Source organism: Paenibacillus mobilis (assembly GCF_058267595.1).
On the sequence record NZ_JBZCMS010000008.1, the window covers coordinates 171,600 to 229,270 of the forward strand.

The window sequence follows — 57,671 nt, forward strand, 5'->3', positions numbered from 1 at the left end:
AAGGACATCGACAAACGGGTGGATCCCAAGCTGACTATGGCCGAAGCCGAGTCCATCATTGCGATTGCCGTTGCTTATCCTTCTAAAATGGTGAATCCGCCAAAATCGGAGCCGGGCAAAACCCGCGGCATTTTGGCGAGATCGGCATGGGGCCGGGATTACCACACGGTGCTGCGCGAAGCGATGGATAAGCTGGCTGACTTTATAAGGGAACGTGTGCCGGATGTGCGGATCGAAAGCATGGTGGATACGGGGGTGCTGAATGACCGTGCGGTCGCTCAGCGGGCCGGAATCGGTTTTAGCGGGCATAACGGCCTCATCATCTCCCCGACCTGGGGCTCATGGATTTATCTGGGCGAGATGATTACGAATTTGCCTTTTGAGCCTGATCCGCCCGTGCTGGAGGACTGCGGGGAATGCACTAAATGCCTTGACGCCTGCCCTACAGGCGCGCTGCTTGGAGACGGGATGCTCAACGCCCAGCGCTGCGTTTCTTTTCTGACCCAGACCAAAGGGTTTCTCAGCGATGAATTTATGCGCAAGATCGGCAATCGCTTGTACGGCTGCGATACCTGTCAGATGGTCTGCCCAAAGAACCGGGGAAAACATTGGGACCACCGGCCGGAGCTCCAGCCCGACCCGGAGATCGCCAAACCGCTCCTGCTGCCGCTGCTTGACATGAGCAACCGCGAGTTTAAAGACCGTTTTGGCCAAAGCGCCGCCGCCTGGCGCGGCAAGAAACCGATCCAGCGGAATGCGGTGATTGCGCTCGGAAACTTCAAAGACCGCGCGTCCCTGCCGAAATTAATAGAAGTGCTGTTCGAGGATCCGAGACCGGAGCTTCGGGGAACGGCTGCATGGGCAATCAGCCGGATTGGAGGAGAAGACGCCATAGAAGCGATGAACAAGGCGCTGGACAGCGAACGCGATGAAATGGTTTTAACCTATATCAAAGAAGCGCAGACCCAGCTGCGAGCAGCGGCTGAACGGGATCCGGAACCGAAAGGGGCGGGGAATCGGGCTAACGGGAAGAATCAAGAGCGGGCCCGGGAACAAGATCAGGAGCAAGATCGGGAACAAGCTGGGGAACAAACTCAGGAACCGGTCAAGGAACAACCCCAAGTGCCGGCCCCAACCCTGCTTGAAGGTCCTGTCAAAAAGTCCGCGCAAATGCAGACAGCCCTTGAAGTTTTATATTATGATGAAATGGCTTCTCCCATCGGCCCGCTTACCGTGGTAAAAAGCCCGAAAGGCATCTGCCTGATCGAATTCGGGGGAATCGAAGAGACCCGGGAAAAGGTGCTGAACTGGGCGTCCAAATATGTGCCCCATACGGCGCTGGTGTACTCATCAGGTGAGCTTGAGGAAAGCCTGGAGCAGCTTAAGTCTTATTTTTCGGGGGAACGGACCGAATTTGACCTGGAGCTGGATATGAAAGGCACGGCGTTTCAATTGAAGGTTTGGGAAGCGCTGCTGAGCGTTCCTTATGGAAAAACGGCTTCCTATAAAGATATTGCAGAGCGGATCGGACAACCTCAGGCGGTACGTGCCGTCGGAGGAGCCAACAACCGCAATCCTCTGCCTGTTATTGTTCCTTGCCACCGTGTGATAGGGGCTAATGGTTCGATGACGGGATATGGCGGAGGAATCGAAATCAAGGAGAGCCTGCTTGCCTTGGAACAACGGGGGATACGAAAATGAAATACGTCACGATCGAGGATATAGAACCCGGTCAAATTCTGGGCAAAACGGTTTATTCCGCCAACGGGACTGTGCTGCTGTCTGCGGGGATTCAACTGACCGTATATATGATCAGCACACTGAACCGGATTGGCGTAACGGTGCTTTATATTGAAGACGAGATGTATGAGGATGTGGCGATCGAAGAGGAAGTGGTCAGCCCCAAATTAAAGCAGGCCATTTTCAAAGAGATGCACGGCATTTCCCAATCCATCAAATCCGGCAAAGACTTCAACACGGTTTCGGTGTCGAATAACGTGGACATGCTGCTGGACGGCGTATTGGAAAATAAGGATGTTGCGCTTCATCTCGCGGATATCCGGACCGCAGACAATGCTCAGTATATTCATGCGCTTAACGTCTGCCTGATTTCTTCGTTGGTCGGCATCAATTTGCAGCTAAATCCGTCACAGTTAAAGGAATTAGCGATTGGAGCGCTGCTGCACGACATCGGCAAAAGCATTCCCGAAGATAAAATGCCGCTGGAAAAAGGAAAAGAGCATCATTCCTGGCGCGGCTACGAGCTGCTTAGGCAGAAAAGGGAATGGAGCCTGCTGGTAGCCCATATCGCCCTGCAGCATCATGAAAAGCTGAACGGAACGGGGGCGCCCCGCGGCATTACGGGTGATGCGATCCACCAATATGCCAAAATCGTTGCGGTCGCCAACACCTACGATAACTTGATCAGCGGAGACTCGGAAAAAGGCATTCCGCCACTGCTGCCGCATGAAGCATGCGAAAGGCTGATGGCGGCCTCCGAACGAGCGCTCGACCGGGACATTCTGGTGGAGTTTATGCGGATCATTTCCGTTTATCCGAACGGAACGTCCGTCAGGCTGTCCACCAAGGAATCAGGTGTGGTCGTCCGGCAGCACCGGGGTCTGCCTGGCCGCCCGGTCATTCGTGTCGCACGCAAGACGGATGAAGATCTGGAGATTAAGGAGATCGATTTATCTAGCGAAACGACGGTATTTATAGAGGCGGTTTTGTCGTAATTTCATTTGCTACCGCCGGACAAACAATGCTATTATAAAATCTAGTGCTCTGCACGAAGAATTGAACATTACAGGGGTGGCTTATAACCAATGTGGGATTATATTATTCCGATTATTACACTGATTGTCGGCCTTGTCGGCGGTTTCGCCATTGGCGTTTTTTATCTGCGCAGACAGCTGACAAAAATGCAAAGTGATCCGCAAATGCTGCAGCAAATGGCTAAGCAGATGGGATACAACCTGAACGGAAAGCAGATGCAGCGCGCGCAGCAAATGATGAAAAACCAACAAGTGCCTAAGCCTGGTGCAGGCCGGAAAAAAAGATAAATAAACACCCGGCTTTCTTGGGAAGACCGGGCAAAAGGGGGCGCAGGAATTATGGCAGGTGTAAAAGACTATTTGAACACGCAGGTCGGCAAAAACCGCGAGCAGATCGAACACCACGTCAGGGAAATCCTGAAGCTGGTCGGCGAGAACGTGGAGCGTGAAGGCCTGCTGGATACCCCGGCTCGCGTAACCCGCATGTATGAAGAGATTTTTGCGGGTTATGAGGTCGATCCTCGCGACGTGCTTGGGGTAACCTTTGAAGAAAATCATGAAGAGCTTGTCATTGTCAAAGATATCGTTTATTACAGCCAATGCGAGCATCATATGGCACCGTTTTTCGGGAAAGTGCATATCGGTTACATCCCAAGCGGGCGTATTGCGGGACTCAGCAAGCTGGCCCGTCTGGTCGAGGCGGTAACTCGCCGCTTGCAGGTGCAGGAACGCATCACTTCGCAGATCGCGGATTTGATGGACGAGGTGCTGAAACCGCAGGGCGTTATGGTCGTGGTCGAAGGCGAACATCTGTGTATGTGCTCGCGGGGGGTTAAGAAACCGGGAAGCAAAACGGTAACTTCCGCGGTGCGCGGTACTTTCCGTACGGACTCCGCGTCACGTTCGGAGTTTTTGTCGCTGATCAAGGGCTGAGCGTTAAAGGAAAACCCGCTTAAGTCGGAATATGAAGGTCCTGCCCTATTTTGGGCAGGGCCTTTTTGAAAGGAAAGAAGGTTTAAGTAAATATCCGGAGGCTGAAAATTGCAAAGGAGATTGGGGGAATTGGGGATGACAGGCGGTAGGATGGACAGCCTTCTTTCGGAAGGAGGCTCTTTAAAGCAAACGCTAACGATTGTAGAGGCACCGCTTCAAGCGGGGCAGGATATTTTGGATCCGTTTGCCTGGGAGGAATATTTCTGTAAAAAAACCGGCGAAGGCGGCCCGCCTTTGCTGCATATCTGGCGCCACCCCCAGGCCATGGTGCTGGGCCTGCGGGACCGGCGGCTGCCGGGGGCACCGGCAGCGATGGAGCGGCTGCGCGGCGAAGGCTGGTCGGTCTGCGTCAGACCGTCCGGCGGCGCAGCCGTCGTGCTTCATCCGGGGGTGGTGAATGTGTCGCTGATTCTCCCGCATCAGCCGGGAGAGCTGAACATTCACCGCGATTTTGCCCGGATGGCCGATTTTATCAGCGGCGCCGTGCAGCCGTGGTCGGGGGACACGGTCGCCGGCGAAATCGCCGGCGCGTTTTGTCCCGGCGACTACGACATCAGCATCGGCGGCCGCAAGTTTTGCGGGATCGCCCAGCGCCGGCAGCTGAAGGCGTACATTTTGACTGCTTTCGTCATCGTAAGCGGGAACGGCGATGAAATGGCGGGGTTTGTCCGCCATTTCTATGAAGAAGCCTCCTGCGGACGGCAGGAGGGCTTTCCGTTGGTGACAGGCGGGACGATGGCCGGCTTGGGAGAGCTGGCCGGCGTACCTTCCGCCGAAGCGTTTATCGCTTCGCTCAAGCAGACGGCGATGGAGCGGTTTGGCGCCGTGGAAGCAGCCCCGGCCACGGAGGCTCAGGGAACTGCCGAAGCGTCGCCGGGCTCGGAGTCGGCATTTACGGCGTTTACGGTGCCCGCAGGGGCCTTGGCGCAGCTCAAAGCAGGCATGCGCAGCCGTTATGACGGCTAGGCTAATAAACCTGACTGAAGGAAATTTTTAAAAAGGGCGCCATTGAAGCTGGCGGGCATGCATGAAGCGTTCAAGCACCGCCGGCCAATAGACGACGTTCCACCAGTCTTTGATGTAATCGGGCCGTTTGTTTTGGTGTTTGAGGTAATAAGAATGCTCCCAAACATCGATCGGCAGCAGTGGAACGACATCCCACTGCGAAAGGTTTTGATGTTTTTCGGCTTGAAGAATCTCGAGCCGCCGGGCCCGCGGGCTCCAGACCAGGATAGCCCAGCCGCCGCCCTCCACCTTCTCGGCAGCTTGCGAGAATTGGGCGTGGAAGGCTTCGAAGCTGCCAAAATCCCGGTTGATTTGTTCGGCCAGCGCTCCGCTTGGCCTTCCTCCGCCTTTCGGGTTCATTGTATCCCAATAGATCGTATGCAGATAATGCCCGGCACCGTTAAAGGCCAGCTCGCGTTCCCAATGTTTGATCAGGTCAAAATTGCCGGTTGCGCGGGCTTCCTCCAGCTTTTTCTCCGCTTTGTTCAGATCTTCTACATAAGTCAGATGATGTTTGTCATGATGAATCCGCACCGTCGCCTCATCGATATACGGCTCAAGCCCGTTATACGGGTACGGAAGCGGCGGCAGCTTGTGCCCGCCGATCGAAACCGCGCCATCCCTGACGCGTTCCCCCGGGGAAACGGCGGCTGACGCAGAGGCCTGCTCTGCGGCTTCCCGGTTTAGATCCTGCTCCAGTTTGCGGGAGTAAAATTCGTATCTCGGGTTAGGCTGCAGATGATAAGGGTCTGCGGCTGGCGGAACCTTGGAGGCGGCCTGCGAGATCAGACCGGGCTGGTTCAGCGTTTCCAGCACGGACAGGAAATACTCCGATTCCCGGATGATGTGAAGCAATACGGCTTTGGCGAGCGGCACCGTTTTCACCGCTTCGGATTGCTGAAGGATCGCATCCAGCTGGCGGATCCACTCCTGTGATTGTCTGAAAGACGCAGCAAGAAGCCTTTCGGTCTGCTTCACCAGCTCCGGATTGGGCTGCTGCTGCACAGGAGCGGCAATCGCGTATTGCAGCAATGAATCGGCGGCGGACTCCGTATCTCCGAAAACTTTGGCCCAATCGTCCAGCAGATTGATGTAAACGGGCTCGAGGGACGGCACAATCGCTTTTATAACATCAACATGCTCTTTCTCCTGCAGCTTCCAGAACCGGATTTCCTCCAGCACGCGAAGCGGCAGATAAGGGCCGTATACAAATAACATGGATAGAAAAACCCCTTCCGGCATATGGTTATATTTCAGGAATATGCGCCGAAGGGGTTGACCTATAACTGGTTTTGTAAGCTTTTTTAGGATTCCGTGTATCCGCCTGCCTGCCGGCAGTTCTATTTGGAAGCAGGCGGGTTCAACGAGGCGTTGACTTGTCCGAGGAAAGTCGAAACCCGGCGCAGGTATTCCCGGGAATGTTCGCGGAAGATCAGCTCATGGTGCGCTCCCTCCACGATCCATACGCCGGAAATCGGGTTGGTCTGGTTGGCGGCGAGTTTTTCCGCAATCGGGTAAGGGGCTTTCTCGTCCTCCGTACCGTGAATGAAATAGATGGGGAACGGATAATCCTCCTTTTTCACTTCCGGGTACGGAATTTGCCGCAGGCTGGTGCCGTTCAGAATCGGGAGCATCATCTCGAGGATCTCGAGCGAAGGATGCTCCGGCAGCGGCAGGTGCTGCTTAAGGTTATGGTACAACGTATCCGGCTCCAGCAGGAACGTGCTGTCCAGAATCATGGCGCTGATGTCGTTGGTCCTCAGACCAGCCTGAAGCGCGGTTCCCGCACCCATTGAAAATCCCCAGACGACGATTTCCTTGGCTCCTTTTTGCTTTACGTACTGAATGGCTCCCAGCAGCTGCTGGGCTTCTTTTTTGCCTCCGGTAGCCACCTCTTTACTGTTCTGGGCGGCAAAGCCGTAATCAAACATCAGCACGTTGAAATTAAGCTGGTGGGCGAAATGCGCCAGATCATACATCGGAATCCAGGTCTCCTCCCGGTTGGCCCCATACCCGTGGCTGAAAACGATGGTTTTGTTGGAGCCGGGCGAGGGAATGTACCAGCCGTTCATCGTCCGGCTGTTGTCGAGCGCCTGAAAGGTTACATTTTCATATTCCATGTTTTTAGCCAGCTTCGGATTGGAATAAAGCGGCGCAACCGTAGGATTGGATAAAACCCAGGCAATAAACCCGTGCAGGACGATAAAGCAGAAAATAAAGAAAAATAACACCGACATGCCTAAGGCAATCAGGACATGCTTCAGTTTAATGAACTTCGGGGGGATAAGCCCTTCGGCCCCGGCGTCCAATTCGGAAAAGGACTCAATGTCCGGCTCCGGCCGGGCTGGTTCTCTTTGGCCCGTTGTATTATTCATGGAGTCCCTCCTTTGCGGTAAGGTTCTCGAATAGATCGTAATATGTCGAATAAAAGCGTTTTATGCTTTTCAATATTAGATATCGTAAGCTTGAGATGCCCTAAAGTCAATGCCGGACAGGCATTTGCAGGATATATGGGTTGTGGACGGAATGGCCGGTAACGTTTATAATTTATGTAACCATGTTTCATAGTATGAAACTAAAGAGGGGTTGGGAGATGGAAGACCGAAAACTGACCGTCCGCGCTGTTGAGCGGGCGCTTGATATATTGATGTGTTTTACCAAATCGGAAGAGATGGGGCTGACGGAAATTGCCGCGGAAATTTCCCTGCATAAAAGCACGGTGCACCGCCTGCTGACCACGCTCGAAGAGCGGGGATTTGTCATCCGCGACAACGCGACGGAGAAATACCGGCTGGGGATGAAGATTTGGGAGCTGTCGGCCCATCTGAACCACAATGACGATCCCGCGGTGCTGCTGCTGCCCGGCATGGAAAAGCTGCGAGACTCGGTAGGGGAGACTGTAAGCCTGTATTTGCGTGACGGGAGTGATCGTCTGCGAATTCAGGCGGTGCAGAGCAATCAGGCGATCCGCCGCGTTGCCCCGGTAGGTGCAAGGCTGCCCCTTTATGTAGGTGCATCAAGCAAAGTGCTGGTGGCTTTTGCGGGGGAGGCTTATATGGAATCGCTGCTTAACGGACCCGATTGGCCGGCAAACGTAAACCGGGAACAGTACCGGCAGCAGCTGGAGGAAATCCGGAAGCAGGGTTATGCGACCAGCTACGAGGAACGGGAACCCGGTGCTTCCGCGGTAGCGGCGCCGATCTTCGGGCGTTCCGGCCAATTGGCGGCGGCCCTTTCGGTATCGGGCCCGGTCAGCCGGCTTAACCGTGAGAAGCTGGAGGAACTTGGCCCGATCCTGGCGGAAGCCGCCAGGGAAATGGGGTATATGCTGCCCTAAACAAGCGGCAAGGAGTCAAAAAAGACGGCAAGGGGTTCCGAAGAACCCGGCCGTCTTTTTCTTGTTAGGGGACAGAATTTCATAAAGGTTTTATAGAAAAAGAAGCAGCAGCCCGATAATCGCAAACGGGGCAAGCACAAACACCCAGGCCAGCGGCTGCGCAAAATTGACGGTCCAGCCGATGCCGACTCTTTTTTCGATAAAAAGGGACGGGTCATCCGGGTTGTAATACGTGCTGCCCCCTAGCTTCCAATGCCGGTCATCGTCAACGGGGAGCGTGGAGGGCTTGCCGGGTGCTCCAGCCAATGCTCCGGTTTTGCGGTCCAGCCGTTTGCGGTCCAGCCGGTTTCCGCTTTGACCGGTGGAGAAGGAGAGCCAGATGGAGCCGGCTACGATCAGGAGCGGGACGGCCATAGCGACGGGGCCGATCCATTTCGGATCGATGGAGTAAATCATCGTAAGCTGCATGAAGAAGAACAGCAGCACCAGCAGAAGGCTCATCGCAAAATTGAAGACCGACCAGCGGCGGCGGAAAAGGGCGTTTGTTCTGGACGATTCCTCCGGATCGGCCGGGTTCAGCTGCTGCTTCGATTTGTAAATAATGAAGTTAATGAAGAGCAGCAGGCCCGTCATAAAGAGCTGAAGCAGGTTGGGGAACAGCACCAGGCGGATCGATTTGCTGTCCAGCCGGTCGATGTTGCCATAAAGGTCATAATGCATCGGGATCTGCTGCGGAATGTGGTCATATTGAGCCAGGGTAAAAACCGCGCAGGCGATGATGATCGCCAGGTGGATCAGGTACCATTTGTTGGACAAGACAAGCCGCTGCCTGCGGAAAGAAGTGTCCAGAAGAAGCGTCGTTTTGCCCGATGCGGCCGGCGCGGGAAGAGAAGCCTTCAAGGTTTTCATTTTGCCGTAAAAATACAGATGCAGCCCAAAAGTGCCGATCAGGAGGACGAATGCAAAACCCGCAATGGCAGCTCCTAATATGTTCTCATTCATCTGAACGGCAGCAAGCCCGAAGGCGAAACCTAAAATCAGGCAAAATACCGTACTCAGCAAAGCATAACGTTTCCGCATGTCCGCAACAGACGGACTGTCCCATACCCCCTCGCTGACGGTAATGCCGAAGCTGACCGTTTTCCGGGTTAAATAAGGAAGCGCAATCTGGAGAATGGAGATCGGGAGAAAGATCAGACAGAACAAAGCAACGTTAATAGTGTTCATGGCGTAAGCTCCTTTCCTGATTGGGGCGGGGAAGGCGAGATTTGTTCGTACAGCTGTTTGACCTGGTCCAAAAGGTCGTTTAAATTCATGCCCCGTAAAATGCATTCGGCAATGAGCGGACGAAGCTGCTCCTGCTGCTTGGACAGGAATTCCGTCGTCAATCCGGGCAGGCCGTCCGGCTGGACGACAACGCCTTTCTGCCGGTGGATTTGGATATAACCCTCCTGCTTGAGAAGCGTATAGGCTTTATTGACGGTATGCAGATTCACCCCGATATCCGACGCAAGATTGCGTACGGAAGGAAGTGCTTCACCGGGCTTCAGCCTGCCTCCGGCAATGCCTTCCACAATCTGGTTCATGAGCTGGGTGTAAATGGGAACATCGGATTGCATGTCGAGCTGTATGATCATGGCGGGGAATCACCGTCCTTTTTGCATAACTGTTATACTACAAATATAACAGTTAAAACAGAAGGAGTAAAGGGCAAAACAAACAAGGCCTTCCGCCGCAGGGAAAATCCCAAACGGCCGGAAGGCCTTGTTTGTTAACGATAATTATTAAGTTATATCTAATTCATGACGGCTTATTATTAAACGCCTACTTGAATCATTTGGCGAAGCACCGTTTGCAGGATGCCGCCGTTATGGTAGTAATCCACGTCGACCATGCTGTCGAGGCGGGCCGTTACCGGGAATTCGAACTGCGTGCCGTTTGTGCGGGTAGCAACAACGGTCAGCGTTTCGCCCGGTTTCACGTCATTGCTCAGACCGAGAATATCGAAGGTTTCGGTTCCGTCGATGCCAAGGCTCTGCCAGCTGCCACCTTCCTGGAACTGAAGCGGAAGCACGCCCATGCCGACCAAATTGCTGCGGTGAATCCGTTCAAAGCTTTCGGCGATGACGGCTTTGACGCCCAGCAGGTAGGTGCCTTTTGCGGCCCAGTCGCGCGAGCTGCCCGTGCCGTATTCTTTACCGGCGATGACCACCAGGTTGTCGCCTTGATCCTGATATTTCATGGAGGCGTCATAGATGGACAGCACTTCGTCCGTCGGCAGATATTTCGTTACGCCGCCTTCAGTGCCCGGAGCCACCTGGTTGCGGATCCGGATGTTGGCGAACGTGCCGCGCATCATGACTTCATGGTTGCCGCGGCGGGAGCCGTAGGAGTTGAAATCCTTGCGGGCAACGCCGTGGTCATTCAGATAAATGCCGGCCGGGCTGGACGGCGAGATATTGCCTGCAGGCGAGATATGGTCCGTCGTAACGGAGTCGCCAAGCAGCGCCAGCACACGGGCTTTGCGGATTTCGCCGATATCCTTGAGGCCGTCAGCGATATGCTCGAAGAACGGCGGGTTGGCGATATAAGTGGATTTCTCATCCCATTCGTACAATTCGCCTTCAGGCACAGGAATGGAGTTCCAGCGTTCGTTTTGCGTAAATACGTTTTCGTATTTGCTGCGGAACATTTCCGGGCTGACGGACAAGCCAATCGCATCCTTGATTTCCTGGGAAGATGGCCAGATGTCCTTCAGATATACAGGTTCGCCGGACTGGTCGTAGCCAAGCGGTTCGGTCTGCAGGTCGATGTTCACGGTACCAGCGAGCGCATAAGCGACCACAAGCGGCGGAGAAGCCAGGTAGTTGGCTTTAACCTGGGCATGAACACGGCCTTCGAAGTTCCGGTTGCCGGACAGGACGGCTGCAACGGTCAGGTCGTTGTCGGCGATAGCTGCGCTTACTTCGTCAGGCAGCGGGCCGGAGTTGCCGATGCAGGTTGCGCAGCCGTAGCCGGCTACGTGGAAGCCGAGCTGCTCCAGCGGGCCGATGAGGCCGGCTTTCTCCAGGTATTGCGTTACGACGAGGGAACCCGGAGTCAAGCTGCTTTTGACATAGGCCGGTTTGGTCAGGCCGCGTTCCACGGCTTTTTTCGCGAGCAGACCTGCGCCCAGCATAACGCTTGGGTTGGAGGTGTTCGTACAGCTCGTAATGGCCGCGATGACAACGGCGCCGGTGCCGAGCAGGCTTTCGCGTCCGTCCGGATGTTTCACCTGCACCTTTTCGGCGATTTTTTCGTCGCTCAGACCGTAGCCGCCTTTATCGACAGGCGTGCGGATAATATCGTTGAAGTTCTTTTTCATATCGGTCAGCTCGATGCGGTCCTGCGGACGTTTCGGGCCGGCCAAACTTGGCACGACGGAGGCAAGATCGAGTTCGATCAAATCGGTAAACTCAGGATCTGCCATATCGCTGGTGCGGAACAGGCCTTGCGCTTTGTAGTAGGCTTCCACGAGCGCAACCTGCTCGTCGGAGCGGCCTGTGCTGCGCAGGTAGTTCAGCGTTTCGCCGTCTACCGGGAAGAAACCGATGGTCGCGCCGTATTCAGGAGCCATATTGGCTACCGTCGCGCGGTCGGCCAGGCTGATGTTGGCAAGGCCGGGACCGTAGAATTCCACGAATTTGCCGACAACGCCTTTTTTGCGGAGCATTTGGGTGACGGTAAGCGCCAGGTCGGTCGCCGTAGCGCCTTCAGCCAGGCTGCCGGTCAATTTGAAGCCGATCACTTCAGGCGTTACGAAATAAAGCGGCTGTCCCAGCATGCCGGCTTCCGCCTCGATGCCGCCGACGCCCCAGCCGACAACGCCAAGGCCGTTGATCATCGTTGTATGGGAGTCCGTGCCTACCAGGGAATCCGGGAATACGACCGTTTCGCCGTCCACGGTTTTGGTAGCCGCGACGGAAGCCAGATATTCCAGGTTAACCTGGTGCACGATGCCTGTTGCCGGCGGTACGGCGCGGAAGTTGTTGAACGCCGTTTGCGCCCAGCGCAGGAACCGGTAACGTTCTTCGTTCCGTTCAAACTCAACGTTCATGTTGTATTCCAACGCTTCCGGCGTTCCGAAAGCATCCACCATGACGGAGTGGTCGATTACGAGATCGACCGGAACGAGCGGGTTGATCTGCTTCGGATCTCCGCCGGCTTTTTTGACCGTATCCCGCATGGCAGCCAGATCGACTACAACGGGTACGCCGGTAAAGTCCTGAAGGACGATACGTGCAGGAATGAACGGAATTTCTTTGTTATCATCGCGGCCTTCCGCCCAGCCGGCGATTTGCTTCACGTGTTCATCGGTAATCGCGCGTCCGTCGAATTGGCGGATCGCGGCTTCAAGCAGTACTTTAATGGAAAAAGGAAGTTTGGAAACGCTGCCTAAACCTTGCGCTTCCAGGGTGTTCAAATCATAGTAACGATAGGTTTTGCCCCCGACTTCAAGTTTGCGGAGGGCGGAGAACTGGTCGTTCAATGGCATAAGTTTTCCTCCTGAGTTTCATTCTGTGAAACGACATTTCAAAAATAAGCTTTAATTTAAGTATACTGCCTGGGCACAGGCTCGTAAAGGACTTTTTGCCGCTCATATTGCCTATTTTTGCTGCATATCTATTGGAATGGTGCTAGTTATCGAAGCAAGAGAGCAGGAGGGGGAATCAGGATGGCGGAAGAATGGAAAAATGTGCTGTCTACCTATATTTTGCAGCAAAATCAGGACGAGGTCGATTACCGGCCGCGCGGGGGACCTACCGTGGTTACGGATCTCGAGTATCTGATGCGCCGCGGGGAACGCAAAGCCCGGATGGCCAGATGGTACGAGGAGCGCGGTGCGTCTCCGCTCAGAAGCGAAACGAAAGCCAAGCTGGTCAGCGAACCTGTGGAATCCCGGGACGAGGTGGAGGTTGAACTGCAGCTGCACCGCAAAATTTATTACGACAAAGCCGGCGTCAAACACCGCGAGGACCGGCTGGACCGCCAGCGCCTGGTTTTGGTCCGGAGCGGCGGCGATTGGCTGGTTGAGACCGTGGAGCAGGAAGTGCCCGAGCGCAGCCCGGTGCTGGCGGGGGCTTTTCCAAACAGCGGACAGCCCGGCGATCCGCCGCGGAAAGCCGATAAACGCGGGCCGTACCTGAACCGTGACGTACTGGGCAGCGGCGGCGTGCCGAAAGGTCCGGTGTACCGCAGGGAGGACGCGGTTAAATATGCCGATGAATGGTGGGATGCCTACAATCCGGAATTTGCCGGTTTTGAGGTGGATTGCACGAACTACATTTCGCAGTGCCTCTTTGCAGGCGGAGCGCCGATAAACTATACTGGGAAAAGAGAATCGGGCTGGTGGTACAAAGGTTATGTCGGCTCCCAGGAATCCTGGAGCTACAGCTGGGCGGTATCGAACAGCCTTGAGCGTTATCTGAGCACGAGCCGAACCGGCTTGCACGCCATTTCCGTTGACCGCGCTGAACAGCTCGAGTTAGGCGACGTGATTATTTATGATTGGGACGGAAACGGGGCTTATCAGCACAGCACGATCGTGACCGCGTTTGATGCCGGCGGCATGCCGCTCGTTAATGCGCATACGGTCAGCAGCCGGCACAGATATTGGGATTACAAGGATTCATACGCCTGGACGGAGAATACGAGATATCGTTTTTTTCATCTTCCGGACCGGTTCTGACTGGCGTTATCGACTGACAATAGAGGAAGAGAGAGGTAAATCATGGGACAGGACAAAACGACCGTCGGCCTTGTATACGGCGGCAAATCGGGAGAACACGAAGTATCACTGCAAACGGCATTTGCCGTTATGAATGCGTTTGACTACGACAAATATGAAATCGTTCCTTTTTTTATTACAAAAAAGGGCGAATGGAGAGTGGGTGGACGCCTGGCGGCTCCGCTTTCCTCCCTTGAAAAGCTGAAGCTGGAGCAGGGGGCCGGAGACACCTCGGCGGCCGTACAGCTGCTGTTCAGCGGGCTGTCCGGAGGCGGCGGAGGGCTTGACGTCGTGTTCCCGCTGCTGCACGGGACAAACGGGGAAGACGGAACGATCCAGGGATTGTTTGAAATGGCGAATCTCCCTTATGTAGGCGCTGGGGTATTGGCTTCGGCGGCGGGGATGGACAAAGTGGTCATGAAGAAGCTGTTCGCGGATGCGGGCCTCGATCAGTGCAAATACTGCTATTTTACCGCATCTTCCTGGGAACGCCACAGCCATGAGCACCTCCAGGCGGTGGAGGATGAATTGGGTTATCCTTGTTTCGTAAAGCCGGCAAACCTTGGTTCCAGCGTGGGCATTTCCAAAGCGTCCAACCGAGAAGAGCTGATCCAGGCGATCAACCATGCACTGCGTTATGACCTGAAGGTGATTGTGGAAGAGTTTGTAGATGCCCGTGAAATCGAAGTAGGGATCCTCGGCAACGACGAGCCGCTGGCTTCCGTACCGGGCGAAATTGTCTCGAACAGCGAATATTATGATTATTCGGCCAAATACCTGGACGGCAAATCGCAAATGATTATTCCGGCCGAGCTGGACACGGAACTTGCCGAACGAGTGCGTGAACTGGGAGTCAAGGCGTTTAAGTCTATAGAAGGAAGCGGCCTTTGCCGGGCGGATTTCTTTGTCCGCAGAGACAACGGGGCTATCCTGATTAATGAAGTGAATACGATGCCGGGGTTTACGCCGTTCAGCATGTATCCGCTGCTGTGGCGTGAAACAGGTGTTTCTTATGCCGCCCTGCTGGATCGCCTAATCGGCCTGGCTGTCGAACGATTTGAAGCGCGTCAGAATTTGGATTTCGAAAACGGCGTACAATAAGGGAAACTGGCAGCAAGAGAGGGAGTAGCCGATGGGTTTCCAAACCGAATTTCAATCCGTATGCAGACTTGTAGACAAACGGGAAGGCCGTGAGCTGAGGGCTCACCCGGACCGGCCCCTAGGGGAACCGCGGGTATGATTGTACGTTTCGGATTTGTGGCGATGTCTACAGCGGAAGTGATGAAAGGCGTGTCGCCTTCCAAAACGATGACCTTAAAAAGTTTCGCCAAACTTGCCGACCGTGAAGCCGGGCTGCGTAAGCTGGAGCATATTGCGGCCGAAAATCTGCATAATACGCTCAGGCTGCTGAAGCACTGCGCTTATAACGATATTCATGTTTACCGTCTGACCTCCAAGCTGATTCCTCTGGCTACCCATCAGGAATTGGCGGACTGGAATCCGTTTGCTGGGCTTGCGTCTTCCTTTCGCGAGGTCGGGGATTACGCGAAGGAGCATCGGATACGCGTGTCGTTTCACCCTGACCATTTTACGGTCCTCAGCACGCCGCGTCCGGAGATGCTGGAAAGTTCTATCCGGGTTTTGCGGTACCATGTGTCTATGCTGGAGGCGATGGGGCTGGATTGCCGGTCCAAAAACAATATCCATATCGGCGGCGCTTATGGAGACAAGCCGTCTGCGGGGGAACGTTTTGCCGAAGCGGCGGGGCATTTGCCTGATTCGTTCAAGCGCCGTCTGACGCTGGAGAACGACGACAAAACGTTTGACGCCGTGGAAACGCTGGAAATGTGCGAACGGCTGGGTCTGCCGATGGTGCTGGACATTCATCACCAATGGGTGAACAATCAGGGCGAGAAACCGGCCGAGTTGTGGCCGCGGATCCTGCGTACTTGGGAATCGGAGTACGCCCAGGCTGATTCTCCGGCCGGAGACCCCCTGCCTCCGAAGATTCATGCCTCCAGCCCGAAAAGCGAAACTGACCGGCGCAGCCACGCCGACGGGGTAGAAGCCGGACCGCTGCTTGATTTTCTGCGCAGCATCGCTTCCGGAACGAAGGCGGTTGATGTCATGCTGGAAGCCAAGCTGAAGGACGGCGCTTTGTTTGCCCTGATGGACGAGCTTTCCCGCTCTCAAGAAGACGGGGTTGAAATTCTGGATCGGGCATCCGTCAGAATTTCCGGTTAAGGAAAAACCTAAAAGACAGATAACCAATTTGTCGATCTTAATATAGTCAATTTGGTTTATCAGAAAGGTTTATCAAGAGAAGAGTTGCCCCGGGAAAAGGGGGCGCTCTTTTTTTTATGGAATCATGCCATAATATTACATATAAATAACACATTAAGTTATTATACATGATATAAACCTAACTTTAATTAGGTAGTTTTCTATAGTATTTTATAGTAATAAATAGGTTTTGATAGGATAATAAGTCTTTATTGTATTTAAGTTCAATATTAGTAAAAAAATATTGCCGAAATAGAGGGGTGAAGTTATACTAATCATATATTTCGTACCACTATATGTTAAATAAATTAACATTTGAATGGGGGATTTCTATGAAGGTTAAAGGGTTAGCGGCAATGTTATTAGTTTTAGCTTTAATTACCGCAGGATGCGGCAGCAAGAGCGATTCGGCATCAGGTTCCGGCGGTTCCTCCGATTCGGGAAGCGGCCAAGTCATCAAGATAGCGACCCAGTCTCCTTTATCCGGCGGAAGCTCCATTCAAGGCGAGGCGATCAAGCTGGGTGCCCAGATGTCGCTGGACGACCACAAAGAGGAATTTACGAAGCTGGGTTATTCGCTGGAGCTTGTTCCCTACGACGATCAGGGCGATGCCAAAAAGGGAGTCGCCAACGCCGAGCAGATCGGTGCAGACCAATCGATCGTCGGCGTGATCGGCCACTTGAATTCCGGGGTTTCCATCCCGTCTTCCGTTGTCTACGAGAAATACGACCTCCCCATGATCTCCCCCGCAAGTACAGCCACGGAAGTGACGGACCGCAAGCTGAAAGTCGTTAACCGCGTTGTAGCGCGCGACGACTTCCAGGGGCCGGCCGCTGCGGAGTATGCCATCAAAACGCTTGGTGCCAAAAATATTTTCATCATCCAGGATAAAACGGCTTACGGCCAAGGGCTGGCGGATGCTTTCAGATCCGCGGCCGAGAAAGACGGGGCAACCATCTCCGGTTATGAAGGCATTACCGTCGGCGAGAAGGATTTTAACGGGGTCTTGAACATCGTTCAATCCAAAAATCCCGATTTTATTTTCTTTGGCGGGATGTATGCGGAAGGCGGACTGATCGTCAAGCAGGCCCGGGACAAGGGCATTACCGCTCCGGTCATGGGCGGCGACGCGCTGGATTCCTCCGGCATGGTGGACATCGCCAAAGATGACGTGATCGGCACTTTGTACAGCTCGGTTTCGACGGACATTACGAAGACGGATTCCGGTAAGGCCTGGGCTGATAAATACGAGCAGAAGTTCAGCAAGAAACCGGAAGGGTATTCGGCTTACGCCTACGATTCCATGTCCGTCATGCTCGAAGCGGTCAAGAAGGGCATTGAAGATAACGGCGGCAAGCTGCCGTCCCGGGACGAAATTCGCGACGCGGTCCGCGCAACGAAGGACTTTGAAGGCGTAGCCACCAAAGTAAGCTTCGACGAGATCGGCGACAACTCTTACGCCAAAGTTTTCATTTATAAGTTTGAGGCCGCTTCTTATCCGGGCAGCATGATTTCCGAAGTCAGCAAATAAGGAGTCTCTAGGAAGGGAGAAAGGAGAGAAAACGTTCGGCGGCCCGGACATACAACTTAAGCGACTTGCAAAGCAGCTGCGGCCAAGAGATGTTCCGGTTTGGGGCAGACTCTTGGCTGTCTTCATTTTCAGAACATTCGAAAGGAGCATGCCTATGATGGCAAGCCTATTGCAGACGCTTCCGCAGGTGTTGATCGACGGCCTGGCTTTGGGCGCGATTTATGCGGTGGTGGCACTCGGTTATACGATGGTTTACGGCATTTTGGAGCTGATTAACTTTGCGCACGGCGAAATTTTTATGACAGGGGCGTTTGTCGGCACGACCGTCCTGTTTATGTTCCAATCGTTTGGCTGGCTTGGCGGCCTGCCGGCGTGGTTTTCCTATTTGCTGATCATTCTGGTCGCAATGATGGTTACCGGCAGCTTGGGGGTCGGCATAGAAAGGGTGGCGTACAGGCCGCTCAGGAAAGCGCCGAAGCTGATTTCGCTTATTTCGGCATTTGGGGTTTCCTTTGTTCTGCAGGATGTGGTCCGTTTTATTGCCCAGCTCAAAACCGGCAACTATATCGTGACCAGCGATTCCTTGTTCAATGGGAGAATGACGCTGGATACTTCCGCGGTCAGCAGCGTGTTTGGGAACGCCTCGATTAAAGCGAATACGGTCATCATTTTAATCGTGGCCGTTTTGCTGATGGTCGGGCTTGATTTATTCGTGAACCGGACGAAATGGGGCGTTGCCATGCGGGCTGTAGCGCAGGATCGGGAGACGGCTTCCCTGATGTCGATCAACGTCAACAAAATCGTTGTCCTTACCTTTTTTATAGGCTCTGCTCTTGGCGGTGCAACGGGGGTTTTGTTCGCTCAGCAGTACGGAACGATCGATCCCTATATCGGCTTTATTTTGGGAATGAAGGCTTTTACGGCGGCGGTGCTTGGCGGAATCGGCAATATCCGCGGGGCGATGTTCGGTGGAATCGTGATCGGCATTTTGGAAATGTTTGCTTCGTCCAACCTCGGCATTTTGACGCATGGAAGCTTCGGCGCGGAATACAAGGACGTGTTCGCTTTTATGATCCTGATCATCGTGTTGATCTTTAAACCCGAGGGCTTGTTTGGCCGGGCCGTCAAAGAGAAGGTGTAGGTGATCCGTTATGGAAAAGCTTAAGCATTGGCTTGCCGCCAACAAAACCGCCCAGGGCGGCCTGCTCGCCGCTTTTATCCTGATTACGGCTGCGGCCGTTTATCTGATGGATAAATCGGTGGTCGCGTTTCTGCTGCTGCTGGCTTCGCTGCTGCTTCTTTATTTCACGTCCTTCGGCAATAGGGTGAAATGGATCGCCGCAGGCGTGCTGCTGATTCTGCTCATTCCTTTTGCCACCTCCGGCGGGCCTTCTTACGAAGCCTATATGGAAGTAGCCTCCCAATGCGGCATTTATGTCGCGATGGCGCTTGGACTCAATATCGTCGTCGGGTTCGCCGGGCTGCTGGATATGGGGTTTGTCGCGTTTTTTGCGGTCGGCGCCTACACGTACGGCATTTTCGCCACAGGGCAGGCGAATCATTTTATTTCGGGGAATTTGTTTCCTTTATCCGGGGGTTCCTTCTGGATCTTTATCCTGCTCGGCGGCTTTATGGCTGGAATCTTCGGGATTTTGCTCGGTCTTCCGGTGCTGCGGGTCAAAGGCGATTATTTGGCTATTGTAACCCTGGGCTTCGGGGAAATTATCCGGATTATTTTCAACAACCTGGAGAAGCCGGTCAATATTACAAACGGGGCGATGGGGCTATCGTCCATTCAGCCGCCAAACCTGTTCGGGTTCCAGTTTACGTTTCCGCATCAGTTTTATTTTATCGTGCTGACGATTTTGGCTGTCGTCATTTTTGCGGTTCGCAGACTGGAATATTCCCGGCTGGGCCGTTCCTGGAAGGCGGTGCGCGAAAATGAAATCGCTGCCCAGTCGATGGGCATACCGCTGATCCGGACCAAACTGACGGCGTTTGCGATCGGGGCTTCTTTTTCCGGCATGATGGGGGTCGTCTTTGCGGCAAAACAAACGTTTATCGATCCCACCAGCTTTACGCTGATCGAATCTACGACCATTCTGGTCATGGTGGTGTTGGGCGGAATGGGCAGCGTACCCGGCGTGATCCTGGGAGCCAGCCTGATCACCATTTTAAACCTGCAGGTCCTGACGGAGCTGACCAACTGGCTGAATCAGCTTTCCACCCGGGGAGCAGTCCAGATCCCGGATGCCCTGTCGCCGTCCAAAATGCAGCGCCTGATCTTCGGGCTGATCCTGATTTTGGTAGCTATTTTCAGGCCAAACGGGCTGATTAAAGCTAAGAACCGCAGGGTTCATTTGAATCATGGAGCTCAGCAGGCTACGGTTGCGGGTGGATCCCCGAGTCCCCCGGCTGCTCCGTCTGCTCCGGCGGCAGGCCCGACTGCCGTGAACAAATGACTTTTGGGATTCCCGATAATTTAGGCTTTGCCTTGATGAGGAGGAACGGAACATGACGATATTGCAGGTCTCGAAGCTGATGAAGAAATTCGGCGGTCTGGTGGCGGTGAACGGTGTAGATTTTTCTTTTCCGAAAGGCCGGATTTCGGCGGTCATCGGTCCGAACGGAGCAGGGAAAACAACTTTCTTTAACCTGATTACCGGCATCTACATGCCTGACGGCGGCACCATCGAACTGGACGGGGAATCGATCATAAAGGTCAAGCCGCACAAAATTACGGAAAAAGGCATCGCCCGAACCTTCCAAAACATCCGTTTGTTCGGCAGCATGACGGTGCTGGAGAACGTGATGGTCGGGATGCATATCCACCTGAAATCGGGGATCGCGCAGACGCTGCTTGGTTTGCCCGATGTGCGGCATGAAGAGCTTGCCGCCCAAGCGGAAGCTTACCGGCTGCTGGAATATGTGGGGTTGGCCCACCTGATGAATGAGGAAGCCTCAAGCTTATCCTATGGCGCACAGCGGCGCCTTGAAATTGCCCGGGCTTTGGCGACGAAACCCAAGGTGCTGCTGCTCGACGAACCGGCGGCGGGCATGAACCCCAGGGAAACGGCCGAGCTGACCGGTCTGATCCGTCATATGCAGGAGGAGCTGGACCTTTCCATCATTTTAATAGAGCACGATATGAAGCTGGTGATGGAGTTGTCAGAGCATATCCTGGTGCTTGATCATGGAGAAAAAATTGCGGAAGGCGGCCCGGAGAACATCCGCTCAAATCCGAAGGTCATTGAAGCCTATCTGGGCAAAAGCGCGGTTGAGGAGGAGGTCGTCAAGCTATGAGTTTGCTGCAGTTGAACCGGGTGGAGGCCTTTTACGGCGGCATTCAGGCGCTAAGAGGCATCACCATGTCCGTCAACCAGGGGGAAATTGTCACGCTGATCGGCTCGAACGGAGCTGGAAAGTCCACCACGCTGAAATCTATTTGCGGCCAAGTCCAAACTAAAGGCGAAATCGTGTTTGAGGGGGAAAAGATTACGTCCTGGCAGCCCCACCGGATTGCAGGAGCGGGCATTGCCCACGTTCCGGAGGGCAGACGGATTTTTCCGCGCCTTACCGTGAAAGAGAACCTGGAAATGGGCGCTTTTTCGGTTAGAGATAAAAAGCAGATCAAACAAAGGATCGAGCAGGCTTTTGTTTATTTCCCGCGGTTGAAGGAACGTTATCACCAGGCCGGCGGCACGATGAGCGGAGGAGAGCAGCAGATGCTGGCGATCGCCCGGGCGCTGATGATGAAACCGGACATCCTGCTGCTCGATGAGCCTTCGATGGGACTGGCTCCCGTGCTGGTCGACCAAATTTTTGAAATCATCCAGGAGCTGAACCGTGACGGGATGACCATTTTGCTGGTGGAGCAGAACGCCTATCATGCGCTGAAAATCGCCCATCGCGGTTACGTTATCCAAACCGGTGAAATCGTCCTGCAGGATGAAGCCGGACGGCTGCTGTCCAATGATCAGGTTCAGGAAGCTTATTTGGCCTAAAGCCGCCGGGAGGCGGCTTTTTCCTTTTAACGGGGGACGTTTTCTTATACAATAGGAAGGAGTAATCCGCAGACGGGGATAGCAGCTGAACCGGAGCGGGCGAGGTTCGAGCCTTGCTTTTGGGCATAATAAATCAAAGGATTAAAGAGGCGCGGCTTCGAGAAATGTTCCTGATAGCCTTTTTTTGGAAAAACGGCGCAACTTTATGCCATACCGAACGTATTCTAACAGGAGCAAACAAGTAGATTGCTATAGAAAGTAGAGGGATCAAGGTTGGAAGACAATAAGAAACCCACCTTCGTCGTGGGCAGCAAGTCGTTTACCGCAGTTGCGATTAACGCGGCCGCCAAGGCCGGTGAATGGATTAAGAGCCGAGTGGGCATTTATAAACAATTGGATATAAAAACCTCCCCGCAGGATCTGGTGACGGAAGTGGACAAAGGGGCGGAGATCATGATCCGCAAGCTGATTCAAACGCATTTTCCGGATCATGATTTTCTCGGCGAAGAAAGCGTCGAGCCCGGCGCTGAAGCTTCGGCGAAAGCCGTTGCCGGCTATGCCGATTCGGAGTATTTGTGGATCGTGGATCCGATCGACGGCACGACTAATTTTGTGCACGGCAATCCGTATTTTTGCGTATCCATCGCTTTGGCCGTTAAGGGCGAATTGGTGGTCGGCGTCATTTATGACCCGATGCATGATGAAATGTTTGTGGCGGAGAAAGGCAAAGGCGCGTATGTGCACGGCAATCCGATGGCGGTTTCTCAGGAAGGAGTCCTCTTGGACAGCCTGATAGCCGTTGGATATAATCCGGACCGCAATTTTGCGCTGTCGGTGAACATTAAGGGGATTACCGCATTGGCTACGGAGACCCGAAGCCTCAGAACCTTTGGTTCAGCGGCGCTGCAGCTGGCGTACGTGGCGGCAGGCAGACTGACCGGTTACTATGAAGTCGGCTTGAATGCCTGGGATGTCGCAGCCGGTGTGCTCCTGGTGACCGAATCGGGCGGCCGGGTGACGGATACCCGCGGCGGAGCTTTCAGCCTGAATACCCGACATTTGGCGGCAACCAACGGGAAAATCCACCAGGAGCTGCTGGATTCCCTCGCCAAATCCGACGCGACAGGTTTTTGAGCTTCTATAGGCTTTCCTGACCGCTGTTTAGGCTGAGGCTGCCTGCGGGTAACGAAGGAATAGAAACAGCTTAACTAAAGGAGGTCTTCCTATGAGCAGCGAAAAGGACAAGGAGCTTGAAGAGAAGCTCTCGGAGTTACTGACCGAAGGGGAACTGGACGAGACCAACCGGCAGGAAGAAGGACGCAAACGGCTGTCGCCCAAATATGAGGTGCGGATTCAGACGACGTTTGATCCGGTAGTCGAGGAAACGATCAAATACCGCAGCATGGCCAAAGAAATTGACGGCAGATATGATAAATACATGACGTCTCCGCCTCCTGCCGGCGATCAGAAAAAGGACGCTGAAGAATAAGCGCATCTGCTGATGGCTAAACCCATTCAGAAAGGGGCTGCCGACAGCTTTCAAAACCTCCGGGAAACGGAGGTTTTTTTCGTATTCATACTAAGTTCACGGCATTTGAAAAAAATCCAGGCAGCGCCGGGTATTGACGGTAAAGCCGGTCGGCAAGTACAATTTTCCTCACTGGATGATAGAAGCTACATAAATGGATTCGAAAAGATAAAGGAGCGTGTTTAATCGGATGAAAGGAATAACAGGCAATAGAAAAGCGGGCAAGGTATTAGGCGGGCTGCTGCTTGCAGCGGTGCTGGCCTTGCCGATTCAGGCGGGAGCGGCTGCCCAGGCAGGGAGCGTTTATAAGATCGTTGCTCTCGGGGATTCGGTGACCGCGGGATTTGAACCGGCGATGGCTACTCAAACGAACCCTGCTGTATACGGATACGCCGAGCGACTGAAGGAGCAGGCTTTGTTCCATGGCCGGGCAGAGCTGGTGAATGACGGAATTCTGGGCCTGACGAGCGAAGGTTTGGCCAACTATACGGGAGCGATTGAAGCGGGTACTGCGGTTACGGCGGATGCGATTCAGCCCGGCGTTTCCGATCCGAGGATTGGACAGTTTGCTTCGGGTATCGCCCAAGCGAAATCGGATGTGGCGGATGCCAATCTCATTGTAATCACGATTGGCGGCAACGATATTAAACCGCTGCTGTCGGAAGTGAAGACGCTGGCGGCAAGCGATATGGAAGCCAAAGTCAAAACGCTGCTGGCGGATTATTCGGCCAACATCGTTCAGACGATCGGGCATTTGCGTGAAGTGAACCCGCAGGCGCTGATCGTGCTTGCCGACCAATACCAGCCGGTTCCGGCGATTGCCGGGAAGGCCGACTACGACAAGCTGGAGCAGGCTGCGGCTTTGTACACGTCCACTGTGGATCAAGTTGTAGCCCAGACGAATACGGCAACGGGACCGGTAAAAGCAGCCCATATTGCGGCCGCCTTTGTCGGCAGCGAAATGAGCTACACGCATATTCTTGAAGGGGATATTCATCCGCAGCAAGCCGGCTATGAAGCGATTGCCAAAGTTTTTGCCGGGGTCATTTGGGGCGAATACCGCCAGACCGCAGCCGCGGCCGGCAAAGAGCCGATCTCCATCGTGATAGGTGGCCAGGAATGGAATTCGGCGAACAAACCGATTTTGAAGAACGGTCAAACTTTTGTCGCCATCGGGGATATCGTGCAGGCCACCCATGCGGTCTCGAAATGGAACAGCAAAACGAGCACGGTTACCGTCACTTTAGCCGGGCGCACGGTTGTCATTCCGATCGGTTCTTCCACCATTCAGGTAAACGGGACGAAGGTGGCAACATCCGCTCCTGCTTTTCTGAATAAAGTCGGCGTCAATTCCAAAACCTACGTGCCGCTTGCTTTGCTGGCAAACGGACTTGGCTTTGACGTACAGTACAGCGCGAAAATGAAAACGGCATTTATTAATCTTTGATCGTCACAGATATAACGAAAACCTCGAGACCGTCCCGGGCAGGGACGGTCTCGTTGCGTTTGCCCTTGCAATCAAGTAGGAACGCACATAACTTCATTAGCCCCGCACCTTTGGGAGGGGTCCTCCGATCGGCTATGCTCAGGGAAGGAGCAAGCCGCAGCCGGCTTGCCGCGAATACCGGATAAGGAGATGTTGGAGATATGCCGAAAGCGGCGGACAGATATTTAAAGGTCGACCCGTGGGCGGTGATCGAAGAAGGGTTTGATCCGGCGCGCAGCCGGGTGTCCGAATCGATTTTTTCGTTAGGCAATGAATATATGGGCGTGCGCGGTTACGCGGAGGAAGGTTATGGAGGAGACACGCTGCTGGGCAGCTATTTCAACGGGCTGTTCGAGCAGATGGAGCTCGCGGCCCATTATAAAGGCATTATCAGGTCGCTGCGTTATATGGTTAATTCGGTGGATTGGCTGTATACGCGTTTAACGGTGGACGGGGAAACCCTGGATCTCGCCGAATCGAAATTTACGGACTACCGGCGTAAGCTGGATTTTCGCACAGGGTTATACACCCGGGAGTTCACCTGGCATGCGAACAGCGGAAAAATACTGAAGCTGCGCTTTGAACGGCTCGTCAGCATGAGCCGCGCCCAGGTGGGCGGCCAGCGGATCACGCTTGTGCCGGTGAATTTTTCGGGAACGGCTCAGCTGCGTACGGGGCTTGATTTCTCGATCCTCCACGAGGATCAGGGCAAAAATCTGTGGCGGGTAATCCGCAAAGCGCCGGGGTCGGAGAAAGGCCTTGCCGGCAGTCTTTTGGGGTCGACGCTCACGACGGGCAACCGGCTGTTTTCGGCCTTTGCCGTTCACTCCGATCAAATCTCGAACACCGTACCGGAAGAGGAAGAAAAATATATCGGCCTGGCGCTTGAGCTCCGGCTGGAGCAGGGCAAAGAGGCTGTGTTTGACAAGCTGGTCAGTAATGTGACCGAGAAACGGACCGGCAGGTCCGACGAGGAGGTCTGGACAAGCGGCAGCGAAGCGGCGGACACGCTGAACAGCTTGACCCTGGACGAACTGCTGGAAGAGCAGCGCGCTTATTGGGCGCAGGTTTGGGAGACCTCGGACATTCAGATTGAAGGCGATCCGGACAATCAGCAGGGCATCCGTTTTTGCATCTTCCAGCTTGCGCAGACCTATCACGGGGATCATCCGGGCTTCAACATCGGGGCGAAAGGGCTGACGGGCGAGGCGTACCGCGGGCTGGCTTTTTGGGATACGGAGTCCTACTGCCTGCCGTTTTATATATTTAACAACCCGAAGGCGGCCAAAAGCCTGCTTGAATTCCGCTATCAATCGCTGCCGCATGCCCTGGAACGGGCTAAAGAGGTGGATTGCGAAGGGGCCTTTTACCCGATTGCCACGATCGACGGCACTGAAAGCTGCGATTTATGGCAGCACTCCAACCTCCAGCTTCACGTCGGAACGGCAATTGCTTACGGCCTTTGGCACTATGAGAAGATCGTAGGCGACAAACCTTTTTTATATGAAAAAGGGGCGGAAATGCTGCTGCAGATTAGCCGTTTCTACCGGACCAGAGGCCAATGGGGCCAGAAGTCGGGGCAGTTCGGTTATTACGGCGTCATGGGGCCGGACGAATTCCAGCTTATGGTCAACAATAATGCCTACACGAATTACATGGCGAAAAAGCTGTTCGAATACACGCTTGAAGTCGCGGACAAAATGAAACGCGAGGTGCCGCAGCAGTGGGCGGAGCTGGCCGGTCGTTTGGGATTGCAGGAAGAGGAGCTGTCGGAATGGCGGCGGCTCGCTGACCATATGAAAATCCCGAAAGACGAGTCTACCGGCGTTTATGAGGAGCATGACGGCTTTTTTGATATGCCGCATATCGAGATTCAGGATATTCCGGTCACGGATTTTCCGCTGTATTCGAACTGGTCGTATGATCGGATCTACCGGTACGACATGATCAAACAGCCGGATGTGCTCATGTTCCTGCTGCTGCACAACCAGTCCTTCAGCCTCGAGGAGAAACGGGCCAACTATGAATTTTATGAACCGAAAACGATCCATGAATCCTCGCTGTCGCCGTCGGTCCATTCCATCCTGGCTGCGGAAATCGGGCGGCATGAAGAGGCTTACCGGTTCTTCGAATTCGCTACCCGGCTCGATCTGGACAACTACAACCGGAATACCCGGGAGGGACTGCATACCACGTCCATTGCCGCGGCCTGGATGAACATCGTCTATGGCTTCGGGGGCATGCGTTCCGACGGGCCGGAACTGCTGTTCCAGCCGACGATACCGGAGCCGTGGAGCAGCTACGGCTTCCGCATTACGTATCGGGGAACCGTCCTCGGCGTTCAGGTCACGAAAGACGAGGTGCGCATGCAGGCTTTAGAGGGCGAAGCCGTCACCGTTCAGGTCTACGGGCAAAGCTGCAGGATTGATACCGCAGGCGTGACTGTGGCCTTAAAAAGCGGGCTGCCGGCTTAAACCCGGCTTAACGGCTTGAGTCCGTCCAGCGGAATTGGGGATCGAACATGGACGCAAACAAGCGGCAAAAGGGGTCCGCTGCAAGTCATGCAGAAGGCCGGGAAGACGTCAGGAGAGGAGTTGGAACATGGGCTGGATAGTGAAGGAAACCGGGTTTGACCCGCAGCGTACCGCCACGAACGGCAGCAAGTTTATGATCGGCAACGGGCGGTACGGTTACAGGGGCGCGCTGGAGGAGTTCGGGAAAAAAGAGATGGCCGCCGTTATTCCGGCGGGCCTGTACGACCAGGCGGCAGGCAGGTGGCGGGAGCCGGTGAACCTGCCGAACGGGCTGCACACGAGGATTTACGCGGATGGCGCGCTGCTGAGTGTGCAGGAAGAAGATAGCGTGCTGGAGCACAGCCAGCAGCTGGATTTGAAGGCGGCGGTGCACGGCCGCCGCACGGTGTTCGCCGCAGCCGGGGGAAGCCGCGTGACGTTTGAGGCGCAGCGTTTCGCAAGCGCCCAGCGGCTGGACCTGCTGGCTGCGAAGTGCAGTCTGACGGCCGAGGAAGACTGCGAGATCGTCATCGTCACCGGCATCGACGGTGACGTGTGGGACATAAGCGGCCCGCATCTGGAGGATTGGGCTGTGAAGGAGACGGCGGGCTGTCTCGTAGTGACGGCCCGGACGCAGGAGCTCGGCGTCGGGGTCGCCGTGGCGGAGACGGCGGTGTTTGATTTTGAGCACCGCCAGGAAATCGAACCGGCTGTCGGAGGTACAGGTCCGCTTGAAGGCATAGTCCCGGTCGAAGGCGCAAGCCAGGTTGGCGGTGCAAGTCCGGTTGGCAACGCAGATACCTTCAGCGGTGCCAGCTGCAGTATTTACCGACGAATTTCCTTCACCTGCAGGGCGGGGGAAACTTACAGTTGGACGAAATACGTATCCCTGCATCACGGGCTGGAACCCGCCGGCGGAGTTTGGCCAAACGGGCAAACCCGGCAAAGCGGGCAAACTCGGCACACCCGCCAGGAGCCGCAGAATCAGCCGGAAGTTTTGACGCCCGGCGAAGCTGCCACGCAGTCCAGCGGCCAAGCTGCCCGGGACGGTTATGACCGTCTGCTGGAGGAGCATGCCGCATGCTGGAACCGGGAATGGGAGCGGGCCGACGTGAAGATTGAAGGCGACGAAGAAGCCCAGTTCGGTCTGCGTTACAGTCTGTATCAGCTGATGATCATCGCGCCGGGCGATTCGGAGCGGGTGTCCATCCCGGCCCGCGGATTGTCGGGCCAGGTTTACAAGGGGGCCGTATTTTGGGACACGGAGATGTTTATGCTGCCCTTTTTCCTCCTGACCCGGCCGGAGGTGGCGCGCAATTTGATGATGTACCGGGTGCATACGCTCCCGGGCGCGAAACGGAAGGCGGCGGAATACGGCTTCCAGGGAGCTTTTTATGCCTGGGAGAGTCAGGACAGCGGCGACGATGCCTGTACGCTTTTTAATGTGAACGACGTTTTCACCGGACGGCCCATGCGGACTTATTTCCGCGACAAGCAGGTCCATATCAGCGCCGACGTTGTGCACGGCATTTGGCAGTATTACCTCCACACGGGAGACGACCGTCTGCTGATGGAAGGCGGAGCGGAGGTCATCTGGGAGGTGGCCCGTTTCTATTATTCTTATGCCTACTACAACGTTTACCGGGAGCGGTATGAAATTCTGGATGTGACAGGCCCGGATGAATATCACGAGCGGGTGAACAATAACGCTTTTACGAACCGGTTGGTGAAAAAGGCATTAAGCATTGCGCTGCAAACGGAGGACCTGCTTCGCAAGCGGGATCCGGAGCTTCATGAGGCTGTTACAGGCGGTGCCGGCGCGGCGATTACGGCGGAGAAAATCCGCGAGCTGCATGACGGTTTATACGTTCCGGAGCCCGATGCGGAGACTTTAGTCATGGAGCAGTTTGACGGTTATTTCAAGCTGGAGGACGTATCCCTTGCCGATCTGAAGAAACGGGTACTGCACCCGAGCGAATATTGGGGCGGCGGAAGCGGGCTGGCGACCACGACGCAGATTATCAAGCAGGCCGATGTCGTGCTGATGCTGCATCTGTTCAAGGAAGAGTTCAGCCAAACGGTCAAAAAAGCCAACTGGGACTATTACGAGCCCCGGACCGAACACGGCTCCAGCCTCAGTCCCTGCGTTTATGCACTGGTCGCTGCCGATACCGGCTCGCCGGATTGGGCTTATCCGTATTTTATGCGGACGGCCACAATCGATCTGACCGGCGACTCGAAGCAGTACGTCGGGGACCTGTACATCGGCGGCACCCATCCGGCGGCAAACGGCGGGGCGTGGATGGCAGCGGTGCAAGGATTTGCCGGCCTTCATATGGAGCCGGGACTGCTGCAAATTCGCCCGTCCCTGCCCTCCGGGTGGAAGGCGATCGAATTTACGCTGAACGTACAAGGGAAAACTCTGCGCGTCCACGTATCGGCCGGGGAAGTGAGGATTCGCACCCTTTCAGCTTCCGATTCAGCTCCAGATTTGGCGCAGAAGGGGCAGACGGGACAGGAGCCGGATGCAGCTGCGACGGCGGTGGAGTGTGAGCCTGCAGGCGAACCGCGGCCGGTCATCCCGGTGGACGTCCCCGCCTTAATCGTCAGCGTCTTTGACCAGCGGCATGAGCTTCCCACAGACGGCTCCGAGCTGGTCGTGGCCGTTAAGGCAGCGGCTGGTGCTCCGCCGTTCCTTGCTTAACTCTATTTTTCTAATTTCTAGGGGGAGAGAATACTCATGCTGGAACATATGAAAGGAGCCATCTTCGATCTGGACGGGGTGATCGTCGATACGGCGAAATATCATTTTTTGGCCTGGCGGGAGCTGGCTGCCCAGCTCGGTTTCGAATTTACGGAGCAGGATAACGAACGGCTGAAAGGGGTCAGCCGGATGGAATCGCTGCGGATCCTGCTGGAGGTCGGGGGGCTGGAGCTGCCGGAAGAGGAGCAGCAGAAGCTGGCCGAAGCGAAAAACGCCAAATACGTGGAGTATATCTCCAAACTCGAGCAGTCTGAGCTTTTGCCCGGCGTAAGGGAATATTTGACCGGCCTCCGGGAGCAGGGAGTTAAAATCGCCCTCGGTTCGGCAAGCAAAAATGCCGCGTTTATTCTGGAGCGGCTCGGGATCGCCGGTTTGTTTGATGCCGTGGTAGACGGAACCAAAGTTTCCAAAGCCAAACCGGATCCGGAGGTCTTTCTCACCGCCTGCCGGGAGCTGGGGCTGACGCCGCAGGAGTGCGTCGTCTTTGAAGACGCCGCTGCCGGGGTTGCGGCTGCCAAAGCGGCAGGCACCGGCATTGTGGGCATCGGACGTCCGGAGGTGCTGGGGGAAGCGGATCAGGTGGTGGCCGGCATCTTTGAGCTTTTGGCGGACAGCCGATAAAGCGGGAAGGCCGGACTCCTTTTCGGTAGGTTAGCCTATTGGATTCTTCAAGGCTCTAGGGAATTGTCCCGCAGGAAAACCGCAAGCGTCCTTCGCTCCGAGCAGGAGAGGAGGGGACATTCGCTTGCGGCTTTTCCTTTTCCGGTGGAGAAATCGGCAGGGGGAAGGATAACTTCCTCTGCAGGGAGAATATGATGCTAGAGGATTACTGAATGCGTTTACATCCCCTGCCCGAAAGGAGGCCATCCCGTGCATTTACCTATAAATCCCGGCCGGAGTCCCCGGAATCAACTGGAGGATCGGCTTCGGAATCCCGGGGATCCGCCCAAGAAGAAACGCCGGAATCCGCTTGGGAGCCTGACCGTCAAGCAGCAGCTGTTTCTGCTGTTTCTGGTGCTGGGCGTGCCCCTGTTCGTATTGTTCAGCTACGGGAGCTGGAAGACGGAAAACGTGCTCAAAAGGCATGTGACCAACGCTTACATCGAACTGAACAAACAAAATTTTATTATTATCAATAGGGACACGGAATCAATCAACAAAATCACGTCGACGGTTATTCAAAATCCGCTGCTTCAGCAGATCGATATGAACGGGCAGGATTCCATCCTTTCCAGGCTAAGTACCTACATCAAGCTGGAAAATACGCTGGCTGGATACTCTCAGGCCGCGAATGGCAGGGAACCCAATTATTATTCGCTCTATATTTATGATCCGAACAATTATTATTCGTTTGCGCCCAATTACCCGGAGGTCCGGAAGGCGGGGGTGTACTTTTTTACCAAGGAGGAGAAACCGATCTGGTACGACGAAGCGGTGGCGAAGAAAGGCAACGGCTACCTGCGCATTATCAACCAGTTGTCCGCATACAGTCCCAAAGAGAAGACACTGGCCTACGTCAGGGCTATCAACAACATTTCGCAAGGCGGCACCATCGGAGTGCTGGTGGTCACCCGAATGAACGACAAGTTTAACGAAGCTTTCCGCAACGTCTCGCTGCCCGAAGGCAATATTTATTTGACGGACTGGGAGAACCGGGTGCTGGCCAGCACAACCGAGGAAACCAACACGGTGCTGGATTTGCCGCGCGAAGTTTCCTCGCCGGATAAAGGCGAAGGCGTGGCGGATATCATTACCTCCGATTTTATTTACGTCGTGAACTATAATCATTACCTCGGCCAGAAGCTGGTGTACAAAATTCCGACGGACTCCCTGCTCCAGCAGCAAAAAGAGATCAAACACGTCATGCAGCTCATCTCGCTGGTCTACGCTTTCGCCGTGTTTGTGCTGATTACTTATTTCTGGAGGGCGTTAATGACGCCGCTGCAGAAGCTGGCTTTTTTCGTGCGCAGATACGAGCCTGGAGGTCCCGTTCCGAAAATCCCGTCAGGCGGCAGGGACAATGAGGTCGGCATCCTCATCCGCTCCACTTACGACATGGCCAATAGGCTGAACGACATGGTGCGCAACCAATACGAAATGGAGATCCGGCAGAGGGAAGCGCAGCTGCAGATTTTGTATCAGCAGATCAACCCGCATTTGCTGTACAACACGCTGGAGAGCATCTATTGGAAAAGCGAGCTGGAAGGCAGCCACGAATCGGCCGAAATGATCAAAGAGCTGTCCAAGCTGATGAAGATCAGTCTGAGCCGGGGCCGCGAGCTGATCACGCTGGAAGAGGAGCTGGAGCATGCCCGCGCCTACGTCAAGCTGCAGGAGCACCGCTATGAATACGGCTGCAAGGTCAGCTGGCATGTGGATTCGGATCCCGCCGTAATGCGGACGCTGATTCCCAAAATTACGCTGCAGCCGCTGATCGAGAACGCCATGATTCACGGCATCAAACATATGGGCGAAGACGGGGAGATTATCGTTTCGACTTTCGGCGACGAGGAGCAGGTCGTTATTTGTATTGAAGACAACGGCTATAAAAAGGTGGATTATGAAGCCTTGGAAAAGCTGCTGCACGACGAGAACCTCGATCATTCGCTCGGATACGGCATCCGAAATGTGCAGCAGCGCATCCGGCTGCATTTCGGCGAGCCGTATGGACTCGCATACGGGCCGCGGGAAGGCGGGGGCACGGCGGTTCGGATGCTTTTGCCCAAAACGGCTTTCCCTGCGCCCGGGGAAACAAACTGAAGGAGGAGCCTCATGTATAACCTGTTAATCGTGGACGATGAACCGCTTATTTGCCGGGGGCTGCAGAATCTGCTGGCGACTTCGGGACTCGATATTGACCAGATTATGACCGCCGGCAGCGGGCACGAAGCGCTGGATTATATCCGGATGGAAGAGATCGACCTGCTGATCACCGACATTCAGATGGGCTCGATGAGCGGCATCGAGCTGATGCAGCAGGCCAAACTGATTAAACCGCAGCTTCAGGCCATTATTATTTCAGCCCATGAAACGTTCCAGTATGCGCAGATGGCGATCCGGCTTGGCGCCAAGGATTATCTAATCAAACCGCTCAACAGCGAGCAGTTTCTCGATACCGTCCGCAGCACCCTGCTCAAGCTGGAGAAGCTGCAGCCGAAGCTGGAGCAATGGAGCCTGAGCCTGGATGAGCATTTCAGCATGCATGATCCGCAGCCGGAGCAGGCCGAACTTCTGAACCGGCTCCTGGAGAATCCGGCCGCCGCGCTGGAAGAGGAAGAGCACGGAAGCCGGAGGGACGGAGATAAGGCGCCGGGAAGCGGGGGATGCAAAACGGGAATCAAGCTGCTGAACCTGGAAGGGCCTTATTTTGCCGTCATCAAAGTCAAGCTCAGCCGGGAGGCCAACCCGCAGCGGTCACTGACCGACCGGGATTTGCAGCTGTTCCGGTACGCCGCGCTCAATATCGTGCAGGAGCTGCTGGGGCAGGAATGGAGTTATGAAGCTTTTTATTCGCAGGAGGACCAAATCAGCCTGATTCTCCAGTGGAAAGAAGGCGACGACGAAGAATCGGCCGTCCAGAAGCTGAACCAGCTGGAGATGGTCGGCCGCAGCCTGCACTTCAATCTGCACAAGTTTCTGCAGATCCATGCCGTGATCGGCATCAGCCAGATCCTCAAAGGCCTTCTTTTTCTGGATGTGCTGAACAAACAGGCGGGCAGGGCCACTTTATGGAATCGCGAGCACCGGGATCATTATGTCTTTTATTACGGCGATTTTAACTGGGGCGGCTACAATCAGGAGCCGTCGGACGAAGAGATGAGCTCGCAGAGCAACCGGATCGTGGAGAAAACCAAGGCTTACATCGAACAGAATTACGGGCAGAAAGGGTTGACCATTCACGAGGTCGCCAAGAAAAACCATGTCAGCCCGAACTATTTGAGCTACCTGTTCAAGAAAAACACCGGCTACAACCTGTGGGAATACGTGATCAAGCTGCGGATGGAGGAAAGCAGGCAGCTGATCCTGCATACGGATATGAGGCGGTATGAAATAGCGGAGAAGGTCGGCTACGAGTCGCCGGAGCATTTCAGCAAAATTTTCAAAAAATATTACGGCATTAGCCCAAGCGACATGAAGAAGTAAAATACGCTACCATTGCGATAGAACTGCACATGTGCGGGTTCTCCCGGATTTCCTAAAATGAAGGGAGACCGGTTCTCCCGGTCAGATTCGACAGAGGAATGAGGGAGACAAGATGGGCCAATCCGCAATTGCCGCAGAACGGGAGATCAATTCCGAACCCGCCGTACAACGGAAGAGGGCCGGCCGCTGGAAAAAACACCTTTGGGGTTATTTGTTCCTGCTGCCGGCGCTCCTTATTTTTGTGCTGTTTCTGTGGGTCCCGATTATCAAGGGGTTTGTTTACAGCTTTTACCACGTTGATTTCGTCAAAGGAAACGAATTTGTCGGTTTCGCCAACTATGCCAAAGTGTTTCAGGACGGAGACGTTCTGATCTCCATTAAAAACACGTTTTATTACATGCTGCTTTGTCTGGTCATCGGGTTCTGGGTCCCGATTGCCGTATCGATCGCGATTTCCGAGCTGAGAAAATTCCAAGGGTTCGTGCGGATCGCGGCTTACCTGCCTTATGTTGTTCCGGGCGTCGTGCTGTACGGCTTGTGGAGATGGCTGTACGATCCGGTCGGACCGATCAACGGCCTGCTGTCCGTGTTTGGCCTGGATCCGGTATCTTTTGTATCGGACGGCAGGTGGTCGATGATCTCGCTGGTGGTGATGGAGACCTGGCAGCAGTTCGGCTCGGCGATGCTCATTTACCTGGCCGGGGTGCTCGCCATTCCGAAGGATTGGTACGAAGCGGCCGAAATCGATGGGGCGGGGGTCTGGGCCAGAATCCGGCATATTACGCTTCCTTCCCTGAAAGGCCTGATTATCCTGATGCTGATCCTTCAGCTCATCGGCACCTCGCAGGCCTACCAGGCGCAGCTGGCCATGCTGGATGGCGGGCCGAACAAAGCAACCCTGACCTATGCGCTGCTCATCGTTAAATATGCCTTCACCAGTCTGGATTACGGAACCGCCACCGCGCTTGGCGTCTTGATGTTCATCGTGCTTGGCGTGCTTGGTATTGTACAGTTCAGATTGAGCAAGGAGGACTATTGAAATGGCTAAAAATACGCATGAACGCGGCATCCTGTCGAACCATGATTTGAAGAAGCCGCTCAACCGGATTGTCTACGGCATCATGGTTTTGTTTATCGTCCTGATGGTCGTAACCATGCTGTACCCGATCCTGATGACGATGTTTAACGGCCTGAAATCGAACCAGGAAGTGAACTCGTTTCCGCCGCGGTTTTTCCCGGAGCAGTGGAATTGGGACAATTTCAAGGACGGCTGGAATTACATGGATCTGGTCGGCTTTTTGAAAAATACGATGCTCATCTTCCTGGGCAACATGGTCATGACCGTTGTTGTGCTGGGGCTTGCCGCCTTCAGCATCTCGCGGCTGAACGTGCCGTTCAAGAAAGCTTTTTATTTCTTTTTCCTGATGACGTTGTTTATCCCGGCTTCCAGCTACATGATCCCGAACTTCGTAAACCTGAAGGAGCTGGGGCTGCTCAACAGCTATCTGGCCTTTTGGCTGCCGGCCGGGGCGAATACGTTTTTCTTCCTGTTGCTGAAAAATTTCTTCGATGGCATTCACATCGAAATTTTTGAGGCGGGCCGGATTGACGGGGCCTCCGAAGCGGCAAGCTTTTTCCGGATTGCGGTGCCGCTGTCGCTGCCGATTATTTTTACACTGGCCATCTTTACGTTCTCAACCGCCTGGAACGACTGGTTCTGGCCTTCCCTCGTCATGCAGACCGAAGACAAATATACGCTGGCCACTGCGATCTATAAGTACGTGATTAACGTGCGGGCGCTGAATACCAACATTAAATTTGCGATTTTGTTTATGGTCATGGTGCCGCCGATTTTTGTGTTCCTGGTTTTCCAGAAGTTTATTTTGCGGGGCGTGAACATGTCGGCGGTGAAAGGTTAAGCCGGGCAAGAAGAGCTGAGGCATAACCAAAGCGTAAACCTGCACACAGGATGAATAAGATTGCACATCGTCACGGGGAGAGGCTTTTTCTAAGATAAGGATGTAAGTACTCATACGCGAAAAGGGGAAATGATCATGCGCAAGTTTACGGCGGTGCTTCTGTGCCTGCTAATGACCGGCAGTATCCTGGCTGCGTGCGGAGGGGGCAACAGCAAAAATAATGCCTCCGGTAATGCGGGCAGCAGCAACAATCCTGCAAGCGCTTCAACGAACAGCGGGGGCGACGCTTCGGCTTCCGCCGACGATATCGCGAGCCGGAAAGTGACGATCAAAATTCATTATCCTACGCCTGACCTGACGGAAATGAGGGCTCAGGAGGACGATAAAATCAAACGCTTCCAGGAGGTCTATCCGAACGTTGAAATCGTCAAGGACGACTGGCAGTATTCGGTGAACGAAATCGGCATCAAGATGGCTTCGAACGAAGCGCCGACGTTCTACAACACTTTTGCAACCGAAGCGAAATTTCTAATCGAAAAAGGCTGGGTAGCCGATATCACCGATCTCTATAACAATTGGGAATTCAAAGACCAGATGAACCCGGTTTTGCAGGACCAGTTTATCGTGGACGGCAAGGTATACGGCATCGCCCAAAACGGGTACATCACTTCGACCGTCGTGAACAAAAAGCTGCTTGACGCCAAAGGCGTAGCGGTTCCGCCGCTCGATTGGACCTGGGACGATATGTACAACGCGGCCAAAGGAGTGGCGGAGCCTAAGAAAGGCATTGCCGGCATTGCTCCGATGGGCAAAGGCAACGAAGCGGGCTGGAACTGGACCAACTTCCTGTACGAAGCCGGCGGTGACATCGAGAAGGTAGAAGGCGGTAAAGTGACGCAAACCTTCAACTCCGATGCAGCAGTCAAGGCCTTGGATTTCTACAAAAAGCTGAAATGGGAAGCCAACGCCATTCCGCAGGACTGGGCGCTTGGCTGGGGCGATGCTGTTGCCGCCTTTAAAGAAGGCCGGACGGCGATGGTTATTGCCGGTGCGGCAGACGTAATTGAGCCAGCGCTGAACCAAGGCGAAATGAAACCTGAAGACGTGCTGACTTATCCGATGCCTGCGGCTGAAGCCGGCGGCAAACATACCGGCATCCTTGGCGGCAATTATTTGGTGATTAACCCGAATGCTACGAAAGACGAACAGGAAATGGCGTTCCGCTACATTACCTTTGATTACTTCTCCGATAAAGGTTTGGAAGCTACCGAGGCGATCATCAAAGATCGGCAAAAAGACGGCAAATATTATGTGCCGCAGCTGATCGACTACTATAAAGAAGATTCCGATTTCGGCAAAAAAGCCAAAGCGATTTACGACAAATACAACAATGTGTACAAATATGACCCGAATATCCTGGCCTTGCTGGACGGCAAACCTGAAGCCCAATACGGCACGCAGGATTATTACGGAACGATGTCCAACGTGATCCAGGAGGCTTTCTCAAAGAAAGGCACGGACAGCAAGAAACAAATCGAAGATGCGGCAAATACGGTGCAGACGAAGTTTTTTGATGCGGTGAAGACGGAGTAGGCTGCAGTAAACTGCCCAACAAAACAAAGGCGGTTCCCTGGAAAGCGGGAACCGCCTTATTATGTTTCACTAGCGGTATTACTGGCTTCATAGTGCTGTTCGCCCCACACTGCCATGCTTTCCAAGATGGGAATAAGGGTTTTTCCCAGCGGAGTTAAGGAATATTCCACTTTTGGCGGGACTTGTTTGTACACTTCCCTATGAATCAGATTGTCTTTCTCCAATTCTCGAAGTTGATTGGTAAGCATGCCTTTCGTTACCCGCGGCAGAAGCCTTTGCAATTCGCCGAATCTTTTGGGTCCCGTACTTAAGTACCAAAGAATCACGATTTTCCATTTTCCCCCGATCAGAAATTGCGAGTAGGCAATGTAACAAATATCGGTATTCACGAAGTCTACGTCATAGGATCTTGAATTCCCCATGCGGCTCATCCCCCTTGTTTAAAATAATTGTACGAGAATCCCTTTAACTACACAATAGTCTTATTATTCATACTATGTACGATTATTATTACTACTTGTCATAATGTACTCCGAAGAATAGTCTGTATACAGACATGCATGGCATGATCTAATCGGCAAAAAGGAGAGGTCTACAGTGGGTACGGAATTTAAAAAAGAAGAGATCCTAAAAGCACTTACGTTCAGACATGCTACACAAGTATATGATGCAAATCAAAAAATATCGGCTTCCGATTTTGAATATATACTTGAGGCGGGCAGATTGTCTCCAAGCTCAATGGGACTTGAACCATGGAAATTTATTGTGATCCAAAACCAGGAATTGCGAGAACATTTGATGGATTTAGCTCCAGGGGCACGGCATCAACTTCCAACAGCAAGTCATTTTGGGATCTTTATCGTCCGCAATGATCTTCGTTACAATTCGCCTTATGTAGTAGAAAAGATGAAAAAGATTATTAAAGCTCCTGAGGATGTTTTTAAATCCTTTATGCAGTCGGTACAAAGATTTCAAACCGAGGAACAAAATATTGCACATAATGATCAAACGTTGTTCGATTGGTCGGCTAAGCAATCCTATATTGCCCTTGCTAACATGATGACTGCTGCGGCGCTGATCGGCATTGATTCATCCCCTATAGAAGGGTTTAATCGGGAGCTGGTTCGGTCTTTCTTGAGGGACAAGGGGTTGGTTAAAGAAGAATATTGGATTCCTTCGCTCATGGCTGCTTTTGGTTATCGCGGAGAGGCCCCGAGATATGGAAAAATACGCAGACCTTTGGAAGAAGTCGTGATCTGGGCATAAGCTGTTTGCTCTTTTTGCCTATCTTCGAATATCTTTTAGTTCTTAAAACGAAGCTGCCTCCTGTCTACACAGGGGGCAGCTTACTGGTTTATCTATGGGGAGTTTTAAAAAAGGCTTAAATTTGTTTACCAAGCGTAAACGCCGTTCTCATCCAGAAAATCTCCGTTATGACGTTTGCCGTCCGTCGCGTAACCCACGATAATGGCTGCGGCCGCTTCTTTGGATTTACCGCCCGGCAGGTTGCCGTTGATATCGGTAGTCGTGAACCCCGGCGTTACCGCAAAGACTTGAGCAATGCTGTTTCTAACCTCATAAGCCATCGATAACGTCATGGCGTTGTTGGCCGTTTTGGAGGAATTGTAGTCAAAAGCGTTCAGCGTAGATTCCGCGTTTCGCATATGGTCCAGTGAAGACATGTCGGATGATAAGTTAACGACGGTTCCTTCGTTTTCTTTAATCAACGGGAACAGCCGCTGGTTTAAACGGAAGGTGCCGAAAAAGTTGACCTCGAAAGCGTTCCGTAAATCTTCCTCTTTCGTTTCCAAAAACGAATGGGAGAATGCGCCAGGTATGCCGGCGTTGTTAATCAGCAGCTTCAGGTCAGGATAATTTTTTTTGATCGTTTCCGCGGCTTGCTCAATAGACTGTAGGTTTACCATGTCGATTTGTACAAAATCTACGTCCAGACCTTTGGAAGTTAATTCGGACACGGCTGCTTGCCCGCGTTCAGCGCTGCGCGCGCCGAGAACGACTTTCCAGCCGGCTTCCCCCAGCTGTTTAACGATTTCAAATCCGATTCCTTTATTGGCTCCGGTAACAAAAGCAGTCTTTTTCATGACAAATCCCTCTTTCTGTTATTTGTTATTTCTTTAACAATTCATAAGTTACTATGCTACACTTAGTGTAGGTCAACGAAAATTTTTTTATAAGCGAGGGAGATATGCTTACTATCGGAGAAGTAGCGAAAGAGGTCGGTATCAACATCGGCGCGATCCGTTTTTACGAAAGAAAAGGATTGCTGGAACCGGCAGCGCGCAGCGAGCAAAACAATCGTCTTTATACGGAGGATGAGCTGAATTGGCTCGTTTTTATCAAATGTCTCCGCGAAACCGGGATGAGCGTGGAAGATATCAAAAATTATTATGAGAAGGTTAAGGAGGGGACCTCGACTCTGCCGGAAAGAATCAAACTGATTCAGGACCAGAAGCAAAAGCTGCTGGATGACATTGAAGAGAAAAAAAACCAGCTCGTCCATTTGGAGCGAAAGCTTGAGCGATATTATCGCGGGGAGAATTACTAAAATGTCTTTGCTCGAGTAGAGGGATAGGAGTAAGGTGGAACGTGGAAGTGAAGGTGAAATTAACGGTTAGAGTTAGAGTGAGAGAAAGCGCAAGAGAAAAAACGGTATATCCTCTTCATTACAGAAGAGGGGATACCGTTTAGTTTTAGTATTCGATGTTATTTACTGGAGCTCAACCGCTTAAACGCCTCATGCGCCGCCGTTAGCGTGGCATCGATGTCTTCATCCGTATGCGCCGTGGTCAGGAACCAGGCTTCGTATTTCGAAGGAGCCAGGTTGACGCCCTGGTTCAGCATATGGCGGAAGAAGGCGGCGAAAGCTTCGCCGTCCGTGTCCTGCGCCTCGTCGTAGTTCGTTACCGGATGGTCGCAGAAATGAGCCGAGAAGGAGCCGCGAATCTGGTTGATCGTCAGCGGAACGCCGTATTGAGCCGCAGACGATGCCAGGCCGTCCGTCAAGCGGGTGGCGAGACGGTTCATTTCGTCGTAAACGCCTTCGCCCTGCAGCACCTCCAGACAGGCGATGCCTGCGGAGATGGAAGCCGGGTTGCCTGCCATTGTTCCGGCCTGGTATGCAGGACCAAGAGGCGCCACCTGTTCCATCACTTCTTTGCTGCCGCCATAAGCCCCGATCGGGAGGCCGCCGCCGATGATTTTGCCGAGTGCCGTCAAATCGGGCTTAATGGCTTCGTGGTTGCTCAGTCCCGCAAAGGTTTGAGCGGAGCCGTAATGGAAACGGAACGCCGTGATCACTTCATCGTAAATGACCAACGAACCATATTCACGAGCCAGCCGGCACAGGTCCTCGAGAAAACCCGGCTTCGGCATAACCATGCCGAAGTTGCCGACGATCGGTTCGACCATAACGGCGGCAACGTCGCTGCCCCATTTGTCCAGAGCCGTTTTCAGCGCGTCCGCATCGTTAAACGGCACGGTGATCACTTCATGAGCGATGCTGGTCGGGATGCCCGCGCTGTCAGGGATGCCCAGCGTGGAAGGGCCGGAGCCGGCGGCAACGAGCACCAGATCGGAATGGCCGTGGTAACACCCGGCAAACTTAATGATTTTATTGCGTTTCGTGTAAGCGCGGGCCACGCGGATCGTCGTCATAACCGCTTCCGTGCCGGAGTTGACGAAACGGACCTTGTCCATGGAAGGAATCGCTTCCTTCAGCATTTTGGCCAAATGGATCTCCAGCTCGGTCGGCGTGCCGTAGAGCGTGCCGTTTGCCGCCGCCCGTGCAATGGCTTCGGTGATATGCGGGTGGGCATGTCCGGTAATGATAGGGCCGTAGGCGGCCAGATAGTCAATGTAGCGGTTGTCGTCCACGTCCCAGAAATGGGCTCCGCTCGCTTTTTTCATAAAAACAGGTGCTCCTCCGCCAACGGCTTTGAAAGAACGGGACGGGCTGTTTACCCCGCCTACGATATGTTTGAGTGCTTCTTCGTAAAGGCGCTCGGAATTAGGGCGATTAGTGTGGGTATTCACGCAAAACTTCCTCTCTTGTTTTTCTATGTAACGCGATAACAGCGGGGGAAAGCTCCCGCCGCTGTTATCCATTATACCTCAATATGGGGTTTCGTTTGTGCAGTTTTACGGAGCTGGCGTGGCGCTGGCTTCAGCATTTTCTGTCCCGGAATTGCCGGAATCATTGCCTGAAGCGCTGTCCACCGAACCGTTTGCGTCCGGGCTGGACGAAGGTTCGACTTCTTTGTTCAGAGAGTCTTGGACGAATTGCTTGAGGGCATCCTCGTCTTTTACACCGATGACCGAAGCTCCGCCGACGGTTTCTTCCTTCAATAGATCCATTGGCGGAATCTGCTCGCTGGCCGTCATTTCTACTTTATAACCAACGGAGGCGAGTTTCCACATATCCGTTACGGAAAGGTTGGTATCGATATAAGGATTAACCTTGTCTAAAATGGTCGGCAAATTCATGATGGACGTAGTACTCTTAAGTTTATCCGCAACGGCAGCCAGGAAGTTCCGCTGGCGCTCCGTCCGCGCGAAGTCGGACAAGGCGTCATGACGGAAACGGACGTATTCAAGCGCGGTTTTTCCATCCAGATGCTGCTCGCCTTTTTTCAGATCGATGTCATATTGGTGATCGTCCGCGGCGCTGGTGTAGTGCATGTCTTTTTCCACGTTAAAATCAATGCCGCCCACAGCGTCTATCAGGGCGATGAAACCTTGGAAGTCGGTATATACATAATATTGAATCGGAATACCGAGCAGATCGGACACCGTTTTCATCGCAATATCAGGGCCATGGGTAATCGCGGTGTTGATCCGTTCCTCCCCATGATCGGGAATGTCGACATAAGTATCACGCATAATCGAAAATAAAGAGCCTTTTTTGGTTACGGGATCAATGGAAGCGACCAGCATGGAATCGGAACGCGGCACTTCGCCTTTCTTCAAGCCGCGGGCGTCAACACCCATGAGCAGGATGTTCACCCGTTCCGTGCCTTCCCATTTCGGAGGTTCATCCGCTTTGGTATGGCTTGGCTGCACCTGGTAGAACGGAGAATTTTCCCCTTCTTTGCTGAAGTTATCTACCTGCCTGTAAATGGCGAAAAAATAATAGGCGGCAAAGGCCACAACAACGACCAGTACGCCTATGACGGACCATAGGGTGATCCGTTTCGTCCTTTTTGTCATCTTGTTCGTCCTTTCTGCAAAAAGATCGGAATTTCCGCTCCAATCGTGGCGTTTCTTCATATCTTTACATTATAATTTCTTTTATGACTACAATCAATTTTCGTTTTTTTGAAAAATGGGAAAGCTTTGGAGGGACAAGCAATGGATGATCAAAAACCAGTTGAGCTGAAGCCGGGACAGATCGTTCCGGATTTTACGCTGCCGGCCAGCACGGGCGGCAATATCACGCTGAGCGATTATAAAGGGCGCCCGGTCGTTTTGTATTTTTATCCGAAGGACCAGACCCCTTCCTGCACGCAGGAAGCCTGCGACTTCCGTGACCGCACGGCTTATTTCGAACGGCATGGCGCGGTGCTGCTAGGCATCAGCGGCGATGATTTGAAAGCCCACGGCCGTTTTGCGGCCAAACATGAGCTGCCGTTTCCGCTGTTGTCGGATACGGAACATGAGGTTTGCCGGATGTTCGGCGTCTGGCAGCTGAAAAAAATGTACGGACGGGAATACGAAGGCATCGTCCGCTCCACCTTCCTGATTGACGGCGAAGGCAAGCTGGTGCGGGAATGGCGGAAGGTGAAGGTGAAAAATCACGCCGAAGAGGTGCTGGAGGCAGTGAAGCAGCTTCCGCAAGCCAATCCATAAAACCGTACGCAGTACTGCTGCGTCAGGATGCGATTCAGTGGACTAATCCCCAAAAAACGGGGATATAAAACGGACCGGGACGGCTCTCAAAGGAGCGGGTTCCCGGTCTTTTTTTTGCAGGGTCCATTTCCATCAATATATTCTGACATTCTGCCTCGTATGCCAAGGGTTATCCATTTGCGCCGCTTCGCACGGGTTTGACCTCTTTTTGGTCCAGTTCGGACGGGTCGGCCCCGGTTTGCCGGGCCGGGTCATTCCCTTCATCCGTGATGTCCTTTGATTCCGCATTGCCGCTCATGTAGGCCATTTCCTCCTGTCCGGCTGAAGAGGGGGGCAGTTCTTGCTCCCTCTGGGCTTTGCGCCGTGAGCGGCGGCGGTAGCGGTACAGCACGATGAGCGCGATGACCAGCACGATAGCAATCGAAGCGATAGCTGAATAATGGGCGGCCAGCTCAAACATGTATTTCCACTGCGGGCCAAAAATTTTGCCGATGCCGATAAACAGAGCCGACCAGATCAGCGCGCCCGAATAGGCGTACAGTATAAATTTTCGGAAAGGCAGCGCGATGGAGCCGGCGAAGTAGCCGGTAAAGTGCCGGACGCCCGGAACGAAATATCCGATAAAAATAAGGCCCGAACCATATTTGGCGAACCAGACCCTGGTTTTGTCCAATTTTTGCGGCGGGAGGAAAAACCATCTGCCAAACCTCCGGATGAACGGGAGTCCGGCTCTTCGTCCGATCCAATAAGTAATGGTAATCCCCATGGAGGTGCCCAGAAAAGCAAACAAAATGAGCAGCTGCCAGTCGAGCAGTCCTTTATAGGCCAGAAATCCGGCATAAGCCATCGTCGTTTCCCCGGGAAACGGGAGGGCGATAAATTCGAGCAGCAGTCCGAGCCAAAGGACGAGATAACCGTGCTCGCTAAATAAAACTTCCAATAAATGCACTATGCTCATGATTAAGTTCACTCTCCAGCTGATCGTCCGAAGGCTAGTCTATTTTATCCGGCACCTCCATATAATCTAGCAAAGCTTAATCTATTTTGCGGATATACGGAGGTAGAATGAGATGTATAGAAAGTCCTGGATAATAGTAATTGCGGTGGTCGTACTGCTGGCAGCAACGGTGTCTCTGACAGTCGCAGCCCGGGAGTCCAATCATTCGGGCGTCATGTACAAGCTCTCTCCCGCTGATGCCACTTTCATACCTTTAAATACGGATAAACCCGAGCCCTCGTTTCAAATGACGGCTGTCCGGCCAAAAATGAAAACAAAAGAAGAACCTGAACCCGATGCCAAAACGGTCTACCTGACCTTTGACGACGGGCCAAGCAAGCTGACTCCGAACGTATTGGATATTTTAGAAAAATACAAGGTGAAAGCGACCTTTTTTGTGCTGGGTCAGCAGGCGCAACATTCGCCCGAGCTGATCCGCCGGATCGTAGACGGAGGGCATGCGCTCGGCAATCATACCTATGACCACAATTATGAAAAGCTCTACCACAATTTTAGCGATTTTTGGGGACAAATCAAACAAACGGAAGAGATCCTCCGCGGAATTACCGGTTCTCGGCCGCAGCTGGTCCGGGCTCCGGGCGGCACCTATGGCCACTTCGACGAAACTTATTTTGATCTGCTGGCCCAGGCCGGCTACAAAGTGTTTGACTGGGACGTCGACAGCGGGGATTCGGCAAGAAAAGGCGTCCCTGTGTCCGAGATTCTGAAGCAGGCGACGGATACCGGAGATTTAAAGCAGGTGGTGCTGCTGATGCACGACGGGAGCGGACATGACAATACGGTGAAGGCACTGCCGCAAATTATCGAATCCTACAAGGCAAAAGGGTATGCGTTTAAAACGCTTGGGGTCGAGACAAAACCCGTTCAGTTCCCGGTCGGCGGCAATCTGTCCAAAGGGCGCCCGGCTCCGAGCCAGGCCTGGATTTCAAGCCATATCACGCCTAACGCGGCTTTTTTTGACCAGAACCTGCTGCCTTTAGAGATTACGGCAGGAGGCGTACAGACCGTTATGGATACCGGAGAATATCAGCTTGAAAACGGCAGTTTTCTGGTGCCGCTGCGCGCCGCGGCCGAGAGGCTTGGGGGTACGGTAAGCTGGGATTCCAGGAGCCGGCAGGCCGAGGTTGAATGGGGGAAAGGGTCCATCAAGGTGCAGACAACATCCGAAGGAGCATGGACCCGGATAGACGGACTTCGGAGGGAAACGGATACCTCCATCAGTGTCCGGGATAACACGATCTGGATTTCCTTGAGAAGCCTGCTGGAGGGACTGGGCCATCCCGTCGAAAGGGTGAGCAAAACGGAAAAGCAATGGGACGTTAAAGCCTCCTGAGCTGCGGGAACACGGGATTTGGTCGGGGAGGATTCATGGGATAAGAGTCTATGAAGAGGGTCTATTTTTATGAAAAATGGAGAGAATAGCTGATAGATTGTATTCCTATTTTGGGATCGGGAAGGAGTTATCGGCTATGGCCTCTTCAATACTTCATGAACATGCCTACACGTTATTGCAGCGTTTTGCGGATAGTTTGGATACGGTGATCGTCGGGAAAAGAAAAGAGATCGAGCTTACGATCTTAGCTATGCTGAGCGGCGGACATGTACTGCTGGAGGATGTGCCGGGCGTCGGAAAAACGATGCTCGTCCGCGCCATCGCCAAAGGCATAGGCGGGACTTTCGGCCGGATTCAGTTCACCTCCGATTTGATGCCCTCGGATATTACGGGCGTTTCCGTCTACCGGCCGCACAGCGGAGAATTCGAGTTCCGGCCGGGTCCCATTTTGTCCAATATCGTCCTGGCGGACGAAATCAACCGGGCGGCTCCCCGTACGCAATCCGCCCTGCTGGAAGCGATGGAAGAGCGGAAGGTGACCGTGGACGGCGTCAGCCGCAAGCTGCCGGAGCCGTTCCTGCTGCTGGCGACGCAGAACCCGCTACAGTTCGAAGGTACCTACCGGCTGCCGGAAGCGCAGCTTGACCGCTTTCTGATGCGCATTTCGCTCGGCTATCCGAGCATGGAGCAGGAGATCCGGCTGCTGGGTCAGCAGGACGCGACCACGCCGCTGGACCGGATGCGGCCGGTGCTGCTGCCGGAGGAAGTGGCTGCGATGCAGCGGCAGGTGCGGAGCGTGACGGTGGATGACAGCGTCAAGCGGTATATGGTGGCTATCGCGGATGCTTCCAGGCGGCACGCGGGAACGACCCTTGGCATCAGCCCGCGCGGAACGCTCGCCTGGATGACGGCAGCCCAGGCCGGCGCTTATTTCAAAGGGCGGATGTATGTCACACCGGACGATGTAAAGGCCGTCGCGGGAGCCGTGCTTCCGCACCGCTTAATGTTGGCGGCGGAAGCCAGACTGGAGGGCCGGACGGCGGAAGAGCTCGTCCGGGAACTGGTGCTTGGCACCGCCGTGCCGGTCAGCAGCCGTGCGGCTGCGGGCGGGGCCTCATGAAGGCGGCCGGAATCTGGACGGCCGCCGGTTCGGTTTGGGGGCTGATGCTGGCGGCCGTGCTGTGGCACGGCGGGCGCACGGCCCTTTTTATGCTGGCGGTGCTGTCTTTCATCCTGCTGCAAGGACTTGCAGCCAGATGGTTTGGGCCCCGGCATATCGAAGTGCGCCGGCAATATTCGGCCGTTCAGCCTCTGGCGGGCTTGCCGGTAGCCATGAGGCTGAATTTGCGCCTGCAGGGCGGTTTGCCGCCGGTTTGGCTGAAGCTGCGCGACGATTTCGGCGGGGAGCCGGCCGAATATTGGCTGTTTGCGGGTTTCCGTCGCAGTCTCAGCTTTACCTGTGCGGCCCGCGGTTTGCCCCGCGGTATTTACGGCAAGGAACAGCTTGCCGTAAGCCATAGCGACTTGTTCGGCTGGTTCAGCTATCAACGGCCTTGCACGGTCAGCGGTTTGCTGGCGGTGCTGCCGGTGCCGGCGAACGTACCGGGCGGGGAGAGCGGGGGAGAAGGCAGCCGGAAGGAGCCGACGGAGGGAGCGGAGGATCGTTTCGTAGTGTCAGGTCCTCCGGGCCATTCCGTCCGCGGCTATTGGCCCGGCGATCCGATGAAAGCGGTGGACTGGAAATCCTCCGCCCGCCGCGGCGAATTGATCGTCCGGGCTCCGGAGGAGGAGCAGGCGCTGGTCAGCGTGATTTTGCTCGATATCGAATGTAGCTCTTATGAGCTTGAACTGGAGTCTGCGACCGCTCCGGCACGGCTGGCGGGCGGAGCCGCTTCCGCGGGAAGAGCGGGGCCAGCCCCCTCCAAGCCGCGATCCGGCTCTTCGCGGCTGTCCGTCTCCGCGACGCGGTCCGGCTCCGCGCCGCGCCCGGACCAAGGTCAAGGCCAGGGCTGCCCGGCTTTCGCGGGCAGCCCTCAGGAAGCAGCCGCGCAGGCGTTCGAAACCGCCGTATCCACGGCGGCGTTTCTCCTGGCGGATGCGGCCGCAAACGGCCATGCCGTCCTGTTCCGGCATGGCCGCATGGACCGGCTGTGCGCCTGGCGCCTGCACAGCCTCGGGGAGGACGGCCCGGCCGGACTTGCCGGGCTGTCCTTGTCCGCCGGCGGCGTGCACGCCGGCGCGGAAATGCTGGCGGAAGCCGCGCGCAGCTATCCCGGCGTGCCGGTGACGGTGATCACCGGCCGCGCCGACCCCCGCTTAACTGCCGCAGTCCGGCAGTTTCAAGAATGGGGAGCCGCGGTCCGGCTCCTCAGCTGCGACGCCGCAGGGCAGAACGATTCGGCGGCTTCGGGGCTCCGGTCGGCGTCCATAGCGGCTCCATCGTCCGCCGAACCCGTGGACGGCGCGGCGCAGCCGATCGAAGACGGGAAGGAGGCGAAGCCGGATGCCGATGTCCCGGCCTGACAACGAAGTTCTGCTTTCCGCTTCTTCAAACGGAAATATAGGTTGGACAGCCCGGCTGTTCATCCGATTCTGGTGTTCTTTGCTGCTTTGCGGGCTGTTTTTACAGTGGCTTGAGCCCTTGCGGCTGTTTGGGGAGGCGGATAGCCGGGTCTATTACATGCTGCTGGTCGTATTAACCGCCGTCATTTTGCTCATCGGGAGCATAGGTTTTCCGCTCTGGATGACTTCCGTTCTAGCGCTGATTGCCTTGTGCCAGTCCATGGTTTATTTATTCGGGAACGGGCAGGGATGGCTTTGGCTGCTGAATTACGGCCCGACTTTGCTTCATGATGCCTCCGTTTGGGCAGAAACGGGGAGGATGTCGGCCATCAGCCAGACCTCCCGGCTGCTGGTGCTGCTGGTCGGCTGGATCATGCTCGTTTTATCGGTTCAATTGCTCGCCATTAACCGGTTTACCGTCCTGCTGTTTCTCTGCATTACTGCGATCTATTTGTTTGCTTTTGAACTAACCGCCGAGATGTACATGTTCTGGCCGGTTGTCCGGGCGATGGGACTGGGCCTGCTGCTTCAATTCAGCATCGTTTTTTTCAGGCAGGCAGCGGCGGCTAGGGAGAACAGATTCGCGGAGTCGGCGTTTTCCTGGGAGTCTCCCGAGCAGGCGAACGAAGGCGCCCACAGTTCATATGGGCCGGATGGATTCGGAAGGGGCCAGTCCTCTTTTTCAAGCGGGAAAAAGACAGCGCCAGGAGCCCTTCTGGGACTGGGCGGTTTTATCGTTATGTTCGGTGTGGCGGCTTCTGCGGCCGCGGCCCTGCTTTTTCCTGTAAAACCGGCCCAGTCCATCGATTGGCAGAGCGCGATCAGCAGTTTTGAAGCCTGGTCGGAAACGGCGCAGACCGACAACAGCACTGCCGTAACGGGGTATGAAGAAGACAGCGAGGAATTGGGGAAACCGTTAAAACTTCGCGACGAGGTTTATTTTACGGCCGAATCTCCGCAGCGCACCTACTGGAGGGGCGAAACGTTAAGTTATTACGACGGCCGCGGCTGGAGCCAGCCGGAGGAGTCAAACGGAGTGGCGGATCCGACATTCGGCTCATCTGCAGACCCGTTAGATGATTTGCCATCCGCAGCAGGCGGGCCGGTTTCAAGTTCCGGCAGCGGTGCCGGCACCGGCTCAGGATCCGGCTCCAGTTCTCCCGAAGACTCTTCCTTATGGGATCCGTACGGACAGAGTGACGGACTTCCCGGCGCGTTTCAAACCGCCGATCAAACCCTTACGTTTGCCGAACCTCAACGGGGAACGGTTCCTTTGTTCAGCGGCGGCCGGCTTCTGAGGGTCCAAAGGGTGGACACCGAACACAAACCTTCTTATCCCTCGTCCGTACCGGCTTATTCGCTGCTTAAAGACGCGGCTTCGGATGCTGCTTATGTAAAGCCGGCTCCGGAGAACGGCGCTATCTACGGATATGAGATCCAGGCGGCCCTTACGCCGGAAACGGCCTGGAAGGAAGCCGAAAATTCTTTTTCAGCCGATCAGACCGACCCTTCGGAAATCCGTTACCGCTACTTGCAGCTGCCCGAATCACTGCCGGATTCCGTACGGGACTTGGGACGATCGATCGTGGCCGGAGCGGCAAACCGCTATGAAGCGGCGCAGGCGGTCGTGACTTATTTGCAGAATAATTACAAATATTCCTTAAATACATCCGTGCCCGCGGCAGGCCATGATTTCGTGGAGGATTTCCTGTTCCGGCAGCGTGCGGGATACTGCGATCATTTTTCTACGGCAATGGTGGTGCTGCTGCGGAGCGAGGGCATTCCGGCGAGATGGGTAAAAGGGTTTGCTCCCGGCGAGCCGGATGGCTCAGGCCAATATACGGTCCGTTATGCGGACGCCCATTCCTGGGTGGAGGTATATTTTCCCGGCCAGGGTTGGCTTCCGTTTGAGCCTACACCGGGATTTTCGGGGCTTTCAGCGATGGAGGAAGACGGATCGGCAAGCCTGCAGCAATCACAGTCCGGGACAGCTGCCCCGGCGGAGGGAGCTTTTGCGGATCGCGTTTTGAACCGGGCGGCTGCCGTTTTGGCGGCTGGTTTTATTAAGGTAATCCAAGGGACAGAGCAGCTTCAGAAGGCATCCAAGCCAGTCTTTATTGCCGTCATCTCACTCTTAATCCTGCTGCTGGCGGGCGGCATGGCAGGTCTTTATTGGTTATTGGCACGCAGCAGGTCTCTTGGTAAAAACAAGACTTACAAAGGTCCAAAGCAGCCTGGCCCAACCGGCGGACGGGTAGCCGATCGTCATTTCCCGGGAAAAATCGAGCTGCTCCGCTCCGCCGACGCGGCCTGGGCAGGACTGCGCAGACGGTACGGCAAATTTGGCGCCGGGGCAACGGCGCGGGAATACGCCGAAGCTTTGCAGCGGGCGATGGACGAACCTGGAAAAGCTGAAGTGGAGCGGTTTCTGAGCGTTTGGGAACCTCTTTATTACGGGGGAGATTTGCCTGATCGACAGACAACCCGGAGATTTTTGGATACCTGCCGGAAATTGGCTTCATTATAAGGGAGAGACCCCCCCGAACTTTCTTGACGTTGTCTTTTGTCGTTGCGTATAATGGGTCTCAAGAATTGAGGGAGGCTCGGTAATGAATAAGCCAAATGAAATTATTGTCGTCCTGGATTTCGGGGGACAATACAATCAGTTAATTGCAAGACGTATTCGTGATCTTGGGGTATACAGCGAGCTGCTGCCGTATAATACGCCGGTCGAACGCATCAAGGAAATCGCTCCTAGAGGGATTGTTTTCTCGGGTGGACCTTCCAGCGTTTACGGGGTGGATGCTCCGCATGTGGACCCGGCGATCTATGATATCGGAGTTCCGATTTTTGGTATTTGCTACGGCATGCAGCTTATGGCGCAGCAGTTGAACGGCAAAGTAGAACGGGCGGCTAAACGGGAATACGGCAAAGCCGATGTGGATTTTGTTCCGGGTTCAGTTTTGACCAAAAATCTGGAAGACAAACAAACGGTCTGGATGAGCCATGGCGACCATGTAGTAGCGCTGCCTGAAGGCTTCAAGGTGGCGGCTTCGACGGACCATGCGCCGATTGCGGCTTTCGGCAACGACGATCGTAAAATGTACGGCGTGCAGTTCCACCCGGAAGTCCGGCACTCTGTGTACGGCAATGAAATGATCCGCAACTTCCTTTATGAGGTTTGCGGCTGCGAAGGCAACTGGAGCATGGAAACCTGGATTGAAGACACGATTCGGGACATTCGCAACCAGGTTGGCGACAAGAAGGTTCTCTGCGCGCTGAGCGGCGGCGTGGATTCTTCTGTTGTGGCTATGCTCATTCATAAAGCGATCGGCGATCAGCTGACCTGCATGTTCATCGACCATGGTTTGCTGCGCAAAGGCGAAGCCGAAAGCGTCATGGAAACCTTTGTCGGCAAATTTGATATGAAGGTCGTTAAGATCGACGCCAGAGAACGTTTCCTTTCCAAGCTGAAAGGCGTGGACGATCCGGAGCAGAAACGGAAAATCATCGGCAACGAGTTTATCTACGTCTTCGATGAAGAGTCCGCGAAGTTTGACGATTTTGCTTTCCTGGCTCAAGGCACTCTTTACACGGATATCGTGGAAAGCGGCACGGCTACGGCGCAAACGATCAAATCGCACCATAACGTGGGCGGCCTTCCCGAAGACATGAAGTTTGAACTCGTGGAGCCTTTGAAAACTCTCTTCAAGGACGAGGTCCGCAAAGTGGGCGAGGAATGCGGTCTGCCGCAGGAAATCGTCTGGAGACAGCCGTTCCCGGGTCCGGGTCTGGCCATCCGCGTGCTTGGCGAAGTAACAGAGGACAAGCTCCATATCGTCCGCGAATCCGACTTCATTCTGCGCGATGAAATCGCCAAAGCCGGTCTTGACCGTGAAATCTGGCAGTATTTCACCGCTTTGCCCAACATGAAGAGCGTCGGCGTGATGGGTGACGCCCGTACGTATTCCTACACCGTAGGCATCCGCGCCGTAACCTCCATCGACGGCATGACCGCCGACTGGGCGCGTATCCCTTGGGACGTGCTGGAGAAAATCTCCGTACGTATCGTTAATGAGGTAGAGAACGTCAACCGCGTCGTGTACGACGTGACTTCCAAACCGCCGGCTACGATCGAGTGGGAATAGGCTGTAAAACAATGAAATTAAAAACCGTATCCTTGGGGATGCGGTTTTTTGTGTTTTCAGCCAAAGAAGGTGATGCCCTCGTTCCTCCAAAGCAAGCAGCCTCTTTGACAGAAACGGTTATACCCGGCTGGTCAGGGGGCATAATAAAAGAGCTATGTCTTAATTGTACGTACAACGCACATTCTGCAAAAGCATGAACCTGCTGGGAAGCCGCGCCTATTGCCGCAAAAAGCCTATATCCTGGAAATGGCGAACGTTCAAAAACATTTTAATTCGAAACATTCGTATTTTATCATTGACAAGGGTTCCTGGCATGCCTAAAATATGTTTTGTAAATGCTATGTAAGGTTTTGGTCATAGCATCTGAGAACTGCTTTTGACAATTCAATAGTATTCGTATAATTCCGGGAATTGGCCCGGAAGTTTCTACGAGGTCACCGTAAATGATCTGGCTACGAAGTGAAAAGACACGCAACCGGCGATCGGGATTGCCTGCAGGAATGCTGCTGCTGCTTGCGGTTTGTCTTTTTCGGCTACTGCGAGGACCTGGGAAACGTTTGTTTACCCGGGTTGTTTGTCGTTCCTGCAGTTCTTTCGGGGTTAACCTGATTATTTGAGGGGGATTTTGTTAAAATGGATCGTTTTTTCAAGCTTAAAGAAAACGGTACGTCGGTAAGAACCGAAATTATTGCCGGCATTACCACGTTCATGACGATGGCGTACATCCTGTTCGTGAACAATCTGTTTCTTGGCCCGGACGGTGCCGGGATTCCGGCGGACGGCGTATTTTTTGCAACATGCGTAGGCGCGGGTTTGATCACGATCATCATGGGTCTGTTCGTGAATATTCCGATCGCGCTGGCGCCGGGTATGGGGCTGAATGCTTATTTCATGACCGTTGTGCTTAGCTCGGACGGAAGAATCACCTGGCAGGCGGCTTTGGGCGCCGTGTTTATCTCGGGGATTATTTTCCTGATTCTGACGGTCACCAAGATTCGCCAGCTGCTTATCGTGGCTCTGCCGCAAAGCTTGAAAGCTGCAATCACGGTAGGGATTGGTTTGTTCGTAGCCAGCATTGGCCTGAAGCTGAGCAATCTGATCGGCGTGAACCTTTCAGGGGTTACGGATCCGACCCAAACGGTTGGCGGCAGCAGCATTAACTTCACCTTTGGCGATATGGTTCACAGCCACGAAGTCCAGCTTACTCTGATCGGTCTGATTCTGATCGCCATCCTGATGGCCCTTCGCGTTAAAGGCGCACTTTTGATCGGCATCGTGGCTACAACGCTGATCGGTATTCCGATGGGCGTTACCAACACAAGCGGTTTATCCGGAGCCACCTGGTTCCCGAACATGAACGATCTGGCCGTCGGCAAGTTTGATCTTGGCGCTGCGTTTAAACTGGGATTATTTGAGATCGTGTTTGTCTTCACTTTTGTAGAGCTGTTTGATACGTTTGGCACTCTGGTCGGTACGGCTACTCGCGCAGGACTGATGAAAGACAAAGAAAAAGGCGAGAAAATGATCGGGAAAGCGATGCTGGTTGATGCGGTTGGCGTCAGCGCCGGTGCGGTTCTCGGTACAAGTACGGTTACTTCTTACGTCGAAAGTACGGCAGGCGTTGCGGAAGGCGGACGGACAGGCCTTACGGCAATTACGACCGGCGTATTGTTCCTGCTGTCCCTGTTTATCGCTCCGCTTGCCGGCGTTGTTCCCAGTGCGGCTACGGCTCCTGCTTTGATTATCGTCGGCGTGCTGATGATGGGCCAAGTGAAGAGCATTGAATGGGATGATTTCCTGTATGCCTTCCCGGCTTTTGTAACGATTATTCTGATGCCGTTCACAGGCAGCATTGCCAACGGGATTTCGGCCGGTATTTTATCCTACGTAATTTTGGCGCTCTGCAGCAACTTGGTGTCCAAAAACAAAGTAAAAATCCACTGGCTGATGTGGGTTCTGGCGATTATCGTGCTGGCCCGTTATATCTTTATTGGTTCGGAATAAGATTCGGGATTTTGCAGGTTTTTCACTACTATATATAGAAGTTAATGAAGCAGTTCGGCTTTTGGCGCCGGGCTGCTTTTTTTGTGGAAAGTTAACGTGGCCGGATTTAATGCTGGAGGGGTCAGATTTAATACTTAAAAGGAAGATTCCAATTATAATGTAGAACAAATACTGCAAGCCATTACTGCTCGTGAGGTGTGACTAACCATTGATGACGAAACCAAGCCAATCGAAAAAGACGTACGCCTTATTTTTGGTAATAAGCTTAATAAGCCTGATGAGCCTGCTGGCGGCGTTGATCCCTTCTGCAGCATGGGCGGCCGACGAGAACAGGCTGGCTAACAGCGGTTTTGAACAGGTCTCCGGCGGAATTCCGGGCGTATGGAGCCAGGACATGTGGCTGACGGACCAAGGGGCAAGCAAGCTTTGGATCGATACGCAGGAAGCGCATACGGGGGCAACCTCGGCAGCGGTGCAAAATATCCAGCCCAACCATGCGAGATGGATCCAAACGCTGACGGTAAAACCCGATACATACTATAAAATATCCGGCTGGGTCAAAACGTCCGGCATTCCGCTGACTTCCGGCGGGAGTGGAGCCAATCTGTTCATTTCCGGCGTCAGCGCGAGTTATCCCGAAGTTTATGATACCCAGGGGAATTGGCAAAAGGTCGAATTTACGGGCGTAACCGGCCCTAAGCAAACTGAAGTGACGGTCGGCGCGGGATTGGGCCAATATGGCGCTCTTACGACGGGAACCGCTTATTTTGACGATATTTCCGTAGTGGAGACGGCCAAACCAGCTGCAACGGATGCCGTGGTTAACATGGACACCGCCAAACAGGAAACTAAACGCGAATTGCCGGTGTCGGTGACTTCAACGGTTCTGATGCTTGCGGTTTTCAGCTTGTTTTTTGCCTATATGTACCGGATTTTCATGAGAAAAGACGAAACGGCCAAGCCGCGTCCGGATTATAAAATCTGGCTGCTGATCCTGCTGGCCGCGGCTTTTGTGGTAAGGATCTGGTCCGGGCTCCGGATGGAGGGCTACGCCGGCGATATAACCACCTTTATGTACTGGGCCGACCGTCTTCGAGAGAAGGGCCTGGGGCAGTTTTACGAAAAAGGGATTTTCGCCGATTACCCGCCGGGATATCTATACGTGTTATATGTGCTTGGCGCGCTGAAATCGGCGCTGGGGCTTGCCGATGCTTCAGACGGAGCCCGGCTGCTGTTCAAGCTTCCGGCCATTCTGGCCGACCTTGCGGCAGGTTTCCTGCTGTACCGGCTTGGCCGCGGAAAAATCGGCGAACGTCTTGCGCTCGCGCTTGCGTTTCTCTACTTGTTTAATCCCGCCATTTGGATCGATTCGGCGAATTGGGGGCAGATCGACGGATTTTTTGCCGTCTTCCTGGTTCTTTCCCTGAATGCCCTGGCGGGCCGCAAGCCTACGCATTCGACGGTTTGGTTCGCGCTTGCTGCGCTGATCAAACCTCAGGCGCTGATTTTCACTCCGGTTCTGCTGCTGGGATTCCTGATCCGGAAAACCGGCTGGAAAACGTTCCTGCTCAGCGTCCTTTACGGCTTGATTACGCTGGGGCTGCTGGCCGCTCCGTTCTTTTGGAATAACGGCGGAATCAACGGGCTTTATCAATTGTATAAATCGACTTTGAATTCTTATCCTTATGCGGTGCTTAATGCCTTTAATTTATTTTCGCTTGCCGGCGGAAATTGGAAACCGCTAAACGAGAAGTGGATGTTCTTGTCTTTCGGGGCTTGGGGCAATCTGTTTTTGTTCCTTTCCGTAGCGGCGACGCTTTGGTTTGCTTTAGCCGGAAGGGCCCTGAAAACGGAAGATAAGCTTAACCAGAAGACCGCATCGCGCGAGGGACAGGAGAAATCGGATAAACACCGCCGTGTTCCATCGAACCGGCTTACAAAAGTCCCGGCCTCCCAAAAAGGGAGAACCGCGGCCGTGTATCTGCTGGCTCTGATTTTATTATCCTGCGTTTATCTGCTGGGTCCCAAAATGCATGAACGATACCTTTTTCCGGCCCTGCTGATTGCTTTGTTTGCTTTTATTGGGCTGCGGGACCGCCGGCTGCTGCTTGTCTTTTTCGGTTTTAGCGTTACGCAGTATGTGAATATGGACTATGTGCTGAAAAACTACCATGTAGCCAATTCGGCCACCCCGATTGACGGGATAGCGATCGTATCCGCCATTGTAAATCTGGCGCTTCTTGCCTTTTTGCTGTTCGTAAGCTGGGAGATCCTCTTCAAGGGCCGAATCCGTCGCCTGCCGGCCGTGTCTGCCGATGAGCATCGTGTCGCCGATAACCTGACTCTTGAAGAGCTGGAGCAGTCAGCGATAACCGTCCGGAATCCGCGGATGCAGCGCAAGGACTGGCTGTGGGTTGGAGCCATTACGCTGCTGTATGCGGTAATCGCTCTGTATCATCTCGGGGATTTCAAATCCCCGACAACCTATTGGACTTCCTCGGCAGATGGCGAAAATTTCTACGTGGATCTAGGCTCCACGAAGTCGGTGGAGCGGATTAATCTGTTTGCCGGCCCGGGCAAAGGCGTAGTCAAAATGGAATTCAGCAATACGCCGGACAACTGGGATCACGCCACAGAGCTTGATCTGTACGGCAAAGTATTTAAATGGAATACGGCGGAATCGCTGATCGATGCCCGCTACGTTAAATTTACGGCGGAGTCTGCGGGGACGATCATCCATGAAGTGGCGATTTATGAACGCGGATCGGAAAAAGCGCTGCTTCCGGCATCCATCCACGACGACGGTATTGCAGCCGGGGATACCGGCTCTCCGAACCTGCTGTTCGATGAACCGGATACGGATGTTTACAGACCAAGCTTTATGAACAGCACATATTTTGATGAGATTTATCATCCGAGAACGGCGTACGAATATCTGCAAGGCATGCCGGCTTACGAAAATACGCATCCGCCGTTTGGCAAAATCCTGATTGCGGTCGGGATAAAAATTTTCGGCCTCAGCCCGTTCGGCTGGCGGATCGTGGGCACGCTTTTTGGCATCGGCATGCTGCCGCTGATCTACCGCATGGCACTTACGATG

The 57,671-nt window shown here is 54.1% G+C and carries 45 protein-coding genes and 1 riboswitch (2 of these 46 cut by a window edge); of the genes, 35 read left to right on the forward strand and 10 right to left on the reverse strand.

Annotated elements, in window-relative coordinates; translation table 11 throughout:
• The 5 genes from queG to AC3ZPD_RS16195 all read left to right on the forward strand — a co-directional run.
• A protein-coding gene (gene queG / locus AC3ZPD_RS16175; protein ID WP_490985319.1) for a tRNA epoxyqueuosine(34) reductase QueG crosses the window boundary here: on the forward strand, positions 1-1,701 show its 3' portion. The gene continues 201 nt to the left of window position 1, outside the view; the window shows 1,701 of its 1,902 coding nt (coding positions 202-1,902); the start codon falls outside the window, past its left edge; its stop codon occupies positions 1,699-1,701.
• Positions 1,698-2,735 (forward strand): HD-GYP domain-containing protein, encoded by a 1,038-nt coding sequence (locus AC3ZPD_RS16180; protein WP_490985320.1) that lies wholly within the window; start codon positions 1,698-1,700, stop codon positions 2,733-2,735. The genes queG and AC3ZPD_RS16180 overlap by 4 nt, the downstream gene beginning before the upstream one ends.
• 90 nt (positions 2,736-2,825) lie before the next feature.
• Positions 2,826-3,062 carry a YneF family protein gene (locus tag AC3ZPD_RS16185; RefSeq protein WP_490985321.1) on the forward strand — a complete coding sequence of 79 codons (237 nt, stop codon included), beginning with the start codon at positions 2,826-2,828 and terminating at the stop codon, positions 3,060-3,062.
• 51 nt (positions 3,063-3,113) lie between these two features.
• Entirely contained in the window at positions 3,114-3,707 is a 594-nt protein-coding gene (gene folE / locus AC3ZPD_RS16190; RefSeq protein ID WP_490985322.1) for a GTP cyclohydrolase I FolE, read from the forward strand.
• A 135-nt stretch (positions 3,708-3,842) separates the two neighbouring features.
• Entirely contained in the window at positions 3,843-4,733 is an 891-nt protein-coding gene (locus AC3ZPD_RS16195) for a lipoate--protein ligase family protein (RefSeq protein ID WP_490985323.1), read from the forward strand.
• A gap of 27 nt (positions 4,734-4,760) precedes the next feature.
• Here AC3ZPD_RS16195 and AC3ZPD_RS16200 read toward each other — a convergent pair whose 3' ends face one another.
• Positions 4,761-5,990 (reverse strand): Fe-Mn family superoxide dismutase, encoded by a 1,230-nt coding sequence (locus AC3ZPD_RS16200; RefSeq protein ID WP_490985324.1) that lies wholly within the window; start codon positions 5,988-5,990, stop codon positions 4,761-4,763.
• A gap of 122 nt (positions 5,991-6,112) precedes the next feature.
• Positions 6,113-7,009: an alpha/beta hydrolase gene (locus tag AC3ZPD_RS16205; protein ID WP_490985366.1), complete on the reverse strand. Its 897-nt coding sequence runs from the start codon at positions 7,007-7,009 to the stop codon at positions 6,113-6,115.
• Between the two features lie 356 nt (positions 7,010-7,365).
• On the opposite strand from AC3ZPD_RS16205, the gene AC3ZPD_RS16210 reads away from it, so the two are divergent.
• Positions 7,366-8,109, forward strand: coding sequence for an IclR family transcriptional regulator (locus tag AC3ZPD_RS16210; RefSeq protein WP_490985325.1), 744 nt, complete (start codon positions 7,366-7,368; stop codon positions 8,107-8,109).
• 90 nt (positions 8,110-8,199) lie between these two features.
• Here the strand turns inward: AC3ZPD_RS16210 and AC3ZPD_RS16215 are convergent, their stop codons facing one another.
• The 3 genes from AC3ZPD_RS16215 to acnA all read right to left on the reverse strand — a co-directional run bounded on the left by AC3ZPD_RS16215 (position 8,200) and on the right by acnA (position 12,643).
• Positions 8,200-9,336 carry a DUF1648 domain-containing protein gene (locus tag AC3ZPD_RS16215; RefSeq protein WP_490985326.1) on the reverse strand — a complete coding sequence of 379 codons (1,137 nt, stop codon included), beginning with the start codon at positions 9,334-9,336 and terminating at the stop codon, positions 8,200-8,202.
• Positions 9,333-9,746 carry a GntR family transcriptional regulator gene (locus tag AC3ZPD_RS16220; protein ID WP_490985327.1) on the reverse strand — a complete coding sequence of 138 codons (414 nt, stop codon included), beginning with the start codon at positions 9,744-9,746 and terminating at the stop codon, positions 9,333-9,335. The genes AC3ZPD_RS16215 and AC3ZPD_RS16220 overlap by 4 nt, the downstream gene beginning before the upstream one ends.
• A gap of 179 nt (positions 9,747-9,925) precedes the next feature.
• A complete protein-coding gene (gene acnA, locus AC3ZPD_RS16225) occupies positions 9,926-12,643 on the reverse strand; it encodes an aconitate hydratase AcnA (RefSeq protein WP_490985328.1) in 2,718 nt (905 codons plus the stop codon).
• 180 nt (positions 12,644-12,823) lie between these two features.
• Between acnA and AC3ZPD_RS16230 the strand changes: the two genes are divergently transcribed.
• The 19 genes from AC3ZPD_RS16230 (at position 12,824) to AC3ZPD_RS16320 (ending at position 37,641) form a co-directional block, all read left to right on the forward strand.
• Positions 12,824-13,837: an amidase domain-containing protein gene (locus AC3ZPD_RS16230; protein WP_490985329.1), complete on the forward strand. Its 1,014-nt coding sequence runs from the start codon at positions 12,824-12,826 to the stop codon at positions 13,835-13,837.
• A gap of 42 nt (positions 13,838-13,879) precedes the next feature.
• Positions 13,880-14,977, forward strand: a complete 1,098-nt coding sequence (locus AC3ZPD_RS16235; RefSeq protein WP_490985330.1) for a D-alanine--D-alanine ligase — start codon at positions 13,880-13,882, stop codon at positions 14,975-14,977.
• 135 nt (positions 14,978-15,112) lie between these two features.
• Positions 15,113-16,120, forward strand: coding sequence for a UV DNA damage repair endonuclease UvsE (gene uvsE, locus AC3ZPD_RS16240; RefSeq protein WP_490985331.1), 1,008 nt, complete (start codon positions 15,113-15,115; stop codon positions 16,118-16,120).
• A gap of 395 nt (positions 16,121-16,515) precedes the next feature.
• On the forward strand, positions 16,516-17,691 hold the full coding sequence (locus AC3ZPD_RS16245) for a branched-chain amino acid ABC transporter substrate-binding protein (RefSeq protein WP_490985332.1): 1,176 nt from the start codon (positions 16,516-16,518) through the stop codon (positions 17,689-17,691).
• A gap of 157 nt (positions 17,692-17,848) precedes the next feature.
• Positions 17,849-18,832, forward strand: a complete 984-nt coding sequence (locus tag AC3ZPD_RS16250; RefSeq protein WP_490985367.1) for a branched-chain amino acid ABC transporter permease — start codon at positions 17,849-17,851, stop codon at positions 18,830-18,832.
• Between the two features lie 10 nt (positions 18,833-18,842).
• Entirely contained in the window at positions 18,843-20,153 is a 1,311-nt protein-coding gene (locus AC3ZPD_RS16255; RefSeq protein WP_490985333.1) for a branched-chain amino acid ABC transporter permease, read from the forward strand.
• Between the two features lie 52 nt (positions 20,154-20,205).
• Positions 20,206-20,994, forward strand: a complete 789-nt coding sequence (locus AC3ZPD_RS16260) for an ABC transporter ATP-binding protein (RefSeq protein WP_490985334.1) — start codon at positions 20,206-20,208, stop codon at positions 20,992-20,994.
• A complete protein-coding gene (locus AC3ZPD_RS16265) occupies positions 20,991-21,695 on the forward strand; it encodes an ABC transporter ATP-binding protein (RefSeq protein WP_490985335.1) in 705 nt (234 codons plus the stop codon). The genes AC3ZPD_RS16260 and AC3ZPD_RS16265 overlap by 4 nt, the downstream gene beginning before the upstream one ends.
• Before the next feature lie 273 nt (positions 21,696-21,968).
• Positions 21,969-22,829, forward strand: a complete 861-nt coding sequence (locus AC3ZPD_RS16270; RefSeq protein ID WP_490985336.1) for an inositol monophosphatase family protein — start codon at positions 21,969-21,971, stop codon at positions 22,827-22,829.
• 91 nt (positions 22,830-22,920) lie between these two features.
• Positions 22,921-23,184: a hypothetical protein gene (locus AC3ZPD_RS16275; RefSeq protein WP_490985337.1), complete on the forward strand. Its 264-nt coding sequence runs from the start codon at positions 22,921-22,923 to the stop codon at positions 23,182-23,184.
• A gap of 229 nt (positions 23,185-23,413) precedes the next feature.
• On the forward strand, positions 23,414-24,670 hold the full coding sequence (locus AC3ZPD_RS16280; RefSeq protein WP_490985338.1) for a stalk domain-containing protein: 1,257 nt from the start codon (positions 23,414-23,416) through the stop codon (positions 24,668-24,670).
• Positions 24,671-24,870: 200 nt separating this feature from the next.
• Positions 24,871-27,183, forward strand: a complete 2,313-nt coding sequence (locus AC3ZPD_RS16285) for a glycoside hydrolase family 65 protein (RefSeq protein WP_490985339.1) — start codon at positions 24,871-24,873, stop codon at positions 27,181-27,183.
• A gap of 127 nt (positions 27,184-27,310) precedes the next feature.
• The gene (locus AC3ZPD_RS16290) at positions 27,311-29,926 is read left to right on the forward strand and encodes a glycosyl hydrolase family 65 domain-containing protein (protein WP_490985340.1); all 2,616 of its coding nucleotides are present in this window, start codon (positions 27,311-27,313) and stop codon (positions 29,924-29,926) included.
• Positions 29,927-29,962: 36 nt separating this feature from the next.
• Positions 29,963-30,607, forward strand: a complete 645-nt coding sequence (gene pgmB / locus AC3ZPD_RS16295; protein ID WP_490985341.1) for a beta-phosphoglucomutase — start codon at positions 29,963-29,965, stop codon at positions 30,605-30,607.
• 357 nt (positions 30,608-30,964) lie between these two features.
• Positions 30,965-32,746 (forward strand): cache domain-containing sensor histidine kinase, encoded by a 1,782-nt coding sequence (locus tag AC3ZPD_RS16300; RefSeq protein WP_490985368.1) that lies wholly within the window; start codon positions 30,965-30,967, stop codon positions 32,744-32,746.
• Between the two features lie 12 nt (positions 32,747-32,758).
• On the forward strand, positions 32,759-34,129 hold the full coding sequence (locus AC3ZPD_RS16305; protein WP_490985342.1) for a response regulator transcription factor: 1,371 nt from the start codon (positions 32,759-32,761) through the stop codon (positions 34,127-34,129).
• A gap of 112 nt (positions 34,130-34,241) precedes the next feature.
• The gene (locus AC3ZPD_RS16310) at positions 34,242-35,168 is read left to right on the forward strand and encodes a carbohydrate ABC transporter permease (RefSeq protein WP_490985343.1); all 927 of its coding nucleotides are present in this window, start codon (positions 34,242-34,244) and stop codon (positions 35,166-35,168) included.
• A 1-nt stretch (position 35,169) separates the two neighbouring features.
• Complete coding sequence (locus tag AC3ZPD_RS16315) at positions 35,170-36,048, forward strand: carbohydrate ABC transporter permease (protein WP_490985344.1); 879 nt, start codon at positions 35,170-35,172, stop codon at positions 36,046-36,048.
• A 135-nt stretch (positions 36,049-36,183) separates the two neighbouring features.
• Positions 36,184-37,641 carry an ABC transporter substrate-binding protein gene (locus tag AC3ZPD_RS16320; protein ID WP_490985345.1) on the forward strand — a complete coding sequence of 486 codons (1,458 nt, stop codon included), beginning with the start codon at positions 36,184-36,186 and terminating at the stop codon, positions 37,639-37,641.
• Positions 37,642-37,700: 59 nt separating this feature from the next.
• Here the strand turns inward: AC3ZPD_RS16320 and AC3ZPD_RS16325 are convergent, their stop codons facing one another.
• A complete protein-coding gene (locus AC3ZPD_RS16325; RefSeq protein WP_490985346.1) occupies positions 37,701-38,063 on the reverse strand; it encodes a winged helix-turn-helix transcriptional regulator in 363 nt (120 codons plus the stop codon).
• 175 nt (positions 38,064-38,238) lie between these two features.
• Here AC3ZPD_RS16325 and AC3ZPD_RS16330 point away from each other — a divergent pair, with 175 nt between their 5' ends.
• Complete coding sequence (locus tag AC3ZPD_RS16330; RefSeq protein WP_490985347.1) at positions 38,239-38,907, forward strand: NAD(P)H-dependent oxidoreductase; 669 nt, start codon at positions 38,239-38,241, stop codon at positions 38,905-38,907.
• A 125-nt stretch (positions 38,908-39,032) separates the two neighbouring features.
• On the opposite strand, the gene AC3ZPD_RS16335 is transcribed toward AC3ZPD_RS16330, so the two are convergent.
• The gene (locus AC3ZPD_RS16335) at positions 39,033-39,743 is read right to left on the reverse strand and encodes an SDR family NAD(P)-dependent oxidoreductase (RefSeq protein ID WP_490985348.1); all 711 of its coding nucleotides are present in this window, start codon (positions 39,741-39,743) and stop codon (positions 39,033-39,035) included.
• A gap of 104 nt (positions 39,744-39,847) precedes the next feature.
• Here AC3ZPD_RS16335 and AC3ZPD_RS16340 point away from each other — a divergent pair, with 104 nt between their 5' ends.
• Complete coding sequence (locus tag AC3ZPD_RS16340; protein ID WP_490985349.1) at positions 39,848-40,207, forward strand: MerR family transcriptional regulator; 360 nt, start codon at positions 39,848-39,850, stop codon at positions 40,205-40,207.
• A 158-nt stretch (positions 40,208-40,365) separates the two neighbouring features.
• Here AC3ZPD_RS16340 and AC3ZPD_RS16345 read toward each other — a convergent pair whose 3' ends face one another.
• Both AC3ZPD_RS16345 and AC3ZPD_RS16350 read right to left on the reverse strand, forming a co-directional pair.
• Positions 40,366-41,694 (reverse strand): glutamate-1-semialdehyde 2,1-aminomutase, encoded by a 1,329-nt coding sequence (locus AC3ZPD_RS16345; protein ID WP_490985350.1) that lies wholly within the window; start codon positions 41,692-41,694, stop codon positions 40,366-40,368.
• Between the two features lie 105 nt (positions 41,695-41,799).
• Complete coding sequence (locus tag AC3ZPD_RS16350; protein WP_490985351.1) at positions 41,800-42,867, reverse strand: LCP family protein; 1,068 nt, start codon at positions 42,865-42,867, stop codon at positions 41,800-41,802.
• 141 nt (positions 42,868-43,008) lie between these two features.
• Here AC3ZPD_RS16350 and bcp point away from each other — a divergent pair, with 141 nt between their 5' ends.
• Positions 43,009-43,506: a thioredoxin-dependent thiol peroxidase gene (gene bcp / locus AC3ZPD_RS16355; protein WP_490985352.1), complete on the forward strand. Its 498-nt coding sequence runs from the start codon at positions 43,009-43,011 to the stop codon at positions 43,504-43,506.
• Between the two features lie 169 nt (positions 43,507-43,675).
• On the opposite strand, the gene AC3ZPD_RS16360 is transcribed toward bcp, so the two are convergent.
• Positions 43,676-44,464, reverse strand: a complete 789-nt coding sequence (locus AC3ZPD_RS16360) for a DedA family protein (protein ID WP_490985353.1) — start codon at positions 44,462-44,464, stop codon at positions 43,676-43,678.
• A 112-nt stretch (positions 44,465-44,576) separates the two neighbouring features.
• Here AC3ZPD_RS16360 and AC3ZPD_RS16365 point away from each other — a divergent pair, with 112 nt between their 5' ends.
• The 7 genes from AC3ZPD_RS16365 to AC3ZPD_RS16395 all read left to right on the forward strand — a co-directional run.
• Positions 44,577-45,857 carry a polysaccharide deacetylase gene (locus AC3ZPD_RS16365; protein WP_490985354.1) on the forward strand — a complete coding sequence of 427 codons (1,281 nt, stop codon included), beginning with the start codon at positions 44,577-44,579 and terminating at the stop codon, positions 45,855-45,857.
• Between the two features lie 136 nt (positions 45,858-45,993).
• Complete coding sequence (locus AC3ZPD_RS16370) at positions 45,994-46,977, forward strand: AAA family ATPase (RefSeq protein WP_490985355.1); 984 nt, start codon at positions 45,994-45,996, stop codon at positions 46,975-46,977.
• Positions 46,974-48,380, forward strand: coding sequence for a DUF58 domain-containing protein (locus AC3ZPD_RS16375; protein WP_490985356.1), 1,407 nt, complete (start codon positions 46,974-46,976; stop codon positions 48,378-48,380). Before AC3ZPD_RS16370 ends, AC3ZPD_RS16375 begins: the two co-directional genes overlap by 4 nt.
• Positions 48,361-50,946, forward strand: a complete 2,586-nt coding sequence (locus AC3ZPD_RS16380) for a transglutaminase TgpA family protein (protein ID WP_490985357.1) — start codon at positions 48,361-48,363, stop codon at positions 50,944-50,946. Before AC3ZPD_RS16375 ends, AC3ZPD_RS16380 begins: the two co-directional genes overlap by 20 nt.
• Before the next feature lie 82 nt (positions 50,947-51,028).
• Positions 51,029-52,567 (forward strand): glutamine-hydrolyzing GMP synthase, encoded by a 1,539-nt coding sequence (gene guaA, locus AC3ZPD_RS16385; protein WP_490985358.1) that lies wholly within the window; start codon positions 51,029-51,031, stop codon positions 52,565-52,567.
• Positions 52,568-52,941: 374 nt separating this feature from the next.
• Positions 52,942-53,042, forward strand: a riboswitch (purine riboswitch).
• Positions 53,043-53,200: 158 nt separating this feature from the next.
• Positions 53,201-54,571 carry an NCS2 family permease gene (locus AC3ZPD_RS16390; RefSeq protein ID WP_490985359.1) on the forward strand — a complete coding sequence of 457 codons (1,371 nt, stop codon included), beginning with the start codon at positions 53,201-53,203 and terminating at the stop codon, positions 54,569-54,571.
• Between the two features lie 211 nt (positions 54,572-54,782).
• Positions 54,783-57,671 carry the 5' portion of a glycosyltransferase family 39 protein gene (locus AC3ZPD_RS16395; protein ID WP_490985369.1) on the forward strand. 1,098 nt of this gene lie beyond the right edge of the window, so the window shows 2,889 of its 3,987 coding nt (coding positions 1-2,889); its start codon is at positions 54,783-54,785; its stop codon lies beyond the right edge, outside the window.

Bases quoted from the DNA above. Each gene is read 5' to 3' on its own strand.
- AC3ZPD_RS16220 (WP_490985327.1), bottom strand. From the start codon at position 9,746: ATGATCATACAGCTCGACATGCAATCCGATGTTCCCATTTACACCCAG.
- AC3ZPD_RS16210 (WP_490985325.1), top strand. From the start codon at position 7,366: ATGGAAGACCGAAAACTGACCGTCCGCGCTGTTGAGCGGGCGCTTGAT.
- guaA (WP_490985358.1), top strand. From the start codon at position 51,029: ATGAATAAGCCAAATGAAATTATTGTCGTCCTGGATTTCGGGGGACAA.
- AC3ZPD_RS16250 (WP_490985367.1), top strand. From the start codon at position 17,849: ATGGCAAGCCTATTGCAGACGCTTCCGCAGGTGTTGATCGACGGCCTG.
- AC3ZPD_RS16215 (WP_490985326.1), bottom strand. From the start codon at position 9,336: ATGAACACTATTAACGTTGCTTTGTTCTGTCTGATCTTTCTCCCGATC.
- AC3ZPD_RS16360 (WP_490985353.1), bottom strand. From the start codon at position 44,464: ATGAGCATAGTGCATTTATTGGAAGTTTTATTTAGCGAGCACGGTTAT.
- AC3ZPD_RS16245 (WP_490985332.1), top strand. From the start codon at position 16,516: ATGTTATTAGTTTTAGCTTTAATTACCGCAGGATGCGGCAGCAAGAGC.
- AC3ZPD_RS16255 (WP_490985333.1), top strand. From the start codon at position 18,843: ATGGAAAAGCTTAAGCATTGGCTTGCCGCCAACAAAACCGCCCAGGGC.
- AC3ZPD_RS16380 (WP_490985357.1), top strand. From the start codon at position 48,361: ATGCCGATGTCCCGGCCTGACAACGAAGTTCTGCTTTCCGCTTCTTCA.
- AC3ZPD_RS16375 (WP_490985356.1), top strand. From the start codon at position 46,974: ATGAAGGCGGCCGGAATCTGGACGGCCGCCGGTTCGGTTTGGGGGCTG.
- AC3ZPD_RS16390 (WP_490985359.1), top strand. From the start codon at position 53,201: ATGGATCGTTTTTTCAAGCTTAAAGAAAACGGTACGTCGGTAAGAACC.
- AC3ZPD_RS16305 (WP_490985342.1), top strand. From the start codon at position 32,759: ATGTATAACCTGTTAATCGTGGACGATGAACCGCTTATTTGCCGGGGG.
- pgmB (WP_490985341.1), top strand. From the start codon at position 29,963: ATGCTGGAACATATGAAAGGAGCCATCTTCGATCTGGACGGGGTGATC.
- AC3ZPD_RS16230 (WP_490985329.1), top strand. From the start codon at position 12,824: ATGGCGGAAGAATGGAAAAATGTGCTGTCTACCTATATTTTGCAGCAA.
- AC3ZPD_RS16265 (WP_490985335.1), top strand. From the start codon at position 20,991: ATGAGTTTGCTGCAGTTGAACCGGGTGGAGGCCTTTTACGGCGGCATT.
- AC3ZPD_RS16370 (WP_490985355.1), top strand. From the start codon at position 45,994: ATGGCCTCTTCAATACTTCATGAACATGCCTACACGTTATTGCAGCGT.
- AC3ZPD_RS16320 (WP_490985345.1), top strand. From the start codon at position 36,184: ATGCGCAAGTTTACGGCGGTGCTTCTGTGCCTGCTAATGACCGGCAGT.
- AC3ZPD_RS16315 (WP_490985344.1), top strand. From the start codon at position 35,170: ATGGCTAAAAATACGCATGAACGCGGCATCCTGTCGAACCATGATTTG.
- AC3ZPD_RS16205 (WP_490985366.1), bottom strand. From the start codon at position 7,009: ATGTCGGTGTTATTTTTCTTTATTTTCTGCTTTATCGTCCTGCACGGG.
- AC3ZPD_RS16310 (WP_490985343.1), top strand. From the start codon at position 34,242: ATGGGCCAATCCGCAATTGCCGCAGAACGGGAGATCAATTCCGAACCC.
- AC3ZPD_RS16325 (WP_490985346.1), bottom strand. From the start codon at position 38,063: ATGGGGAATTCAAGATCCTATGACGTAGACTTCGTGAATACCGATATT.
- AC3ZPD_RS16365 (WP_490985354.1), top strand. From the start codon at position 44,577: ATGTATAGAAAGTCCTGGATAATAGTAATTGCGGTGGTCGTACTGCTG.
- AC3ZPD_RS16195 (WP_490985323.1), top strand. From the start codon at position 3,843: ATGACAGGCGGTAGGATGGACAGCCTTCTTTCGGAAGGAGGCTCTTTA.
- folE (WP_490985322.1), top strand. From the start codon at position 3,114: ATGGCAGGTGTAAAAGACTATTTGAACACGCAGGTCGGCAAAAACCGC.
- AC3ZPD_RS16335 (WP_490985348.1), bottom strand. From the start codon at position 39,743: ATGAAAAAGACTGCTTTTGTTACCGGAGCCAATAAAGGAATCGGATTT.
- bcp (WP_490985352.1), top strand. From the start codon at position 43,009: ATGGATGATCAAAAACCAGTTGAGCTGAAGCCGGGACAGATCGTTCCG.
- AC3ZPD_RS16280 (WP_490985338.1), top strand. From the start codon at position 23,414: ATGAAAGGAATAACAGGCAATAGAAAAGCGGGCAAGGTATTAGGCGGG.
- AC3ZPD_RS16180 (WP_490985320.1), top strand. From the start codon at position 1,698: ATGAAATACGTCACGATCGAGGATATAGAACCCGGTCAAATTCTGGGC.
- AC3ZPD_RS16285 (WP_490985339.1), top strand. From the start codon at position 24,871: ATGCCGAAAGCGGCGGACAGATATTTAAAGGTCGACCCGTGGGCGGTG.
- AC3ZPD_RS16350 (WP_490985351.1), bottom strand. From the start codon at position 42,867: ATGACAAAAAGGACGAAACGGATCACCCTATGGTCCGTCATAGGCGTA.
- AC3ZPD_RS16260 (WP_490985334.1), top strand. From the start codon at position 20,206: ATGACGATATTGCAGGTCTCGAAGCTGATGAAGAAATTCGGCGGTCTG.
- AC3ZPD_RS16235 (WP_490985330.1), top strand. From the start codon at position 13,880: ATGGGACAGGACAAAACGACCGTCGGCCTTGTATACGGCGGCAAATCG.
- uvsE (WP_490985331.1), top strand. From the start codon at position 15,113: ATGATTGTACGTTTCGGATTTGTGGCGATGTCTACAGCGGAAGTGATG.
- AC3ZPD_RS16185 (WP_490985321.1), top strand. From the start codon at position 2,826: ATGTGGGATTATATTATTCCGATTATTACACTGATTGTCGGCCTTGTC.
- AC3ZPD_RS16290 (WP_490985340.1), top strand. From the start codon at position 27,311: ATGGGCTGGATAGTGAAGGAAACCGGGTTTGACCCGCAGCGTACCGCC.
- acnA (WP_490985328.1), bottom strand. From the start codon at position 12,643: ATGCCATTGAACGACCAGTTCTCCGCCCTCCGCAAACTTGAAGTCGGG.
- AC3ZPD_RS16200 (WP_490985324.1), bottom strand. From the start codon at position 5,990: ATGTTATTTGTATACGGCCCTTATCTGCCGCTTCGCGTGCTGGAGGAA.
- AC3ZPD_RS16340 (WP_490985349.1), top strand. From the start codon at position 39,848: ATGCTTACTATCGGAGAAGTAGCGAAAGAGGTCGGTATCAACATCGGC.
- AC3ZPD_RS16275 (WP_490985337.1), top strand. From the start codon at position 22,921: ATGAGCAGCGAAAAGGACAAGGAGCTTGAAGAGAAGCTCTCGGAGTTA.